Consider the following 53,947-nt stretch of genomic DNA (forward strand, 5'->3'; position numbering starts at 1 on the left):
CTTGTATCATACCAAGGGGACTTTTTTTGTTCAAACCTCAAATTTCTTCATTACAGGAATGCTCCTAAAAGATCTATTGCAAAATCAAATGGTTGCCTTTTATCCATTATAGCACCAACGATATCACTTTCATAGCTGTTAACTCTTCGGTTTGACCATACTTCAGATAATTGGAAGTGACAAGACAAGATTAACTCTCCCACTTTTTTTGTCATATATATCATTTGTTTATCCTCAGAGTAAAAAATATGTTCCTTATGCTCCATATCTATATTATAAGTTTGCGCAACAAATGATTAATTAAAGGAGTAACCAGTTGGAATAACTAAAGAAGCAATATTTTTGGGACTTCCCGCTTACTCCATTGTGACCATGTTTTTTGTAGGACGGTTTCTGATTTCCCGTTGTGAAAAGATGCCTGACCCCCGATACGGTAATACTTTACCACAATGGGGCTCAGGCACCGGAATGCAACTTCACGGGAGGTAAGGTTCCCAAAAACATAACTGGCTGGCAACAGAAGAACGTTAATTTGAGTATAACAATGACAAACTACCAGGTACCTAAAGGGCGTTTATAAATAGGTCCGCTTAGCTGGCCATGAACCTTGTAGTTTACGAAGTTGTACAATTTGTCCTGTATGATAAGCGTCGTGCAAAAGGAGATTTAGATATTGTTGCCAAACTGGAAGAGAAGGACAAGGTTGATCCAATTCTGCCTCTTGTAGGGATGCTAATGAAGATTGTAAGGCATCATGTACTTGAAGCGTTCTCCTCACTGTTTCTTGCCAAGCATCTTCATCATTAGCTTCACCTTGGACAAACGTTTCATCATTATTTTGTGGAGCAACAAATGTGTCATCTTGATGCAAGCGAGAAATTAACCGCTCTTTAAAAATTAGTAAATGGTTTACATTTTCCCAAATCGTATTAGCGGCCTTTCCTTCGGGTTGCCAACATGCTTGTTCAGCAGTAAGATCCTTTAACGTATCTGGCAGTGGTGGGTACCATTTCTCTTCGTAAAAAACTTGATTGACTCCATTTTGCAAGATTGCTTTTTTACTCATTTGGTCGCCTCCTTGTTTCATTACTTACCACCAATTTATCAAATTTTCCGAAAAAAATATATAAAACTTTTTTAGGTTAAAAAATAGACCTTCAACATAGGCGTTGAAAGTCTTAATTTATCTGCATATTATGAAGCAACTTCTGTGATGGGTTCAACCTCGACAGGAGGGTTAAACTGACCTTCCCATTTCGCAACAACAAGCGCTGCTAATGAGTTTCCGACCACGTTAACCGCAGTACGTCCCATATCGAGAATACGGTCAATACCCGCAATGAAGGCTAATCCTTCAGCCGGTAATCCAATTGTACTAAATGTCGCTAATAGCACCACAAATGATACACCTGGCACTCCAGCCATACCTTTAGATGTAACCATTAGAACTAACATAAGTGTAATTTGTTGACCAATGCTGAGGTCAATTCCGTACATTTGGGCAATAAATAAAGATGCAATTGCTTGATATAAAACAGATCCATCCAGATTAAAGGAGTAACCTGTTGGAATAACGAAAGACGCAATATGTTTTGGACTTCCCGCTTGCTCCATCTTGTCCATAATTTTCGGTAGGACCGTTTCTGAGCTTGCCGTTGAAAAGGCCAAGATTAACTCTTCTTTAATCATCTTCAGTAATTTAAAAATATTGAGCCCAATGAATTTAGCTAGTAAGCCTAAAACGACAATCACAAAGAAAATCATCGTTCCATACACAGTAAGAGCTAGCTTACCTAATGGAATAAGCGATGCAAAACCATATTTAGAAATCGTGACACCGATTAATGCAAACACACCAATTGGGGCATACTTCATAAATAAGTTCGTCACATAAAACATGGCGTTTGCCATACCTTCAAAGAAACGCAGAACGGGTTTTCCTTTTTCACCAATTGCTGCAATTCCTAGACCGAATACGACCGCAAAGAAGATAATCGCAAGCATATCGCCTTCTACCATCGCTTGGATTGGGTTGGTTGGAACAATATGAAGCAAAGTATCGGCAATCGATTTGCCTTCTTGTTCCTCTGATGTGTGGACATAATTAGAAATGTCACTTTGCTCGAGCTTGTCCATATTTAAACCAGTACCAGGATGAAACAGATTGGCAGCAATCAGGCCGACCGCAATCGCAACCAACGTCATACCGATAAAATAAGTTAGGGACTTTCCACCAAGCTTCCCAACAGCTTTCAAATCACCCACACCCGCAATGGCCACGATGATGCTTGAAAGAACAATTGGGACAACAATCATTTTAATTAAACGGATAAAAAGATCACCGAATGGCTGTAAGACACTTTGTGCTGTCGCACTTCCGTAGAAGATCCCACCAACGATAATCCCTAATACCAGACCGATAAAAATTTGAGTTGCTAAACTGAATTTAATCTTTTTCATAAATTACCTCACCTTCTTGAAGTTTGTGATACATGCTTTGCTTTAGGCAAGGGAAACAAATGAATACGATACTTTACACAAAATACGGCAAATGCCGACTTACGAACCTATCGTTCTGTTTCCACTATAATGCTTACGAGGTTAGCTTTCAGGTTAGGACTATCGGAAACACTGAGCCCTTTCTTCGTTAAGAATTCACCAATAGCGGATCTTATCCGCATCGAGACTTGGGTCCCCCGCTCTTAAAAATAAGATTAAGCAAAAATGAACTACTTGAATTCTATCATTAAATTATTATATTAGTAAACTATTAGTTGTTTCCAGTGGGGGGAATAAATACGATAAAAATAACTCCTTAACGTCAAAAAACGATGTTTCTGTTGGGGAAACATCGTTCTTTTGGACTTGTGTGTGATTGATACTGGTGGTCTGGGTCGAAAATGGTCTAGATTCATTGAATATATTGGATTTTACATCGGTAATGTGTAAAATTTGTGTAAAATGATTCAGATATCAGGTGAATAGTTTCACCAATTTCTTTATTTCCTATACTCACACTGGAATCTACGCTGACATCAGCATTTCTTGTCTTTCTCGAAGAACTCAAACAGTTTTGAAGTTAGAGGGAAGGTATTATTTCCAGGCATTTTTTGATAGCATATGTTGCCGAGAATCCTTGATTAATAGGGATTCTCGAGCAAACTAAAATCATTTAGTAATTTTAAATTTTTATTAATGAATTGTGGTATGTTACCAAAATGTTACCAAACTACAAATTTTTATTTAGAGCCAACCCTATAGTGCCGACTTTAGCTGCAGCTCCACTCTATAAAGGAGCTGTAGATTATTTATAATGGATAACAAGCGAAGTGTGGTTGCTAGACAAAAAATCTAAATTTCTGTGTCTACTCATTTCCTTCAATGTAAATCATGTACATTTCACTTTTATTAATATATACCGCGAATAAATCTCTTTCATCTGCAAAAAGGAAATAAACCAAGTATGCTTATCTTTCCCTCCAGACCTACAGACCTCACCATAACTGCCCCCAATTAAAGAAAATGGAAGCCTAAAGAATAAAAAATAGGACTAACCTGAAAGATTTATTAAAAACCTTTTATGGATAACCCTATTCAAATATTACAATATACAAAATACCCTTTAATAGATTAATTATTAAGTGATACGGTTATCAAAATAATTTTCATTCCAGAAAATCCTATTGTAATGATTTATTTATTAATACTATCAAAAAAGCCGGTTCTTTCTCCCGTTAAAGCACTGACAAGTCCACGATCTAGGTAACGATTGAACTCTTCACATGATGTTTCCGGAAGATAGCTACAGTTATGACAAGCAGCTACATTAAGATGATGAACTCCTTGACCAGTAGACATACCTATGTCGTTACATACCGGATCTGAAGAACACCACTGGGATTTTTCTATGGCTCTTTCCAGTATTGATAAAAGCCTTTCCTTTTTCCCAAGACGCACAAGACCACCCAATGTCCCTTCAGAATCTCCCGAAGCAGTATAAATTAAAATGGCATTCATTTTCCGTTCAGGCTGACCAGAAACGTAGATTCTCTCGCGTAGCGAGCTTGTACTATACCCACATTCGAAAATAAATTCTTGAATGAGAAGGTGTGCTAAAGTATGCAGCATTACAAATCTTGGCAAAATCTCCCGTGGGCGAATAAAATGATTTTCCTCCGCTTCCCTATTCCGTCCTAAAAGCCGATAAAACCTATCTGTATTAAAAACCGATTTTTCCCACTGAAAAAGCTTATCATCATCAAATTCAATAAAAATACCTTCACCATATACTATATATCCAGGAAGCCAATCATTTCTTTCTGGATAATGAAACAGCAACTCTTTTCCCTTCTTAATAGTTTCAGGATTAAGAATAGAGGTACCAGTCAAACGCTCAAAACCATATAAAACTCTCGTATCCCTCAATCGTGGAACAAGATTAATTTTACTAATTCCAAGTTCCTCACATAACATCCTGTCATCATTAGCGTCGTACTCTTTCACAATTTTTAAATGATCGCTGTTTAACCCTTCTTTTAAAATCATGTACTCCTGATGCTTTAATACCGTATCAATATCCTCATAATCCACTTCTTCATCATTTGAATTCTCTTTTTCAAGCATATCCAAAGCCAATCCAAGGACTTTTTGATCTAGGTCTCCGAATAAACCACTGAATCTCCTTTTTAATCCATCGATTATTCTATCGCGACTTACATCCATTGACTTTAGATAATCAATTTCATCACTTACATTTGGGCTTAACAGTATATCAGTAATTTTCCGTATCTCTTCTCCAGTGTTGCCAGGAAGAAAAATAGCACTAATAACGTTCGGATAATATACATTGGTTGAGTTTTTTAATAAAACAAACGGAACCTCATCACATGGTTCGTGTGCTGAACTATCTGTACCATACCAATGCTTACGACCAGTGCAGAGATATTTCTGACCAGGCTCCAAGTCCGTATGGAGTTTGGATTTTTCTTTTTTCTGTCCACTTGTTATACCGCTTAATGTACGTTTTTTATCACAGGAAGTGCACTGCACCTGCATGCTACTTAAAGTAGCCCCTCCAGTAGAAATCAACTTTAATGGACCGTTACACTGCGGTGACCTAGTTTCATGCACCCACTCCACCCATGGAAAATCATCAATATGACCGTTGGAGCAAACCACTACAAGAGGGACTTGTACCATTCTGGAATATTTATCATCGCAGTGAGAACACTTTATCTTATTATCTAAGTGGGCAAAACTATACTTTTTCATCTTCCTGCATTTATTACAGTAATGCCAAGTTGGGAATCGAAGCATTGGAATTTCATTATCAGTATTCTTTTCATTCCCAAACCGACGTTTGAAATTACTACCTCGATAATCAGGAGGTAGTCGAAATTCATTTACATTCAGAATCTTTTGCAGCCTTGGTTCGTGAAAAATATATTCTGTAATATCAGTTTTTGATGACATATTATACCATTTATCCAAGGCGCCTACCATCATATTGACACCTTTGCTATTTGTAGATATTGCCCCCACACCCATTGGTGATATCAACTCGGCTCTGCGCAAAGGGATTTTTGCGATTCCATAGTTAGTGTTCATTTTGCTCCTCCAATAAGTATTCATTTGTAATTGTTCCTTGACAGGATGCATCTACATTTCTCATAGATGTCAATACGGGTTTTGCAGTTTTATTATGAAACTCATTTACGTGGGAACCTGCTTGATACATTAAGAAATAAGTCTCTCCTGAATTATCATCTTCCCATCTTTGAGCGTGGCTGTACATCATATGGCTAATAAATTTCTCAAATATCCCCTTCGCTACCTCGTATTGATTTGAATCCACTTTTTTCACACGATCAAGAAAAAGAGATTTAAACCTGTCCAACTCTGACCTATATTCTTGGATGTTTTCAGGACTAAAAGCTATGCCGGAATCATGGAATTGACGTAACCATCCGATAATAAGTCCGTAAAGTCCCCTTTCCATACAGGGTTCAGAAAATGGAGTTACACTGGTAGCTTCCACATGTGAGTATAATTTCTGATGATATTCCTTAAAATGTTCAAAATGCGATTTATCGCGAGAGATACTACTTTTATATAAAGTTAATACTAAACCAGGTCTCTCAAACCAGCTTCGTCCAACACGTCCGGTTACCTGTATATATTGGGCAGTGTTTTTGGGTTGGCCAATTACACTCATCAGAGAAAGTCTATCAATATCAACACCTACTTCAATAATATTAGAAGCCAGACATACATCAACAGAGGTTCCCTCGTTATACCTACGTTTTAAAATCTGAATGGCTTCAGCAATTTCCCCACTATCCAGACGGGAAGTTAATTCTTTAAACGAGTTTAAATAACGTCGAAAACGTTTATCTTTAATATGGTGCTTATTTTTTAATTGAAGAAAATAACTTGGTATGTCTGTCTGAAAAAGAGTTAGACTACCTCCTAATTCCCGAATACTATTATAAAAACTCAACAGCGTCCAATATGGATCACGGTCACTTTCCTCAAATTCCGTAACTTTCTGAAGTAAAGTAGAATAAACCTTAACTTGAAGTGTTTGTAATCCCACCAAATTACTTAGAAGCCCTATATATTTTCTTCCACGGGAAGGCTTACCGGTTTCATCTAAATGCGTTCGTGCAAAAAAGGAATCATCATATGAAAGGCCTGAACTAGGGAATAAATAAGAGTCCTTTCTTGCAAATAATCCTTCGATTTGCTCTTTAAACCCTCGGATTGTCGCAGTTGCACAAATAATTTTTGGTTTAATTTCTTTATTATTTCGGCGATCAGTACATAATTCCTCAATAAGAAGTTCGTATAAACCTGTCATTGAGCCAAGAGGACCTGAAATAAGATGGAGTTCATCCTGAATAATAAGATTAGGTGGTGAAAGTTCCCTTTCCCCCATCATATTTAAACCAAAAAGCCTTCTCGCTTCCGGCCGCCAAGAAAGCATTGCAAACTTGTCAACAGTTCCAATAATAAACGTAGGACGTACGTTGTAAATTGTCTCATCTACAATATAAACAGGTAATAAATCATGAAATGGACAGCTATCATCAGGACAATAAATTCTTAATTGCCCATCTTGTTTATTGAAATCATACCCCGCTATTTCATATTCATTTTTCTTTTTTCTTACATTTTTCTGCATTCTACTTTTCCTTGAAAAAGCTCCACCACCGCCAATAAGTTGGCTTTCCTTTCCAGATTCAACGGGGTAAGCGCCTAGTTTAGCTGCACACCATGGACAATGCTTTACAATAAATGCGCTTTTCTCGTTTCCCGCTTTCCAATCATTTAATCTTTGCTTTGCACTATCTTCTCCACCCTGATTACGATTTGGTGTTGTTTTAGATCCAAGCCAGATACCTATTGAAAACGGGGTACCACCGAGTCTTTCAATATTTTTTCTTCGTAACATCTCCAATGCGCATATCAGTCGTGAGGAACGTTGAAATTGATCCGCCGTTAATAGTCTTAATGTATAGCGCATAATTACATCAGTTCCGGCATCATTCTTATTCTTCAATCTACGATAAAACATAGAGAAAGCAGCTACTCCTAGATAAGCTTCCGTTTTACCGCCACCGGTTGGAAACCAAATAAGATCTACTATATCCCTTTCTTTTTTGTCATCCCCATAAAATGAAGGTAGTGACATTAAAAGAAAAGCAGCCTGAAATGCACGCCATTTTCCTTTATTATTTTTAATAAGTTCATCTGGCTCTGGTATTTCATAGCTTTGTAATTTATCATCCATTACAGTCAAATTATCGATACGCTTACCACCGCGTTCTTTGGCTCCAACAATTTGTTGTATTGCCATGGCATGATTAGCAAATTGGAAGGCCAATAGGACATTTTCATCCTCCAGACACTTTAACCCCTTCTCCATTCGACTTAGGGCTTCTCGGCACAGCATCATATGCGATTCAGCTGTTTTCCTAAGATCAATTTTCTCAATTTCAGGGATTTCTGCTTCCCTTAGCTCAATCCAGTTTTTATATCCCAAAATAATTTTTCCTAGTATTATATCAGGAGAAGGAGAATTAGGTACAACACCTGCAAGCTCCAACATGGATATTGAAAACTCATTTCCATTTTCATCTTTAATATCAGGAGTCATATTTGAAGTTTCATATTCGGGCATGAAGGTTGAAAATAATCTTGTTGGTTCTTCTTTACGATCAAGTTCCCAATCCGCAGAACAACCATGACCAAGTGCAAAATTTTTTGCGTTACGGTAAAGCAATTGTGCTGACAGCACTTCCTCATCGTTATGTTTTGAGGCACCATGGAGATCTGAAGGATAAGGTAAGAATTGAGCATTATTTCCAGACAACTCAATACTTAGTTGACTTTGTAACAGGATTTTTTCCATATCCCTTAATTTTTTCCCTTCACTATCCTGCGTTATGTTTGTTGCGCTAAGCGTGATAAGGTATTTAGTATCAGAAATCATCCTTGAGTATAATTGAAGTCTGAATTGCAGATTATTGAACATGACGGTTTTTTCTACCAGCCAACGTTTTTTATTAACAAATTCCACTGCCTCAAAGTTGATATAATCCTCTTCCATTTTTTCTCTAAATACAGCGGATAACCGATACCACCATTCGTGCATCCTCTCTGTTTTAGCTAATTTAACTTTAAAAGGACGGTAAATCCCGCCATTTAGTCTTACCTTCAAAAGGTCTCTTTCATCGGAAATTTGAGCATAGAAACTTAATGCCATGCTTGAAGGGGCAAAATCATTCTTTCCAGGCATTAAATCGGGTATATCTTCCTCTTCATCCTCCGTATCCCGTTGTTCCCTCCTTTTTTCCATATTTATTAGCTGTTTCAATGCATCTTTTCCCAATATTTCTTCATCTGAATCGTCTATTAATTCCTCCATTGTATTTTGGGTATCATCAATATCATCTTTTTTTGCCTCTAATGGAAAAAGCAGGCCCGCCGAATACTGAGTTACAGGTGTGTTTACCTGCAATACCTCTTCACCACTGTCAGAATTGTAATAGTAGTCGTACATTTCTTCTTTTGTTTTGAATTCGATTACATCATCAATTTTTAGAGGTTTCATCCACTCCTTATTGACAGGAATGGGACCAATTAATTCATTTTGCAATGCTTTAATAAGTTTATCCCTATTTGTAACGTTTCTTGATAACATGAATTTTCCTCCACTTAAGATTAGTATTCTATCATTCTTTTATCTTGATAAGGAAAAATATTTATTGTTTCAGCACCAATTGACTCAACCTTCCTAATCTCTAAACGGACACCTTCAACTTCCTTTAATTCGATGATCTGTGCTCCATTAGAAAGTAGCTCAGTTAAATCAGAATTTGCCAAGGTTTCTCGTAATATTTGCCTCAATTTTTTCCCTGCACTAATATGAAAAACAGCAAGTCTCCTTCCTGCCTCGAAATATTTCATCGCTTTTTTCTCATCATTTTTGGTTAAAATCATCAAAAACTCAAAAAATTCCTTTTTATTTTGCAATTTGAAAGATGTGGGCTTTAGAAGATTCTTTATTTTGGCCTCATTTATAGTAATAAGCCCTTTTCTCTTTAATATTTTACAAAATCCTTCTATAGTAAGTTTTTCGGTTTTGCTCAAAAGAAAGCTTTTTAGTTTTGCTTGGCGTTGCCTATAAAGTTTAATATTCTGGTGTTCATATATTTTATCTGCCATTCGTTCGACAAGCCCTTCATCATTTATAGAGCTTAGAATCAGTGAATCACCAGTAACTATTTCATTTACACGTTTTCTTTTAAAATCATGGTCTTCTGTAATGACATCGTGTTGCCCCCTTGAGATACGAATAAAAATGAATTTATCACCATGCAGTTCAAATGCTTTAGCAGGTACCATGTCCTTTTCCAAATCATTGTTAGACCCATCATTAAATTGAAAAGAAGTTATTGTTTCAGAAATAAATCCGATAAAAGCGGAAGAAAAGATAGGCTCTTCAATTTGTTCCTCCGAAGCAATCAATTCTTCCAAAATATCGTTCTTTTGTTGTCCTTGTTTTTCAAAGAACTGTTCTGCTCGATGGGGAGTATAAATAAAGTGCTCATCCTCATATTCCATATTCTTGTACAAAGTCGAAAAAACAGGGAAGGGCCAATCATCAAAAAGTGGGTTTTTTACAATCTTATTTTGATATATATCCCTGCTGATAAATGCTGTTATTCTAGATTTCGGGATGTTATTAAATGAAGGATGAAAATAACTCTCATTCCCCATGAAAATTACATAATCAAAAGTATTCTTTTCTTCCTTGAATGTTTTTTCACCCATAAATGTAATATTAAAACCATATAACTTAGATAATATGTAGTCTTTTTCTGGTGAATTCATCTCTCTTTTTGATACAATGCAATATGTATAAGAAGTGTACCTAAAAATATTTTGTTTAAGGCACTCAAATAATGCATTTGATTCATGGGTATGTAAGAGTTGCAATACTTTTAATATTTTCTCAAATAATTCTTCATATTCCAGATTCAATAATTTCCCCTGTTTTAACATATCCTCCAAAGAGGAAAGGAGTTCTTGGGAAACAATTTGATCATATGGAAGAATATTAATTGATAATTGATAACGAACTTTTTTAAGGTAGTGCGCTAATTTTGCATAAGCCCTTGTTTCAACAACGGGCCCTAAATCTTTAAAAAAAGTCCTGAATACATGCTCAAACTGTATATAGAGAGGGTCAGAGACAGAGAAATATCGAACCTTATAGTGTAATGAATGATTTACTATTCTTGAAATATCTGTTATTCCCATTTTTACTCTCCTCCTCTCCATGCTGTTAATTCCAAATTCCCCGGAGCTTTGGGGATACTTGCTACAACATCCAAAAAATCACTGGCAACTGATACGTCTCTTGAATCTATGATTCTATTCAATAAATCTATTCCTGAAAATAAGGATTCCATGGAAGCGGTTCGCTCCAAAAGTATTATACTTGGGTTCCCCATCTTTCGATACCATGATTGGGTAAACGCTTGCACTCCGTCAAAAATTAAAAAGGTTTCAGGGCTTATATCAATAGAATCAACACGAGTTCCCGACGAAACAATCTCTGAAACAAATGAACTTTGAGCTCCGAACATGGATTTTGGTAAAAGCCATTGCGACAATGGATACCCTTTTTCAAATTCATAACGCATTTCTTTTTTTAAACGCTTTTCATTTCCTATAAATAAAATATTAATCTGTGATTTCCTCAGAATGTTGTCGATGTTTGCCTTATTATAAAAACTGTAAATTGGCGTTTGAAGGTAAGATGTTTTTATTATACGATTTCTTTTATACTTAACCTGATCTGGTGCAACACGAATATTACGCCATAATTGTGTTCTTGTAAGAGTAATTGTTTCGGGATTTTTTCCTTTACTTAACAATAAGGGATATCCATCAACATTAAAACCCTCGAATGTGTAGGCTTTTTCTTTTTTTGTATTTGGTGCCTGATAAAAAATTAATGTTCCTGGATTGAGTTCTTTTAAAATATCACCCTCATTTTTTGAAATATCTAACGAATAAAGTTTGTCACAAATCCCAAGGCCAATCCCAGCAGCAATATAGTGTAGAAAGGGAACACTCAAGCAAAGCGTGATTTTATTCCTTTCATCCAAATTTGCTTCGTAAAAATGTCTTCCAATATTCAAATAGAAAGAAAGCCAACTTTCTTCAGTTATCTCATCTTCAATATTATTGAATTTCATAAAAAACACCTTTTTAATTATATTTTAACAAAATTACCGGGTAATCATTTAATCATTTTTGAATGTTTTAAATTTTCGATACTCTTTAATCTCAAATTTTTCAGCAGCTGATGTTTTGAATAAAAACTCAAGATTAAAATCATCCGAAATATTATTCATATTATAAATAAGAATAATATCAATCCCCTTTTTCTTTTCCAATAAACTAAACAATCCTTCAGATGAGCCCTCAAAATCCACAATTCCCTCAATAAGGTTCCATTTTTGTTGGTTTACGAACTTTTTCATTTCTTCTAATTTTTCATTTATGTCTTGACACATTTGTCCATATATTACAACATTTTTGATAGGAACCCACCTCAATTCCTTTACACTCTTTACATTAATTATACAGTATCTTATCTTATTTAACATTAACCCGACATTTAAACATCTTCTTTGGGAGCAAATAACTATTGACGAAAATATGTTCTGTTTGCTATGATTATGTCAAAATCATTCCCAGCGAATGAACGAAAGAGTTGGTGGAAATGAATCATAAGATCAATGAATTTTCAATTCTAAGAGAAAGATCCGGCTATTCTGTCAAAGAAACTGCTAAACTCTTAGGAAAAAGCGAAAGAACTATTTATCGGTGGGAAAAGGGCGAAAATACTCCTGATCCAGATTTATTTAATCTACTTAAAATAATTGCTGACCCAAAAAACAATGAATATAATGTTAAAGCACCAAACTTTAAATTTATTGATTTATTTGCGGGAATTGGCGGACTTAGACGTGCATTTGAATCAATAGGTGGAGAATGTGTATTCACTAGTGAATGGGATGCAGCATGCAGAAAAACTTATCAAGCAAACTACGAATGTACTCATGATATTGTAGGTGATATTAGAGACATTGATTTAGAAAGCATGCCAAAATTTGATGTATTATTAGCTGGGTTCCCCTGCCAACCGTTTTCTATTGCTGGAGTATCAAAGAAAAAATCACTTGGTAGACCTGACGGCTTTAGGGACGATACACAAGGAACACTTTTTTTTGATGTTGCTCAAATTTTAGAATTTCACCGACCAAAAGCGTTTTTGCTTGAAAATGTAAAAAATTTAGTAAGCCATGATAAAGGTCGAACTTTTAAAATTATTTTGCGAACTTTACAAGATGAATTAGGTTATAATGTAGACTACAAAGTTATTAATTCAAAAGGTTGGGTTCCACAAAATAGAGAAAGAATTTTTATCGTTGGATTTAGAGAGGATTTAGGTTTTTCTTTTGAAAACTTCATTCCAAAAGATCCGAAAAATGGTCCTAAACTGAAAACAATTCTACACCCCGAAAACGGTCGTGAACTCCCTGAACCTCCATTTACCGATATAGAAACAGGAATGGTCAATGAAAAATATACTCTCAGTGACAAACTCTGGAGTTATCTTCAAAACTATGCCGAAAAACACCGACAAAAAGGAAATGGTTTTGGTTATGGTTTAAATGGACCAGAGGATGTTGCAAGAACTTTGTCCGCCAGATATTATAAAGATGGATCAGAAATTTTAATAAAACAGGATGAAAAAAACCCACGCAGGCTGACACCACGAGAATGTGCCAGATTAATGGGGTTTGATCATGATGGTAAAAAACCATTTACTATTCCTGTTTCTGACACACAAGCATACAAACAATTTGGAAATTCTGTTGTTGTTCCAGTAGTTGAAGCTGTTGCCCTATATATGTTTCCTTACATCATAAGAGCTACGAAAGACCCATCCTTAGAGAGGAACGGACAACTTGATATTTTTAAAATACTTGAACACGCCTAATATATAATATATTGGGCCTTTTTCTTAAGTGTAATATCAAAAATATTTCAAGGATGTTGAAAAATGAAAAAAGGATTTCTTTCCCAATATTTTGAAGCAATTGCAATTAAAAGACTTAGTTCAGTGGAAGTAGACATTCATAAGTCAAATCAGCATGAGTTTAATGGAAGCAAACCACTTCGGAATTTATTTGGAAGTTACCGTTTAAATGAGTATCCTGTTACATTTTTATGGCTTGGTAGTGAAAATGAAGGTATTACTGAAGAGGGTCATGTAACTTGGTATGATGCAAGGGAAAAACACCCAACTCGCTCTGAATGGAGATTGTACTTTAAGAGTAATCCTGTTATAGATTGGGCACAAGAAGGTGATTTATTAATTGTAGCAAGAAGACCCAATGACCAGGTTTATTTGATCGTTGTAAAGGCTGATTCTACATTTGAAAACCAATTATTATGGCTTTTTGGCGTTATAGATGAGATAAGCTTTAATTTTAATTTCCAACCAATTGAGGATGGACATGATCCCAAAGTAGATTTTGCAGTACGCTATATCCTTGAAGAATTGGGCATTGAAATCCAAGATCCAGACTCAGTTTTAATCGATACAATAATTGAACCATACATAGAAAAAGGGTTTCCTACCACAAAAGAATTTTCTATCATCGCTAGAAATTCACTTAATGATGCTAATCCCATTGAATATCCAGATTTAACATTGGTAAAATGGATGGAACAAGAGGAAAAGTTATTTAAAAGACTTGAAAGATACATCGTGCAGGATAAAATTAACCAAGGATTTAATAATGCTGGAGCAAATGATATAGAAGATTTCATAAAATTTTCATTAAGTGTTCATAACCGAAGAAAGTCACGAGTTGGTTATGCCTTAGAAAATCACTTAGAAGAAATTTTCATTCAAAATGACATAAAACACACAAGAGGTGCAGTAACAGAAAATAAATCTAAACCAGACTTTCTCTTTCCTGACATTTCATTTTATAAAAACCCTGATTTTCCTGTAAGCAATTTAACGATGCTAGGGGTGAAATCTACCTGTAAGGATCGTTGGCGGCAAGTATTGTCTGAGGCTGCACGAATTGATACAAAACATCTACTAACCCTTGAACCTGGAATTAGTGAAAATCAAACTAAAGAAATGCAATCTAGTAATCTTAGATTAGTTTTGCCTAAGCTACTGCATGACACCTATAGTACAGCGCAGAGGTCTTGGTTAATAAATCTTGAGGAATTTATTAACCTTGTAAAAGACCGCCAAATGGGTTGATAGGGTAAATATACCATACTTCCTTTTATTGGATTTGGATTTTTATTATCAAACAAAAAAAACCTTTTGAATAAATTTTTTAAAGTTAGGTTCTCTCATTCATTTTTTTATTTTTCATATTTAAGTCAGTTTTTACTTTATAATTCCTTATACCACAGCACAATTAAATTAAAACCACCCTTTGGGTGGTTTTAATTTTCTCCTTATTCAGGTTCAACATACAAAAAACATAATAAAAAACAGCCAGCTAAAATATTTACGCAGTGAGGTCAGGCTCTAGAATAATATCTCCCTCAAATCTTCAATAGTACGCTCAAAATTATCAATTCTAACCGTATGCATTTCTATAGTTTTATCTGTATCAACAACTTCCCAAATTGGAAGTTCTTGCTCAGCTTCTTGTTTTGGGTAGAGTAATATGCATCGGGTTGCTTGTTTATATGCTGTAACATAGGCATACATTTGATAGATGTCGGCTTGATTATAGTTGCTTCTACCCTGATATACTGCACTTTTCCATTTCGTGTCTAGTATGATTTCTTCATTAATCACAAAGTCAGGTTTTAATAGGATATTCCTTTTGCCGCTCTTTTTATTGCGCAGCAATCGTTTTTCGGCATGTTGACTAATTACACGATCAAACCCAACGACATTGATTAAGGCCACCTCAATATATTTCTCAAAAAGAAGATTCATCGGAAACAGAAAGGAAAAGGATGAAGATCTCTGTCCTCGACTATATATGGATGCATGTTCAATAATTAATTTTGCAAATAAAGCAGCATCTCGAAAACGCTCATTTTGTCTATCCAATTTAATTTGATTGATTGTAGCAGAATCAAAACGAATCAAGTCCACATTTTCCAAATACCCTAAACAACGTTCTAATTGCAATTTTAAAGATTGCATGTTTATATTTTTCCGTATAATCATTAGTGCAGCCTTAAATAGCTGGTTTAACAGATTATTTTCGGAATGTTCATCAAAACTACAATATGCTCTTGTTTTAATAAAGGCATTTCTTCCAATATGCTCTTTCAATTGAAGTTTTCCTTTTAATACATAAAGATTGTCTGTATGCGTTTCATACGTCTTATACACACCTTTTTTTAATTCGTTTAATAATCTTTCCAAGAATGCAGTCAGAAAAGCGGAAAGCAAATCGCTAAATTCTGACCCATTCTTCACCTTTTCATAGAAAGAAATTGGAAGAAAATTTGTGACAGACAGCATGGTTAATAAGGCTTTTCTTTCATCTTCTTTTGAAAGATTGATTTTTGGTAAAATCTCATAGCGAACATCCGAACATTGAATCACTCCTACAAAATTAATAAATCTACATCTTTTATACTTTAGATCTAATACATCATCATTGGGATACTTTTCTTCAATATATCTTATTAGCTCCTCGTATTGTACAGGTGTAATATCTTCTTCTGATATCCAATCATACGATTCTCTAACAATTATTGTTTCCTTACTCATAGATTGATAATAGCTCCTGCGTTGTTAACTTCTTCTTCACACGATAGATTGTAGGTAGATGAACATTAGGTCTTTTGTTAAATAATTCTTTTACATCAACATCTATTTTATAAATGATGTATGAATCCTCTTTAGATGAGCCTATTCCGCCTAACACCAGTCCAATCTTTTCCCAATCATCGTAAAAATAATCTTGTAAAAGCGGAATGATTTTCGTTTCCATGGTTGAAATGATTTCTTCATCTGACTTAGCGTTGATAAAATAGGCATGTCCAATCATATGGTCTCGATCATACAATACTTCAATACGTTTATTCATAATCGAAAGCATGGCTTCCACATTAATAACGTCACCCACAGATTCTAACAATTCAGGAGCTGGCATCATTTCTTCGAAAACGAATCGTCTCCGTAATGCCGTATCTAACAGCGCAATCGAACGGTCTGCTGTATTCATAGTTCCAATTACATATAAATTTGGTGGAAGGATAAACTTTTCCCTTGAATAAGGTAGTTCAAGAATTATTTCATTATCCGCGGTTAATCGTTTATCTTCCTCTAGTAGCGTTAACAGTTCTCCAAAAATCTTGGAGATATTCCCTCGGTTTACTTCGTCAATTATCACAACATACCGCTTTGCATGAGAAAAATCGAATTGTTTATTTTCCTGGAGTGCTTTTATCACGATTCTTTTCTTTTCCTCATAGTCAAGCTGGATTCCCGTTGCTTCCGGTTTATCATCGGCATCCATTTTGCTCATTATCCAATTAAAAACAGCCCAATATCTCGTTTGATTTGCTCCACCAATTGCTTCCTTCACAAAGTTTATAGAGTTTCTCCAGTTTATATCATTTTCCTTCACATACTGATATATTTTTACCAATCTGTCCTTAGAAACAATCGAAATACCATCCGAATCTTCACTTGTTACATTTAGATTTCCATTGCCCGATACATGGGAAATGGATTGAATCTTTCCTGTTAAAGATTCAAATTTGATATTCTGTTCCAAGCCCTTCTCAATTAAATAGTCATAGAGTTGTTCAAAGCGTATCTCTTCAGAATAATCATTCTGCTTAAATTGTATTCCTTCATACATCGCCTCGATTGCCGCTCTTTTTAATGGACCATCTGAAGGGACAAAATTCCCTTTACCATCAGATTTTAATCCCTCGATAAAATCCTCATAGGCATAGGACTGATGGAAGGTCACAGTTCGAATACGATCTTCCTTTATTAAACGGGCAAAGTATTGTTGAAGAGCTTCTCGCCCTTCTACTTCAAGTTCCTCAAATGTTTTTTTGTCAATTAACTCAATTGCACGATTTACAACATGATATGTCTTTCCTGTCCCAGGTGGTCCATAAAGCACATAGTTTTTTGCTGGCTCATCTTTCTCTATGTCCGTTGGCATTTCGTGAACTCCCTCTTTCATAAAGATAAGGTTGATCGCATTTTTATTTTTCACCTGATTAATTGTACTCCGGTATCCACCGTAGCCAATATATTCATTTACTTCCTTATCCAACCATTCAATCGGAAGTAAATGGCCATACTCTTCCGAAAAGCTGTAACCTTCATTTGCATCTTTCGTAAGTCTGCCTACCGCACTAATACGTAAGACAGATTTTGTTTTCCCTTCTATTTTACGAGTAAATGTTGATTTCAATGCAACATAGTCTCCTGCTTTCATAGAAAAGAATTGCTTAAGGGCCTTTTGACCAGCGGTTGAATCTTCCTTTTCTTCTATAAAAGTTTCAATATTATCTTCTATAATATATTCGGATAAATCCATACTTAGAAAATTAGTAGCAATGTAATTATTCTGAATCAGAAAATCCTTAATTGATTGATCAGAACCATATGTATGACCAACTAGAAAATATCTAACAGAGTCATCAATTTTTGCATCCCGCTCTGCGAATAAATCCCAAATAAACGAAGAAATTTGGTGGCTAGACCAACTTGAAAACACATCAAGTTTTTTAAGAAGAGTCATTACTTGATAATTTAGTTCAATCGAATATTGAGGTTCTAGTATCTCATCCCTCACACCTAATTCTTTTCCTAACTCAATTAATATAGGTGGAGAATAGATATTAAAAAACTTTTCTGGAACATAAATATTTAATATTTTTAAAAGGACCATATTAAACAACGGTATTTCCATTTTACTAATTTCTGAAATTCGGTCCTCCTTTGCAAATGTAATGGCATCAACAATTGTATTTTTCACTTTATAAAATACTTTCTGAAGTGCATCCCCATGTAAAATAACCTGATTTTTTCCATACCCCTTACAATATTCATCATTCTTGGCCAGATAAACTCCAAATTTAGAAGAATTACCTCCCCCTATTCCTGCTAATATCTGTTTTCTTTCTAGCCAATAAATGAAACAATCCTTTGTTTTGGTATTTGCATATTCTTCAATCGTAATGTTATGTAATGAGTTTAAAGGAAATCGTTCAATAAATGATTTTCGTTCAGATTCCCCATTAATCGTTGTGGCTGGATTTGGACTAAATTGAGCAGCTTTTTCTATAATTGTTTGAAGATTCACTTGTAGATTACACTCCCTTTTAAAATGAAAACCTTACCATTATTCTAGCCTATTGGATCACTAGAAGTTTATTAGTATGCTCAAATGATTTTTCTAGTACAATTTGGGATAGATTTAAATTGCTTATACGGCTATTTTCCTTGATCCTCAACTATACTAAGGGTACTGTCTTCTATGACATTAAGAAATGATTTTTTTCTAGGGTTTTACACTATATTGTCTCGTTATTAAATTTTTTCAAAACTGAATGAGACAATACTCTCCTCTTGAAACTCTCTTTAATACACGAAAGTAATCTGGTACTGTTGAAGAATTATTCCCTCCATGTGAAACCGGGACCATATCCGCCAAAACAGTTCCATAATTCTTCCAATTCCCACCATACTTTCAATTACTGCTTCACATTGACCTATCATGGTACTCCCCTTTTCGTTGGATATCAAATTAATCAACAAATCAAAGTGACTTGTCAAATACGACTACTCTCTGGGAGTTACCTATCACTAGAATTACAAGCCGGTGGTAAGAGACTCCAATAGAAAAAGGCCACGAGAAAGTGGTCCACTTAAAATCCTTTCGTAATAAGTTGGTGCCTGACCCCCTGTCGACTTACGCTTTACTAGACTGAAGGTCAGGCACCCGGGTCACATAACTCTCCGTGTTTGCCAGTTTTACTCATCTTCTTTTCCCCAAAATATCTCTTCTTTCTCTTTAATAATTTGCTCTTTGGGAGGCCTGCTATCAAAATAATTATCAAATAACATATTGAGTAATTTTATCCGTTCCCCATTTTCCATTTCTTCAATTGCTTTCATAATCTCTTTAGCAGTCATTCATAATCACCTCATATAATTAAATTATTTTAACTCAATTTCACAATAGGACCAAAATTTTAAAAAGGTGCCTGTCCCCCAGTTAATTTAAGTATTAACGTACTCGGGGACAGGCACACTAATCAAGGAACTGAGCACTAAGGGTCGGCACTTAACAATCATTCTCTGTTAAAACTCATTTTATATAGTCAATACCATTGCTTTCACAAAATTCCACAGCTATTTCCTTATATTTCATATCTCGGTAATCATACCATTTCTCAGTTATTCCTAAACGATCGACAGTGTCCTTAAATCGCCTGAATGCCCCTTTTCCACGAATTGATTTGAGCAATGCAGTTTGCATATTACTATCAGTTAATCCATAACAAAAACTTTCCATCATATCATACTCATTAATATCATATTGAGAAGGAAACGCAGCATATTTTCCAAAGTTATCTACTATATCCAAGGCTATCTTCACTTCATCTCGTTGCCATTCAGACAAGTGCTCATAGTCCTCTCCATCTTCTGCGATTAAAAGGGCATCTTGTGAGACATAAACGAGTTCTCCAGTATCTAGATTAAGATACGATCGGTTCTCATCCGATTGCATTTCCATTCCTTCAATTATATGTTCAAGCTTCACTTTCATAGACATTATCCCTTCAAAAAAATAGTATAGATTAATTTTCATTTCAATTTCTTATCTATAATTTCGAACAACTTACCTTAAATTACCCCAAATGTTGAATGGATGATATTACTTCAAGATGCTGTCTGCGTTTCTTTGATATTTCTACATACTCATCGTACATCAATTCTTCATATTCAAAACTATGATTGTTTCCATTGTTTCGTAGTATTTTTTGTATAAAACATCCATTAAGGCTTCAATTTTATGTAGTTTTTCTGACACAAGGAACTTTTGCTCCTTATCTCCCTGATACACATAGATTTCGGAGTTAAGGTTACCCCCCATAATATATCGTGAACTTTTATATTCAAATAAAAAGAAACTTTCATGCTCCATATAAACGATCATACAGTTTCTAATTGCTTTGGATAGAAGGTGCAGATTTCGATCATAATTGGAATTTAATTCAGTATTAACTAATCTACCTTCTTTTTTACATTCTTTACACAGGTGTTCACGGTGGCCTCTTCCGCTAAATTTTTCATTGGGTAGAAAATCTCCACAACCTTTACAGTAATGGCCTCGTTTCATACGTCCCACTTGTAAAACTCCTCATTAAATAATCTTTTAAATCTACTGATTAGTATTTTATCATAGAGACTAGGCAGGTAATGGTGAAAATATTAACGTTGAAATTCAAGTTATTAACCAACATGATTTACCAGAACGGATTCTTTACTATTGGGCAAAAACTTATTCGTCCTCCATTAATTCTAGTGACCAATATCGAAAACTACGTCCCACTATTTCCATTTCTATCTTGAACTTCTCACTTTTCCCTACTGAAACTGATGACTTCCATACAATATTTCATATTCGAGAAAAAAATAAACATTTTCTTTGGAGTGACCAACTTGAATTCCATGTGTTTGATTTAACCTCTTTCGTGGTACAATGGAGAAAATACCGTCGGCAACTAAAAGAGAACAATGAACTGCCTTGGTTATTAATGTTAACCGCAGTGGATTATCAAGAAAATAAATTAGACGATGACTTAATGTCCGAATTGGAGGAATGGGCAATGAACATCGAGCAAGTACGAGAAGCTCTTATTGAATGGGAAACAATATCAGCTAACAAAGAAAATCGTGTCATTTATGAAGCGCGTGCAAAAGAACTGCGCGATTTGTTAAGCAACCTTGAAGGTGAGCGGAGATTGGGGAGAGAAGAGGGAAAGGAAATAGGAAAAGAAATTGGTAAGGAGATAGGAAGAAAAGAAGAAAGATATCAAAATGCCCTAATGATGATTAATAAAGGCCTCGATTTTTCATTAATTCAGGAGATTACTGGTTTGCCTAGAGAAGAAATTCTAAAACTGAACAAAAATAAGTAAGAACCAAATATAATTATTATGCCACTCACCTTGCTGAGTGGCCGTTTTATATTAGGGTTAAAAAACTTTATCCAATTCCGAATTTTTCTAATAAATCACTCAAATAAAATAATTAGTTGTTTGTATTTCCACAAAAAAACACCTACAACTTAATGTAGATGCCATGTATTTAACCAATATTATTTATTCTTCCAATAAACATTTTCCCGCTTATGTTTTATACCGTCGATCCAAACGACAGCTGCCTCTTCAATAACTTCAAATACCAACATAACCTGATAAAGTCCGAGACTTACCCAATATCCTTCCAGCATACCGTTGAGAATTTTCTTCGCCGTAATAGTAGGCGTATAGGATAAACGATTAAACGAATCCAAATATATTTTTTCTTTTACATCCGAAGGGTATGCTCGGATATTACTCAATTCGTCTAGCACAGTTTGCGACCAAAAAATACTATACTCTTTTGTCCTAGATTAAGACTCTTTGAAACTTTCCCGAAGATACTCGATCCCCTGTTCTTTGTTGTATATGCGTCCGTTCCGACGATCATCTCGGCTTTTTTGAACCTGAAAAATAAGTTCTTCATCTTTTGCCAGGTATTCAACTTCCGTCTCGTGTAGTGTTTCTTTTTCCCGTTTCATGTTTAAATATTCATAAAATCATACACCTCAAGGGTATCTTGTTCAGGAATTTGATCAATTATTCGCTTTAGTTCTTCACGATTCACACTCAAAACCTTTCACCGCCTTGTGGATTATATCTTCTTTTATATCATATTTAAAACGCAAACACACTCAACATTGGTGGCGTTCATTATCTAACGACAAATTTAGTTTGGCTATGCCCTTCTCTTGTTTTGTTCACTTCTAAGGTTGCTGGGATGGTGTTCTTTAGTTCTTGCACATGGGAGATAACCCCAATCATCCGGCCAGATTGCTGTAAATCGATTAATGTGTCTATTGCTTTGTTAAGCGATTCCTCATCAAGTGAACCAAAACCTTCATCAATGAACATTGTATCAATCGATACCCCACCTTGGAAGCTCTGGATAACATCTGCCATCCCTAGTGCAAGACATAAGGATGCGTTAAACTTTTCACCGCCTGATAATGTTTTTACATCACGTGTTTGTCCAGTGTATGAATCATAGACATCAAGTCCAAGACCACTTTGTTTACCTCGACTTTCTTGACGGTCACTGCGAAGTAACATGAATTGCCCATTTGAAAGTTGCTTCAAACGTTCATTTGCCGCGATGATAATCTGTTCTAAATACTCAATTTGCAAATATCGTTCAAATGAGATTTTCTTGTTGTTTTGCCCTCTTACAACATCATACAAATCAGCAATGATATTCAACCGTTTTTCGAAGTCAGCCACTTTCTGTTCGGCTTCGGTAATTTTTTCCTTAAGCTCCATTGACTTTTCGAAATGCTGCTTTGATTGTCGTACGGCTTCTTGGGCTTTTTCGAATGCGTTTTTCTGTTCGGTGAGAATCGCTGAAAGCTCTTCAAGGTCAACCTTTGTTTTATCCTTCAATTCTTCATTCAGCTCTTTTACTTGCTGTGTGAGCGTTGATACCTGTTGATTATACTGATCGATGGCTTCTTTTAACTGCTCTCGGTCTTGTTCTGACAGCTTTGCATGAAGATATTGGTCTTCAGTCGAAAATTCTGCCTGCTGTAACGCTTCTAAAAATTGCTTTTCGGCATTGTCTTTTTTCATTTTGCTTTCATGAAGTTGGCTCTCGGCGTTTGTTTCATTTGCAGTCGCCTTCGCTACCTCTTCTTTTGTGACTTGAAGCTGTTTTTGAGCTGTTTCCCATGCCGTTTCTAATGTTTTTTTCAAAGCTTCTGTTTCCGCGATCTTTTGTTGTAACACACCTAAGTTTCGAACATCCTCAGGAATTCGACTAAGCTGTTCTTCATACACAGCCTTTTTGGTTTCATAAGATGTATTCTGTTGTTGATGAATTTCTGCCATCTCATTCAATTTTGTTTCAAGTTGCTCAATATGTTTTTCTTTCTTATCTCGTTCAATCCTTAGCTTGCCAAGCTTGTCTTTTTCTTTTACTAAAGAATCGACATCCTGCTTTAATCTTTTTCCTTCTTCAACTAATCGTTGATATTCACCGGAGACTTTGCTGGATTGAACTCTTATTTTTTCTAATTCTGCTTCATGTCTTTGAAGACTTTCCATGGTAACCTTCAATTCGGCAAGTGCCTGACGGTACTCACTTTCATTTTGGGCTAATACAGATTTCACTCGCTCCATCTCTTCTTTTGACGGAACCGAATCTTGACCTTCTGCCTTATGAGGATGCTCTAGACTTCCACACACCGGACATGCTTGTCCATCATGCAAATGGGTCGCTGCAAGAATACTTGCCTGTCCATTCACCCACGCTTCCTCAAGTTTATCGTATTCCTTTTTGATGGCAGTGTAGTTTTCCTTTTTCGATTCCACATTTCTTTCAAGATCTCTTTTGTCGTTTATTAATTTAAGGAAATCCTGCAAAATCTTAACTCTCTCCCGCATTTCATTTAATGTCTGTTGCTTATTTCCTAAATGGTCGGTAGCAGTTTCAACTTCCTTAATCAATTGACTTTGCTGATTCTTTTCCAATTTTTCAGCTGTTAGATTCTCTTTTAAGCTCTTAATTTCTTTTTCAAGCTCAACAACTTGCTCTTTTTGAGCAGATAAATAGGCTTTCTTTCGATCCATGCCCTGAATCGTTGGTAAAAATTCATTGAGATGCTCTAATCTTCTGCTCACTTGTTCGCGTTCTGATTTTCGATTTTCTTCGAACTGATATTTCTTTTGTGCTGCCTCAAACTGTTGTAACGCTGCATTACAATTGTTTTTAGCTTCAATAAGCCTTTTGCTCTTTACACTTACATCCTGGCGCCATTCATTCACTTGAACCTCATATGTTTCAATCTTACTCGCCCGATTGGCATTTTCGAGCTGTTTTTCTTTTCCTGTATAATCATGTTCGAGGCTTTTTAACCCTTGCAAGGTTGTATTTTTTTCTTCCAGCTTTGTAAATTTTTCAATTATGGCCTCGGCCTTGTGAAACTCCTCAAGCTTTGTGTTGTATAGTAATCCCACTTCTTGTTCTTGTTGTTTTTTAGCGGCAATATCTTGTTGATAATAAGTAGTTTCTTCATCTAACCCAGCCACAACCTGATGTGTATTTAGATGCTCCTGTGCTAGCGTGTCAAAGAGAAGTGAGTCTTCACGAAGCGGAAGCGTTGCCTGTATATCCCCGATATAGCGATTTCTTGTCTCAGCTTCCCGATTATACGTATCTTCGGCGAATTTTTTCTTAATCTTTAACCGATCGTTAATTTCTCTGTATGTCCCTGTTCTAAATATCTTCCGAAGGATCTCTTCCTTGTTTTCTGTTTGTGAGGTTAATAGCTTACGAAATTCTCCCTGTGGAAGCATAACAATTTGGCTAAATTGATCTTTCGTTAAGCCAACCAATTCTTCGACTCTCTTATTAATTTCAGAAACAATTTGGCGATCCACACATGGAACTTCACGTCCGTCTATTTTCTCGTAAAATTCATATTGATCCCCAGTTGCACTTTTATTTCCTTGTTTGATATGGGGAAGCTGTCTTCTCACTCGATAATGACGACTATGGAGTTCAAACTCAAGCTCAACTGCTGTATATACATCATCATCCGCAAAATCACTGCGCATATACCTCGTATCACTTCGGTCTTCCCCGCTTGCTGAACCATATAAGGCAAAACAAATCGCATCAAAAATCGTCGTTTTTCCTGCCCCTGTATTACCTGAAATAACAAACAAACGGTTATTTTTCAACTCTGTAAAATCGATCACTTCTGTGTCCTTGTATGGACCAAAAGCTGTCATTGAAAGTTTTATCGGTCTCATGAATCTCTCTCCTCTCTTTCTAATTTCGTTGCAGCAATTTCTTTTGCGACTTGCTTAACCTGCTCGTTCGTTTCGAGTAAAAGCTCCTGTAAGACTTCAGTAAAAATCGCTTCTGTCTCTTCTGTGACCGGTGTATTTTTCATTTCTTCGTAAAAGGCTCTGAAAAGAGAAAGGTCATCCAGTTTGTCCCGAGCCACTCTTTCCACCGCTTGTCCATTAACAGTTGTCAATTGAATCGCACGCTCAACATGCATCGCATTCGGATACACAGAACGAATCCGCTCCATCGGTGATAAAACTGGAGTTTGATCTAATAGTTTTACAAAAACATAGTCTTCATTTTTTGGATGCTGAAGCAATTCTTCAATCGTTGCTTCCACTTTTCGCATATCACGTAATGGTATTAGTAATTTCTTATCAATCTTAATCTTTCCCTCGGCATCTATGTCTACAATGTAGAAGCCTTTTTTATGATTCTCCTCTGAAATTGAAAGCTTTAACGGTGATCCTGAATATTGTATCGTTTCATTTAATACAAAATGGGCTTGGTGCAAGTGTCCAAGGGCGGTGTAATGAAACCTTGAGAATAGGTTTGCATCTACATGCTCGGCTCCTCCGATGGCAAGCGGACGTTCAGAATCGCTCGTATTCTCTTCTTGTTCTCCGTTCGGTGTCACAAAGGCATGGCCGACAAATACATGTCTTGCATGAGGATCCATGTTCTCCGTAATATGCTCAATCACCTTATTCATCGCATCGTTATGCGTGCGAATGTCTTCATCTTCAAACACATGACGAACGACACTAGGATCTGCATATGGGACAAGATGGAAATGAACCTCTCCATGCTCATCTTTCAGTTTTACCGGTGCCAATGTATCTGTCATTTGCCCAACAATATGGCAACCATTTGCGGTCATAATTCTGCTCCCAAAATCAAGACGGCTTGGACTATCGTGGTTTCCTGCAATAGCTAATACTGGGGTCTTAAGTTTAAGTACAATCGTTTCAAGTAATTCATCTAATAGGTTTACTGCTTCTGTCGGCGGTACGCCTCGGTCATATAAATCTCCAGCAATAATCACCACATCAGGCTTTTCTTCTTCAATTGCTTGAATAAATTGGCCAAGCACATAGCGTTGGTCTTCTGTCATGTACACACCTTGAACAAGTTTCCCTAAATGCCAATCTGCTGTATGAAAAATTTTCATTCCTTGACTCCCCCTTCTCTTTTTAAAACTATGGTTCTTATATTCTGGTAATTTTCGACGATTTCCTCTAAATCTTGCGGACTTAGTTTCATTGATTCCATTTTTGCAATAAAGGCTTCCCACCCATTAGCAGAATAATGGCTTGGGCTTTCCTGGATATGTTGTGTTGTGACAAAACTTCTAACCATTTCCTTATCCTCATCCGCAATGTACGCAAAAGGATTTTGTTCAGTTTCTTTTTTAGCTTTCTCGAATGTTTCTAAAAATTTCTCTGAATAACCAGCCATCATATAAAGCCAAACCTTCTGTGCACGAATATGTTGTGATATTTTATCAATTGTTTCTCTAGTTGGACGGTGCTCTCCTCTTTCTATTTTACTTAATTGGGAAAAGCTCACACCCGTCAACTTGGAAAAACCTCTTAAGGTTAAGTTCATCTCTTCTCTATTTGCTTTAATGGTATCTCCCAAAAACTTTAAATCTGTTATATTCATCATTATCACCCAAAATCATTATATCTTGTTTCGTTTCGTGACACAACACAAAATTATTAACAACTAGTGTTTTTCAAATCAAAATACTAATTCTATTAGGATTGACTTCTTGAGTAGTAGTTGCCACGGGTTTTATCACTTGATATTGCTCTATCTATGTTCAGGCGGTAGAATTATTTCCAATCCTATTTTTCAAAATACCCCGCAATAGCTGGAAAGGCCAAATGCTCTTTTCTCATATCCCAAAACGTCGTCATTTTATGTTCTCTTAGAATCTGTGTATGTAGTGAATAGGTATGAGTATATAATGGTGCTTGCTGGAATAATTTTGCGAAGAATTCAATGGCCGCTTGCTCGGTTTCGGCAAAAATAAACACAAATTCTTTTCTGTTCTTTTTTAATGCGTACACACCGATTTTATGAAATCCTAATACATTGTTTTCGATCATTTCCCTTACCTTTTCATGGTCTGCATGATCAAGATCTAGCTTCGAGGCGTCATCCTCTAATGAAATCTTACCCACTTCAAGTAAATGATGAATGTAATGAGCTAGACTGACTTCTTCGTAACAAATTGCATCTATGTATAAATCCTTTACCTTCATGTTTTCCCCACCCTTTTCTATTTACTAGGACCAATAGTTGTTTGACGCACCCAGCCTATTCAATCAAGCCTGTAAATTCGTTGTATGTCACATGTATGGTTCCTACTGGGCCATTTCGATTCTTAGATACGATAATTTCAAGAAACGGATTTTCTGTCTCTTTGTCATAATACTTTTCACGATAGAGGAAAAGGATGACGTCTGCATCCTGTTCAACGCTGCCCGATTCCCGGATATCAGACATCATCGGTCGTTTTTCAGCTCTTGTTTCCACAGATCGGTTTAACTGCGCCAAACAAACGACTGGGCATTCAAACTCCTTCGCCATTGTTTTGAGATTCCTCGAGATTTCGGTTACTTGCAGATGGGAGTTGCCTCCGTATGTTTCAGCTGATCTGATCAAGGTCAAATAATCAATAAAAATAACGGGTTTCATGTTTGGATATTGATGCATCATTTTTCTTGTCTTTGCTCTCATTTCTGAAATGGTTTGGCCTGCACCATCGAAAATTTGGATATTGGTTTGATTCAAATACCCAATGACATCGGCCCATCGATCTTTTTGGCTTTGGCTTAACATGTTCCCGGGATCCCTCATTTTCAAACGATTATAGCCGCCAGTTGAAGCAATTAACCGAGATGTGATGAGCTTCTCAGGCATTTCCAGTGAAAAGACAATCGGCAAATACCCCGCCCAGCCTGCTTCCTTTGCAAAATGCAGCATCACATCAGATTTTCCCATCGATGGCCTTGCAGCTAGAATGGTAACCTCTCCATCCTGGAAACCTCCTGTCATTTCATCAAGCTTATGAATACCGGATGTGGCCGTTCTTATGACTTCCTGCTGCTGCCAAGGCGCTTCATACATCTGGACCAACGCTTGATTCAAGGAAGTATGATCGTTCATCTTCACCTCGTTGATTTTATCCAATTCGGCAATAACCTTCGTAATCTCCCAATCCCCATGGCTTGCTAGCGTCAAAATGTTCTTCTTTTCCCGCTCCTTCCACAGTTCTAGAATCAGCGTCTCAATTTCCTCAAACTTTTCCACGTCAGCGTGTGCGAGCAGGCTCGACAGATAGGACATGCCACCTAAGTTTTCTAAATCAGGCATGGTGGTCAGTGAAACCAAATCGATACTCTTACCGGCATTGCTAAAGTCAAGCATCCTCTGCATCAATACCTTATGAGTGGCTCCTTCCAGCTGCTCCGGATGAATCACGGTATCTTTAATTAAATAATTTGCCTTAATCAAACACCCTAAAAAAGCCATTTCTGCAAAATTCATCAGTTCTCACCTGCCGTTGGATCAAAATGATAGTGCCCAGGTATGGCTCGACCTGATTTCTTGGGTTCGACTGCTTGGACTTGCCTCTTGCTCTCGTTGTACAACTCAATTTCTTCAACCGTCAGCAATGATTCATTTTCCCAGTTTTTCAGAATACCAACCACATAGTTTAACCTTCGCTTATTGTTGGCACAGGCAATATCCATCGCTTTCAAAATCACATCTTTTGGATTCAAAAAGCTAGCATCATCTAACCAAGCTACTAGTTTTTCCTTGGCGTTCACGTTGTTCAACCCAAACCCATTCTGATCCCAGCACTCCATAATTTCCCGAATCGCTTCTGTCTTAGATTCATTATCTATACTTGGGTAATGAACCTGTTGTTTTTGTTTTTCTTTTTCTTTTTGTTTTTCTTTTTGCCCACGTATCGCAGAACAAGTCGTCGACGTATCGTTAGGGAGGTTGTCCGTTGTCCCAGACTGAGCAATAACCTCATCGTAATGATAAAAAGCCGGTACCGTGTCCTCATCTGAATGATTTTTATAAAAAGATTCATAGAGCGATAAAATATCCTGTCGATCGATTTTGTCAGCAACATATTCGATGAGCGAGGGATCCTCCACTTCTTTTAACTCTGAAAAAATACAATCCATTATCGGTTTTCCGCCTTTATGTAAGTTGTATTTTCCCCAATTTTTAATCGCAAGCTCTCTTGTTTTGGGATTGTACTGAATAATTTTGTGATGATGGATAAACCGATCCATTAACGAATGAACCGTCTCAATGGAGTACCCCATATCAAAGGCCATTTGTTTTTTCGTAATCCGATAGATTCCAATTTGGGTTGTATGGGGATTTGTAAGGAGATATAAGAAAAAGTATTTATCCTCCGGCGTCATTTCCTCCGAAACCACCGGATTCATCCAAAAATCAGTTCTCACCATTCTGTACCTTGCCATCACAATCACATTCCTTCCTATTTGGGTTAGAGATTCCGAGTTCCGAACCTCTCCAGATTGAGGGTAGCTGGCCATAAGCCTTTATGTGATATTTGAACTACCCCTCGTCTTTGTTATAGAGAGGGGTTACAGAAAAAGGGGCATCTTTAATTGTGAAAGATTTGTGACGGGCGTTCTTTGAGAAAGTGTATTCACCACTCCACGAGCAAATTAAAGTACATGGAGAATATTGTGAAAATATCATTTGAATAGATGATAAAAAAAAGCCTTGTAAACATCTGTCTACAAGGCTCAAATTTAAAATCACTAAATGTTTATCTAAATTTTAGAAACATACTTATATACCTAAAAATTTATTAATCCATTCATGTGTTCCGATATAATTTTCAAACTCATAGATTTGTTTTCCAAATGGTGGTAAAGATAATCTACAAGTTTGCACAACTTTATTGTAATATAATTCACCTGTTGTCCAGTCAAGTTGATCCATTTTAATTGCTAGAATAATAATATCCCAGAATGTAATCACAACTTTACTTCCTTCAGAATCCAACGAAATTAACTCTTTAGCACCCTTGTCATCCGAGATAATTGCATCTATTTCCATTCCTAGGGAATAAGCGTAACAATCCAGTTCCCCAGGATCTAAACGAGCTCTCAATCTAGTTTTAGTTGTATTAACTAATTTTTTCTGCTCTACCGATAAACCACCCCACTCTAACTTTGTTCGTTTTAACAAATTACCCTCATTGAGATGGCGAAGTAGTTTATAGTAGGTATGGCTATGCTTATCTTTTAATTCTTGCTCCACTTTTGCGGGTATGTACACTGTTTCGAATACCAGTGGAACTACCTCAAAGAATATGCCTCCACTAACCATATGTACTAAAATATCTGTATCAGACAAAACAACGGTTTTTATTTTTTCATTCATGATTGGGACCAACCTCTACAAGGGATGGTTTTTGTAATAATTCCGCCAAAAAAAGTACTTTCTTTCTTGTGATTCTCCCCTTTTTAATATTATCAATTATACTATCAAGATATATGTCAGGAATACGTGATTCTGCAAGTGGTGAGATTAAACCTAAAGGAAATTTGTTATCTTCAGTTATCTTTTTCAATAATTCAGGATTATCTTTCGAACTATAAGAATTAAATTCATCCCTTTGTTCTTTACTAATTACTTCATATTTATTTAGCATACGTGTAGTTTGTCTAAAACTAAGTTGAAAATGATGTTGTACACCGAGGATGTTTTTTATTGTGATTTTGGAGAAGTCATGGATCTCATTTATTTTTAAGTAGTTCAGTAAAGCCGATTCCGGCATTAAAAAATAATCTGTGAACTTATAAGCGAAGTATTCCATTTTAGACATTTCATACTCTTTTTCTTCCTCAGATAAATTGTCAATTTCCTTAATCTTTGCTAAATCCTTAATTAAATGGCAATATTCATGAATAGCAGTATAGTACTGTCTACCTAGTGACTCGGACGCATTTAAAAAAATAACTTTATGTTTCCCAACAATTCGTATAAAACCAGATGTACCAAGGTTTAATATTTGAAATACAAAATATCCTTGATCTTCTATAAATCTTACAACATTATATGGTTTAATTTCTTCTATATTGTTTTTAGCCCTTGTTTCATTTGCAAAATCTTTTGCTTCTTTATTAAGCGTTAATTTTTCTAGATCACTAAGTATTACAGTTTTATCTGTTCGTAAAAACATGATTGGTTTCCTCTTTTTCAAATAATTCTTTTTGGGCTATAAGTTCTTGTACAATGTTGTCTGACAGGTCAATTAATTTTTCATCCGAATTCCCTTCGCCTTGTCTAAATAAAATTAACGCATCTAAATCACTTTCTTCAGTGTCTAGTAATTCTTTTATATCTAGGCCTAAAAAATCACATATTAACCCTGCATCTTTAAGTGATAATACTGTTCTTCCGGTCTCAATATTTCCAATTTGAGCTCTAGTCATATCTACCCCTTCTGCTAGTTCAGCTTGTGAAAATCCTACTTCCATTCGGGCTTGTCGGATTCTTTTACCAATGACTTCATCCTTTAATTTAGCCATTTTTTTACATCCTTTCAATTTTAATTCCTTATATTATATAATAATAACACATTTTTATTTATATTATGTGTAATATTTATGCACAACAAACATATTTTTTGAAAAAAAGGGTGTTTTTCATTGAAGCTCAAAGTGATGGACGAAAGACACTATATTCTGTGTCCAAGATCCTTGATTAAAGTTGAACTATCTTTATTTATTTTATTAGACGACTAACGCCATGGTTTAACCTGTAATTATAGCTATTTTATCTTCAAGCGTTCTATTAGAAATGGCAAAAGCCAAACAAACGAATGTTCAACTTAGTAAAAAAGTAGATAGTGATTTGAACACTATTAATCAATATTTTAGGGAGTTTCTCAACATCTATTCAACTGATTATACAAACTGAATTTTTACTGAAGAAGCTACAGAAGAGAATGTTGATTTCTTCAAAGAAGGAATGGATCGTAAAATCATGTTAGAAAGTATTCTTGCTAAAATGGCTTCCTTTGAAGTTGATAGCAGTTTAGTTAAATTGAAAGCAGATGTTGAAAGAGCTGTGGAATTAGAAATAGAGGCTACTGAAGCTGGACAAGTTATCTTTCTTTTAAAAGACCTCGATCATTCAGACCCAAGTGCGGACCCCATCAATCAGTTTGGAAATGCAATGGACACTTGGAGAAATACTACGGATGAATTGCATCAATTAGTGCCAGTAATAAAAAATACAATAGATGCAAAATCAAACGAAATAAAAGAAAAGTAAGAAAAGGATCTCATTATTGGTTGTGTTATAACATGTCGAAGTTATTCATTTGACAGATACCTACTTGTTATAGGTATAATATAGATAATTCAATAAGGTTATCAAGAGTGAACGAGAGTCCTGGCTCGACGACTTCACAGCAACCTGCTTTTTCGGTAAGGTGCTCCAACCAGCAAAGCATTTGCTTTGAATGATGACAACGGCTTAAGGCTCTTTGTTGCGTTCGTATGCAATGAAGAGCCTTTTTCATTGCTTTCATTCTTGTACTTGATAATACGTTTAGGAGGAAAAAAGATGAATACTTCAGGATTTATAAGAGGATTGATGTCAAGAAATATGGAGGGTGAGAAATTTTTCATTCATGTTGCGACCTTCATTGAACAACAGTTACAGGAGTGGGATCCAGATTTTAAAGTGTTCGTCATGATGCTCGAGAACTATGAAATGTTTGTTACAGGTAAACAGGAGTCCCTCCAACTTACAATGACAGACACAGAGATAATAACCCTTCAACAAAGAGATCCGTATGCTCTTGATAGAAAAATATGGAGGGAAATGGAGCAGGAAGGTCTTCAGATCAGACGAGGTTCTGGAAATTATTTAAGTTATGTATTTATGGAAAAGTAGGATATTTAGGGACGGCCCCCAAGCACAGTCATGCTTTCGTGCATCCGGAGGGCCGGCCCTGTATTCCCAGGTGGCTAGCACCATCCCGAACGAACACTAAGGCCGCACCCTTCCATTTTGGCAGATTTGCTCACGCACGTCTCTCTTGCTTTAGTATCTAATCGTTTGCAGTGCATTTTTCGAGAAATAGGAGACATAAAAAAACGACTTTATCATTCATACAAAGCCGTTTTTCTACCATTATCCTATGTACTACCCTTGATATCCTTCCGTGTAAATTTGGAAGGTTACCCCGAATTTATCTTTAATCACGCCATAAGCCGGGCTAAAACTTGTTTCTGATAGTGGCATTTCAACTTGGCCACCATCCTGTAACGCCTCAAAAATTTGGCGAGCTTTGTCTGCATTGTCAAACATGGCACAAATGGTAACGAGGTTTCCTTCTTGAGCTGGTTGACCTGGGAATGTATCTGAAAACATAATTACTGACTCTCCAATCCTTATTGAGGCATGTGAAACAAGGTCCTTTGCATCCTCAGGGAAAGGAAAGTCTGGGGAAGTGGGCATTTCACCAAATGTTATAACTCCTAAATTTTCAGCTTGAAATACCTTTTCGTAAAATCCAACTGCTTCTCTTGCAGTTCCGTTCAACTGTAAATAAGGAAAAAATTTCATTTTTTTTAGCTCCTCTTTTTAACTTTATTATCGATTTCTTAACAATTTTCGAACAAAAGAATGATTAATTTTCAAACTATTAACTGGGAGGCTTCTTATAAAACAACTTCCTATTAGGATACTTTAATAATTCTAGTAGTTATATTGGATTCCTTTTCGTAAAAGTTATGTACAAAATCACTATCAAGGGTAGCTAGGAATTGTATGATTGCTAATACCTATTACTACATCTTCAAAGTCCGCCCACACATCCAATACCCTAGCTACTTCAGTACGGCGAGAATCGGTTTTATCTAGGTACGTTAAAATAAAACAAGCATCTAAATAAATAGATGCTCCAGAGAAGTCTTCAAAGTCTATTTGTTCACCATCAATGATAAAATCCATACTTATCTCCCTTGTTTATGTAAATCTGATAATGTACGGCCAAACGCACCATAAACACCAATAGCATCTGAAATCTCAAGAGCACTACGTCTTTTCTTTTTTCTTTGAACCTCTTCTTCTGATCGGACACGTCTTGCTTTTTTTTCTGGCTTCGTTTGAGGAAAAGTAATCAAATGTACCACCTCTTCCGTATTTTTTGTATTTCTATCGTATCTCTTATTTCTATACTCGTCCATAATTCCCCTCCTTTTTGTGGAAAATTTTTAATATTATTTTCCCGCTTTTCTACACTTTAAAACTATGAGACATTTAGGCAATTATGATGATTATCATCCATTGTTACCGAAAATTAGAGGTTTTATAAGCATAAGGTAATTCTCACACTTTGTTGCAACAAATCAGGAGCTGTCCACTGGAACGAAATTTAAAGGATGAAAGTGGATGTTAGTAAATACCTGTTCCTTAAAACAAATTTAATTTGCACTGGGCTCAGGCCCTAATCTCCCTATTTGTACATAAGTTTTAGTTTCAATGACGCCCAAATTTTGAAATATAAAAAGAGCCAAAATAGCAAGTAACAAATCACAACTTGCATCTTTTAGGCTCTTTTTTCTTATGATTAATGTAGCTCTTGGGTTGAACCACCGTAATTCTTTCATGCACCTGGTATCTGGCCCTGTATTCTCATTCATTCACCTTATAATCAAGCTTCTAATTGTTTATAGATTTTTTTCACTCTTTTTAGTTGAGGAGCTGTTAGGTATGTATCTCTTTTACGTAACACATTCAAAAATGCCTCTTTATTTTCATCTGTAACAGCTAAAAGAGTGCTTTCTGCGTGCTGAGGAATTTCTTTTGTTCTGCAATTCTCAAGGTGAAGGAGCAGGAATGGAAAAATCGCATGATTGTTTTCCTTGCTAACTGCTGCAAGCTTCGCAAGTGTTAGAACCCCTTTATCAATTGTAATAACGGAACCCATTTTGATTGCATTTTTTATTGTGCTTACATGAGCCATAAGGGTTTCTGATGCTTCATCAGCAATCGTAGCTAATGCAGACATTGCCCCCCACACCATACGATTATTACGGCTCTTTAGCAACTCGATGAAATTCAAGGCATATTTGCTTATGAGCTCAGGTTTAACTTGTCCAATTTCATAAGCTACTTTTATACAATCGTGTTGTATTTTTTTATCCTTGCAATATAGGTTTTCAATGATTTCTTCAATGGCTGCATGATTTTCCTCATTCGCAAACTTGTGTGCCAGCTCAATATTTGGTTCTTCATCATTTCTATTAAATTGTGAAGCTAATTGATTGACTACTGACATATTAATCCTCCATTTATCAGATCTTACTATTCATAGATAATGACTCATTGCAAGTAATCGTTTTACCTTTTAGTTACTTAACTTGGCCCTCAAAAATTAAACTTTTGTCTCACTGGTTACATATGTAACTATTTGTATAGTAATCTGTCTCTCAATGGTTTAACCAAAAATTAAACTAAAAACACGTTCATATGCATCATAAATTTTGTCTGCCTCTTCAGGTTGTTTGAACTCATCTCGATATTGACCGACATACAAATCCAATTCACGAAGATCAATTAAAATATTTACAAATACTTTTGGAACTTCTTCCCACGAATAAATCTCGTCGATAATATCGGATAATTCATTGTAGATTCGTTCAAATTGTTGTTCATCGATTCCTTTGCCATCTTGAAGTTTTTTAAAAAAGTTTCCATTCTCGTTCATTCTCTCAATCAACCTGGCCATCACTCTGGCTTTTTCAGGTTCTATTTCACCGTTATCTTTCGTACATCTTTGAATCATCTTTTTGGTATTTTCGGCTGCTTTCCTAATATGGACGGATTCTTCACCGCCATATATTAGCGAAAAGTTGTAAAGTTCATCATATAGTCCAACTAATGTATGGACGACCTCTCCCGGTATACTTGTGCGACTCTCCCATTCATCCGCACAAACGGTGAGTGCCTTAACTAACTTCTCATACTCCTTTTCATGGAAACTATTTCCCATTCTTAGCTCAACGAGTACATTTATTTCAGCCTGTTCAAAGACGTCTATGATCTCTTTGTCCTTCACCGTCTCACTCTCCTCTGAAGGTTGGAAAAACGAAGGAACGGCTGCGGCGTTTCAAGGTGAAACGTTGGAACCGTCCCTCTGTTCTACTTTTTAACAATCGGTATATAAATATCAAAATGCGGATCACTAGGGTCCTGTTCAATTGGATAATGTTCATGTTTTATTGGCATATAAGGATCGTAGTAATCTACACCTGGTTCTCTATATGCAGTATATTCACTATCAAATAACCATTTATGTAGATCCGTATACGTCTTTTGTATATTCTCTCCTTTGTTATGAGTTGTCTTCACATAAGTCCATTCAGGAACCTTTATTTCAATCATGCCATCAGGAATTTCCTGATTCGTACTGACTTCAAATACCGCATAATGAACGAAACCGTTTTCAATGACATGATAAGAAAGACCTAACTGAACATGGGGATTCACCTTGTAATCTAGCTCATTGGCGCGTTCTTCCATTTGCCGAATCACATTTTTTAAACTCGGTACAATTTGAGAAAATGTACCCTCCCATTTTAATCCTGCTGCCCGATAGCTTGGTAATGTAATTATTTCATAGCTCACTTTATTTCCTCCTTCTTTAAAAAAGTGTTATAAGTTTCCTAGTTTACAGTTTTCAATCACTACGGTGTCTAATCTACTACTTATTTTATCATCTTCAATAACCCAATACATAATGTAAAATGGAAGATGGTTCCAGCATGATAAGGTGAATCGTATCCGAGTAGTTTCACTTTTCTCATGTCCCATCTAATTCTGTATCACTACAATTGGTGCCCATTATTTAGTAAGTGAGTCGCATAGCTGTGTATTAGTTGGTGCTGAATTACAATGTTTTTACCTGCCCGTTTTGATATTCGTTTATCGTAAAACAACTCCTATTAATAACGAAACTTCTTGGTATTTAGATACTGCCAACCAATCTTCCGACCTAACATATTCCTTTTCTTTATAACAAAAAAAACGACACATTCATGTCGTTTTGAAAGTATAGCCTTGAAAGGAGGAATCCCTATTCAACTATCATAGATTTGATAAAGGGTATTCGTTTTCTTAGCGTGGTACATGGCCAAATCCGCATGGCGAAGGAGTAACTCCATATCTACGCCGTGTTCCGGATAAAAGACAACCCCTATATTTGTTGTGATATTGGCAATTGAATTTGCGATATAGATTGACCGCTTAATAACTTCCGCAATCTGATTTGCGAATTCTTGTATTTCTTCCTCGTTTTTTCGTCCGGATAGAACAACGGCAAATTCATCTCCACCCAATCTGTAGACGAGACCAGTAGAACCTAACACTCCGCTTAATCAGGCAGTTACTTTAATTAGCACAAGATCTCCAGCTTGATGACCGGATGAATCATTCACAGTTTTAAGGCCATGTAAATCTAAATACATAATGGTAAACCTTGAGTCTTTTTCGATCTCTTCTTGTAAATCAATTTGGAATTTAAGACGGTTTGGTAAGTCCGTTAACGTATCATAGTAGGCCCGATACCTGATTAAATCGTCTTCCTTCTTTTTCTTTGTGACATCCCAAAACACAACTTGAATAGCGGATTCTCCGTTCAATTGGATGTGTATTCCATTTACCTCAACTAAATCAATATCTTGTCCATATGGCAGTAGAAAAGACTCTGATTCAAAATTTAAAAGGGGTACCTTTAAACTTTGATAGCTTCTGTTTTTTGATAGAACAAAAACTCCTAAAATATCAAATGTCGTTCCATTAATATAGGTCTTGGATAAATAACTATTTACAATAAACTCATCCTGCATAAAATCAGAACGACTCTGATGGGAGTCCTTCCTTAAGATTCCCATCACTTGATTTGAATTCATAAGTAGATCAGGCAGTTTTCGAATTTCTGTTAGTTGATTAGCAATATTGCCATTTGCCTGTTCTAATAACTCTGGTATATACTCTCCTACCTGTTCCTCAATTGAAACCGTATATTGTTTGTAGGCAATATAACCAAGCAAGGATATTGGAATAACAGTCAAAAAAACATAGGTCACTAACAATTTTGTTTGTAACCGGAAGTCTTTAAATTTCAACCACTTAAAAATCATACTCATCCACATTCTCTTTCGTAAAGTCAATCGGTTCATCCATGATCACCACATCCCCAATCAATCGAATCTTTCCAACTGATTCTACATGCTGATGATCGTATGGCAGTACTTTCTTCGCTGCATTTTTAGCTAAAGCAACCGTCAAATATCCTAGTTTCTTTGGACTCCAAAGGGTTACAATTTGTGCCGATCCTTCTTTTAAATATTTATTCATCGGATTCGGTGGAGATAAACCGACAACCGCTACCTCTCCAGCCTTTCCTAGCTCCTTCACAGCTTGTGCAGCAGCTGGTGGTCCAACCGATGAGTTACCAATTATCCCTTTTAAGTTTGGGTGTGTTTCTAATAGTTCAATTGCCTTCGTATATGCTTTTTGTGGATTATCATCATTGGCAACAATATCAACAAGAGTCATATTCGGATAATATTCCTCTCGCTGAATTTGGATCCATTTTATCCATTCATTTAAATTCGCTGCTGAAAGAGCACCAGTCAAAATAGCAAATTCTCCTTCTTCACCCGTATTCCAAGCAAGCATGTCCATTAAATGACGACCTAGTGTTTCCGGATCGACCATATTAATGAAGAAACTCCTTGCCTCAGGTAATGCGTCCGAATCCCAAGTAATCACGTGAATCCCTTTTCTTTTTGCTTCGATTAATATAGGAGTAACCTTTTCCGGATCATTCGCAGATACGGCGATAACATCTACTTTTTCATTGATCAACTCCCTTATAATCGCGATTTGCATATTGGGATCAGCGAGAGTAGGTCCACGATAAATCACATTTACATCAAGATCCTTACCCGCTTCTAATGCCCCCTCCTCAACAGCATTGAAATAGGGAATATTAATTACCTTTGGCACAATAGCAATGGTCAGAGTTAGCCCATTTATATTTTCATCGTCTTCGTAAGGAACCTCTCCTCGATTAAACACAACTTCATACTTACTATTATGAACATTCATCCCTGAGCAACCGCCTACAATTATCAAGATACAAAATATTCTGAAATATAAAAACACAGAACTTCACCTGCTGCCATTGTATAATTTTTTATCATACATATATTACTATCAATTATATAATAGAATTAAAGTTTAATGAAACAAATACTACTATTCTAATTTGTTTCTACTTTGAGAGAACCTGTCTCTTTTTTCAAAAAAAGTGCCTGACCCCAATACGATAATACACTACCGCATTGGCCCAGACCCCTGAACTTTCAATTTGATTATTCAGTTACTCCTTATAATAAAACGGACTCAAATTCATGATTAGTACTTCGAATGGCTTTGCCATCTCTAGCAACTCTAATATTTCCACATAGAAGGTTAGGCACTAGATTCCAATCAACCATATCTTTTTATTTTCTCATTCAAATACTGTACTCCATATAATAAATAGGCTTTATAGTGTATATAGAAAAAGAATTGAGTACGATTTAATCGATTTAGACGTATGATTTTAAGTTTTTTGAGAACATCCATGAAAAGAAAAGCAAAAAGTCCATCAGCCATCACATTAAGCACCAAATACTTTTTAAAGTTTCCATATGAAAATTTCAATAACCACATAGATAATGGCATATAAGGACCAACACTAAATGGAAGTTCATCCCTTATAAATGATTTTGGCTTATCGTAAAACTTCCACCACTTCCTCTTATGTCCATACAAATGATTGATGATCTCAAAAATAACAATGAAAACACCTGATACAGAATAACGTTTTACGCTTCGTTTTCCCATGAACAACAACGATAACCATGGAATTATGATGATAGAAAGATTAAATATTCGATGCTTTCTAGATGCCATAAGTTACATCACCTCAACATTATTTTTACTCCTGTTGTTTTAAACTATCCAATATCAAGAATAAAATTCCACTCATTATCAGGCCTATTATCAAGCTTTCAAGTCTTATTAAAACACCCTATCAATAATATGATAGAATCTTTTGAGGGAGGTGGTTGCAACGATGGAAATCATTTTAATCTCGGTTATTGTTCTGGTAGTGGCTTCATTCATAAATAGGGTATACAAAAAAGTGAATATAGATCAATATTCTCCAATTTGGGAATACTTTGCAAAATCCTTTTTCTATGGAATAATCACAGTCTTTACAATGTACTATGGGAAAGATTCGCTAACGGAACTTTCTCCGCTTGAATGGGCCATTATTGGAGTGTCTGCAATCGAAGGAACAGGGAACTATATTAATTATGTAAAAGAATCAAAGAAGCGTAAGTTGAAAAAAAGTGAAAAACAAAACGCGGGTTTAGATTTGGACCGCTAAATGTTCATATAATGAAAAATCTTATATCCATACATAAAATATGACCTATCCTTTTATCGGACAGGTCATTTTTCATAGTCTATGAATCTTGTAAGTCTTAGGTTACGGTCATAGTGACTCCCCAAATGGTCGGCCTTCTTGTCCGTAACCGATTTTCTTTCCAAATTAAGTTTAAGTATAATTGGAATGACGCAATTCTTAACAAATTCGATTAAGCATTTTGGGAGGAAAGAACGTGAATCCGACAGTATCTATCATTTTTGAACAAAAGCCTGAACAGTGGGGACTTAGAGGAGATCCTTATTTATGGGATGACCTTCAAACAGCCTTCGCTATGGTTCCATTACCTTGCTCAGAATCACAGTTTACCCAACTTTTAAAAAGGTACTTTGAGGAACTGACCAATCATCCATTTGATTCAGAAACTGATTTTTTCATAGTGGAGAAATACGCTCACGGAGGAATCTCAAGTGGGGGGATCAGTATGGAGTTTTGGGAAATGAGGGCTTTACCACTTCTCATGAATCGATTAAAAAACGAGAACAAAGGCTTCCAATAAATTTGGTACGGAACAGGTGACTTGGCAGTAACTAAAGATGGGGAAAGTTAATAGGCTTATGATGCAATTTTGGCTGCGTTACTTTTAAAATCGATAACAAAAAGACCCCACTGGTTTGGGTGGAGTCATAATTCAGAAGACTATGAGTCTGCATTTATACTGATGTTACCCATCAAGCAAGCTTCCCACAACACCACGTAAGCGAACTGAACAATAAATTAGTAAATTCATCGTGTAAGAGCCCTTCTTCAGTATGGGAAGGGGTTAAACAAATCACACGTCCTTTTCCATATTCATGCTTCCAACCTGCTACTGTTTTACCTTTTTCTGAAATTGCATGAAGGAATACATTTGTTTTCCTTTCCTCACAGGTTACAAAATAATGCTCATCTCTCACATTATATGCGGCATCTAATATCCGTAAATTGTCATCGGTATTATTCCATTGATAGGCAACATCCAGAAGCTCACTTGGATGAAAATCAAACTTCCCTTTTACCATTGAGTAATAGTCTTCTCGCACCTCATACGAAGACAAACCGGAATGCCAGACAAGCCATCCCCCTCCTGAATGAACATATTCACAAATTTGTTTCTCAAGTTTCTCATCCATCCAGTATTCCACATTTTCCGCTGTCGGGTTTCGTTTGTTTTGTTTTGATAGAATCACTGCATCTGGCTTTTCTTGAAGTTTCTCTGCCAGCTGTTCTACCTCGATATACTCAATCCTCAAAACGCCCGATTCCAGCTTTAGTTTCTCCATAGCCTTCATGAGTGACTTCTGAAGTAATCGCTTATCATGATAATGGTCCCCTAAGAGGGCTATTATTTTTTTCATACTTATCCTCCAGCAAATTGAATTTATAAAAAGAAACTCCATTACTCCAATAGATAGGTCCTTATCGGCACTTCTGTGAATCTGACATCTTGTTTTTGATTACGTTATCGAGTTCTTCTATACTGTTTCTTTGCTCCGCTGAGCCATGCCTTGACTTTCTCTTTGTAATTTCCTTGTATGAAATCTGGTTCGTATTCCCCCATTTCTTCCAGGGCACTTTATCGTATTTATGGTGCTGGTAATACTTCCATGGATGGAGACTCCCCGGCGCATAATTATACGTGCCCATGTTAACCGGATCGTTTACCATCTGACCCGTCTCAGCATGATAGACAACTTCAAATCGACCATTTGCTGATATAAACTTTACATTGTACCCAGCGTCATATTCACTTACCTCATACCGGTGATATCTAGCACTGAATAGCTGCCATTTTCCACATGCCACTCGTTCAATCATTTCTTCTAATTGTTCAGGCGCTTCTCCATATCGGTTCAGTTCATTGCGAAAATAATGAATCTCTTCCGTGAGATAAGGGAGTTGTTTGACATATTGATCAAATGTCTCAAAATAAAGATCAAAATGCTTATGCCCACTCAGAAGGTTTTCGTAGTCCTTAAGATCTTGCATCATTTGCGTTAGGATGGCGTGTGATGAAATGGCTTTGGATGTATCAAATAGATACCACTTTCGATGTTCAGCGCGAATCTGGTCATACTGCTCTGAGAGCTCTGAAAAGTATGCCTCCGATAAAAAATCGGCCTTGATCTCCACAGGCACAATTGGATATACAAAGTCTTTCTCTAGTCGATGGTATCCGTATGTCAACACTACAAACAGGGAAATAAGAAAGATAAGAACCGTTTTGGTTGACCGACTTTTGATTTCTATCCTAATTTTCCGCCCCTCCTCTTCTCCCAATTTCGATCTAAACATCAATTGACCTGCATTTTTCAAAACTCTTGCCCAATGATGAAATGCAGGGCGCTCTTTCCCGGCTGTGGTAGATTCATTTACTTCTTTGAAATAAGTTCAAAATTAACTCTATACCCTTTTATTGTTCTTTTAATATTGAATACTTTCGATACGCTTTATAGTAACTGCTGGCGAAAAAAACAACCAGAATCGCGGGAAGAAGCTTCAAAAGAGCAAATGGGGTTTCAAATAAAAATGCCTTCCAAAATAAAGAACCTGTCATACTCCAAAGACCTTCATGATATAATCCTGAATCCTTGTCAGACATAATAGAAAAAGCCAAATACAGCATAACCGCCCCTAACCAAAATGAATAACCCATGAGTCGTTTATAATAATTACACTGTGATTGGCGGTCCGAGAAGATTTCATTTTGATTATCATCTTCTTTTTGCCAATACCGAATTCCGCCAAGCCATGAGCCCTTTATATAGCTCCAACCAAAATCTTCATATATCCCTTTGTATTCCTCGAGCTTTTTCTTTGGTAAATAATCTTGATAATCAAGTCGCATCACATATCTCTTATCGCTTTTTTCGAAAGTGTATATTCCTAATCCACTGATATTTGTGCAACGATAGCCTTTTTTCAACTGCTCGTTCAGCCACTTCTCCTCTTTTTCAATATCAAAGAATAGCTTAAATTTCTTCATTCGATTCACTTCCTTCGTACAGGGATAAAATATGCAATAACCTGGTTTGTTCCATTTTTAAAATTGCGCTTCCTTCTTCAGTGATCATATAAACTTTTCTCCGGCCTGACTCTCCAACAGACTCAATCCAACCATGCTTATTCAAGTTTTCAATCGCACCGTATAATGTACCCGCTGCCAAAATAACGGTTCCATTACTCATTTCCACGATTTTTTGCATTACAGCATAGCCATGAAGTGGCTCACGCAAAGCTAATAAAATATAATGCATGGTTTCAGACAACGGTAATAATTTGTGTTTCATATCCTCACCCTTTATTCAGTTCAACTACATAGTTTAACTTAATAAAAACATAATACAGTTCAACTGAATAGTCAACAATATTTTCAATATTAGGCAAAGGAACTTAAAATAAAAAGCGTAATAACCAGGTAAAAATCAATCGAAAAAGTCGCTTTCCATACGTAAGGGAAAGCGACTTTGGGTCTAATCTAATTCGGTATATTTTTTCCTTGCTGATGTTTTTGCTCTTCCTCTGTGAATTTAATGATGTCTTTACATAAAGGAGAAAAACCTGGATTGAAACAGTATCTAACAAAATCTTCAAAAGTAATAGGTTTATCATTGGGTCGCAAGTATTTAAGAGCCTCTACAAATGATGGATAATGTATATTGGGTGTGCTTTTTACCGCTGTATCATCGTGTGTCTAAGATTAAACATTTATATTTTAAAGCCATAAATTTCCCCCTATAAAATCGTAATATCCTATTCATTTATACATTACATTAGAAAATTTAGATACCTACTTCATTAAAATGCTCGGTTAGTTGAAAAAGGTTTCCTTTTACTCTCCCTTTCGTTGAAGAAGTTCTAATTATTTTTAATAATTTTTTGGTATTTACTATGACCATCAGTTAAACCAACTAGTTCAAATTCATTATTTTTATAAAAGTTATTTAATTTGATATTATCAGCAACGCAATTTAATTTAAGATAACTTTGGTCTCGTGCATTGTTTTGTATCCACCCCAAAATACTTCTACCAAAACCTTTATTCATATATATTGGTATAATCGCAAGTCTATGTAAGTAAATTGTTTTTAAGCTATTATCCTCACCCCAGATATGTCTGTCCCATTCACTTTGATTTGATGAAAGTGTAAATGTAGCGATAATATCATTATCTTTCAAAACAATATAAGTTTCTCGATTGGATATAGCCTGTTTAATCTCTTCGTCATCGCCTCCATCTAAAAGAAAACTCCATTGGTTGATTTCATTATCTTTCATCCATAGAGCGATCCGTTTTAACATTTTAATTATTTTGCTCGTATCGTCATTCGTAGCAATTTTTATATGCAACCCTTTAAGATCTTCAAAATTAATCAAAAGATTTCCTCCTTTTATCTATCGTTAAGTTTTATTTTAAGGCATTTCCAACCGAGGCTCACCATGGGATTTTCTTCTTTTCCACTGATGAACTGCCAGGCTTTGACGCCAGGACCAACCTAAGGGTGTCCATATATCGCAGTGGGGATGCAAAGTGCGTTGCAGTCAGCAATCGGCTTTCCCAGCATGTCAACCAGTGCGTCGTGTATGCTTTTGTTACTGATACCTCCAGATGTAAGCAGAAATTTCATACCTTCACTCCTTTTCTTTGTTTTGTACTTACGAGTTTTGTCGTACCTCTAAGCGTTTTATGGATGACTAGAACACTTCAATTGAATGAATGTTTGTGTATTCGATACCTGGTGAAGCTCATTCTGTCCTATATTTTACAATTCTACAAAACTAACATAAATCCTTGTTTACCTATTCTGCTTCGTTTAATTTAGTTCAATCAAAGACGGTACTACTCCAATCTCATTGTTTTGAAAAAATCAAAATCCTAGCAATACTATTCATATCACTAGGATGATGGACTACCTAATTATAAGTTTTCAATTCTTTCTATATCCTCTGCAGATAATACAAAATCGAAAAGATCTAGATTAGATGCTTGGTTTTCACGGTTGTGAGATTTAGGAATAACGATCACACCGCGCTCTATTTGGTATTTTAATAAGACTTGTGCGCCGGATTTTTTATAGGCCTTACCGATTTCATCCAAAATTTCTTTTTGATGGGCTTCTGCTTTCATAGGTCCCCATGCAACAGGTGTAATGCCCTCGTCTTTTAATACGGCAAGGAGATCTTTATTAGGTTCTTTTAAGTTAAGTTGTATTTGATTAACAGCTGGCTTCACTTTCGCAAATTCTTTCAATTCATCTAGATGATTTTTACCAAAGTTTGAAACGCCGATTGCTTTTAGTTTGCCCGCTTCGTAATATTCTTCAAATACTTCCCAAGTGTTTTTAAGTTGTTCTTTGTCTTCAATAGGGAAGTGAATAAGTAGCAGGTCGAGATAGTTTGTTTGGAAGTTTTTTAGACTGTTATCGATAGCTGCCCGAGTAGCTTCCTTTGAAGAAATATATTCTTCGTTGGCTGGAACTTTTGTTGTAATGAATAACTCTTCTCGAGGCACTGTGCTCTCTGCTAAAACTCTGCCGACAAGTTCTTCGTTTCGATAAATGATGGCAGCATCTATTGAACGGTAACCCAACTCAAGTGCTGATACGAGTTCAGGAATTTCATTTGTTAACGCCCCGTTATACTCGTTATTTTCTTTTCCATACGTATTTGTACCCGTTCCGACAATTGGCATTTTTAACCCATTATTAAGTGTTATGTACTCCATATGTTTAAGCACTCCCTCTGTATACTCTATTACTTTACTTACAAAGTACATTATAACAAATTGTAGAATTTTCAAAAAGTAACATGAAAGAAGGCATTATTTAGATCAACACACTTTCTTTTAAGTACTTTTTAACTCAAACAATACGATTGTATGTCCTACGTATTTACCGGATGGAGAAAGTTTAGGTGAATATCGTGTGGAACGTGATTTTTTGCCAATCGATGGAGTTAAAATATACGTAGTGGATACAGCAGAACACCCTTGAGTGAATGAAAAATCATCTTTTTTAGGAGACATTTATTTCCGACATATTTCTGTCACAAATTCCTTATCTTCTTTTGACTAATTTTGTCGAAGGTCTTTTATTTATGGTAAAAATTTTGCATAATATTGTTTGTATTTGCTTTAGGCAAAAGCGTTAAATTAATAAAGAGGTGTGGAAATTGTTACAAGAAAGTGTACAACTTAATAGAGAATCTCTTATTTTATCAATTGTTCAAAAAAGGGATGAAATGATTAGTCTTGCTTCGTTAAATGGTATGCTAAACAGTAAGACAATAAAATGCAGTCAAGAATTAGATCAATTATTAAATGCTTTTAACAAGTTTCAAATAAATTAATTTACATACATAGAGGTGTCCGATCTGCACTTACATTTTTTACATTAGTGACACCGTTGTTTTCTCCCTCAATATTCCAAATCACTATTTTTATTTTATGGACAGTATTGCACCCAAAAAACCTTCTCCTTATTGAAATAATCAAACCGTTACGTGAATAGAATAAGCATTCCTCATTTTAGAAAGCTGTTTAACTCTTACTCGTGGGATCATTTTCAACATTCGTTTTTTTTACACCTTTACTTATGTATGGTTTTGCACTCTTTTTTTTGTTTGCACTCGCATTCCAACGATTCCAGCCCTTCTTATCTGTTCCTCTCCCTGTTCCGCCTTTTCCTTTAGCTTTACTCATATAAATCACTCCATTATCATTTTTGTGTGAGTTACCTGTCTGGTTAGTTTTTATATTTTACTCGATGATTAACCAAGAATTTTGCCATAGATAACATCATTCCAGATGTGTATGTTTTTACTATCCTACTTCGTTCAAATCTTTCAATAAAAATAGCGTTAATCCCTTCCTAGATCAACGCTACCCGATGAAGTGCCTGTCCCTCATCACACAGTGTGGATTAGGCACTCGAAGTTAAATCAAATCCATCATCTTTCCAGTGACTTTATTAATCGAAATAACTGAGCTGTTGTTACTCGCAAATTAGAATAGGTTGTTTCAGGGTTCATGGCTTCCTCTATTGTCATGGGTGTGTTCATAATCGAGAAATAGGACGTGACACCAAGTTCATTTAATTGGGCGGCATCCTCCGCTATACTGCCAGCTACTGCAATAACTGGAATTTGGTATTGTTTTGCCAGGCGGGCTATTCCAATCGGTACTTTTCCCATCGTCGTTTGGGAATCTAATTTTCCTTCACCAGTTATAACAAAGTCTGTTTCTGGCATAAATCGTTCCATATCAAGAATAGATAGCACAAGTTCTATTCCTGATTGTAGCTCGGCATCTAAAAAGCCAAAAAAGGCGGCACCTAATCCACCAGCGGCTCCCGCACCCTTGATTGTATGTATATCTTTCCCTAATTCTTGACACACAATTTCGGCGAAATGCTTAAGACCATGATCTAGTGCTTTTACATCGTCTTTGGTTGCTCCTTTTTGAGGTCCAAAAACATATGCTGCTCCGTCGGTTCCATGAAGATAATTCGTTACATCACAGGCTAATTTAAATGTACAATCTGCCAGTATGGAATTAGCGTTTTGGGTATCAATTTTAGAGATATCCTGCAATACTCCCCCACCAAGGCCAACTTCATTCCCGAATTGATCCATAAAACGGAAACCTAACGCTTGAAGCATCCCAACTCCAGCATCATTCGTAGCACTTCCGCCTAGTCCAATTACAAACTCCCTGCATCCTTTTCCGATCGCATCCAAAATGATTTCACCAACTCCAAATGTGGTGGTCAGAAAAGGATTTCGTTCATTCTGAGGTACTAGAGGCAGTCCACAAGCTGCTGCAACTTCAATGACGGCCGTTTTCCCGTCACCTAATATTCCATAGATTGCATCAACTTTACTATTTAGTGGACCAGTGACATTGACCTTCATTAACTGCCCATTTGTTGACTGAACCAATGCGTCAACCGTACCTTCTCCACCATCTGCTAATGGAAAAGCAATAATCTCTGCTTCCTTATAGACTTCCTTAATTCCACTTGAGATCGCATTGCTTCCTTCAATCGATGAAATGCTTCCTTTGAATGAGTCAATTGCGATAATTACCTTCATGATCGGTACCCTCCAATCTCACAGTTACTATCAGTTTATCATTAACATGACTCATGTTGTAAAACAATCCTTAATCACCAAAAAAATCCACATTTAGCAACAGTTTTTATCTTTTCGACATAATAGAGAAGTTAGACTTAAAAATATTGGATAAGTATTCCTCTATTTCCACATTAATCTACAAACCTAGACAATTACATAGTATAATGAATGAATAGATTAATAGATTGTTAGGAGGTACATAAGTTGGGTAATAAGAAACTATATATGTCCGTGACGACGGCTGCATTCATTGCCACTGCCTTACTTGGTGCGGGAGAGACGGAAGCAGCAAGCACGTACAAGGTTCAGAGTGGTGATTCACTTTGGAAGATTGCTCAAAAGCATAATATCACTGTTCCACAATTGAAATCCTTAAACAGCTTAACGAGCGATCTTATTTTCCCGAATCAAGTACTTAATACAGAAATAACTGCCACAAAAAGCGGTACAAACGATGCAACAAACACAAACACGCAACCTAAGAATGACAAAGAAACACAACAACCGAGTCCAGCAGCATCAACTACATACACTGTAAAATCCGGTGATACACTTAGTGGTATTGCATTGAAACATAAGATTTCAATTAATGAATTAATGCAGTGGAACAATTTGAATTCGACTCTCATCTTCCCAGGGAATGTGTTTGTTGTCAGTAAACCTGGAACCGTTGAGGCACCAACAAACCCGACTCCAGAACAAACAGAGAAACCTCAAGAAGAAGTGGTTCAATCTGCTACTATTTATACCGTAAAGTCAGGCGACACCCTGTCAAGAATTGCAATAGAATATAAAGTTACAGTTGCAAATCTTAAAACATGGAACAGCCTGAATTCAGATATGATCTATATTGGTCAAAAGTTAACGATTGGAGATGGCGCTAAGGTAGAACCTCCTAAAGTTGAAACTCCATCAACAAATATCAGCTATAATGTTGATCAATTGATTAATGTCGCAAAAAGCCAATTGGGAACTGCTTACGCATGGGGCGGATCTACACCTAATGGATTCGATTGTAGTGGGTTCATTTACTATGCCTATAAGCAAGCAGGATTGAGTACAAATCGCTATTCAAGCGAAGGCTACCATATGCGCTCCTATTATGTGAATACCCCTCAAGTAGGAGACTTAGTATTCTTTCAAGGAACCTATAAAGCTGGGATTTCTCATATGGGGATTTATGTAGGAAACAATGAATTCATTCATGCTTCCAATGATGGAGTTGTCATTTCAAATGTAAATGATACATATTGGAAGAAGCATTTAGAAGGCTTTAAGAGATTTTATTAAGAGATTTTTCACGTGAGGAAGTTAGTTCTTAGGAGCTGGCTTCCTTTTTATGTTCGACCAACTGCAAAAAGGGCCACTTCTGAAAGTATAATGTTTATATATTGTAAAATTAGTAATCTGCTAAAATTAGTATTATCCAGAATAACTTCAAGCTTAACAAGGATCCGAATGGCATCGGTAACCCTTATCTATATGGACACACGACTGAAATTAGTGTTCATCTAAATGGTGATGCAAAAGCAGTAAAGCTTTATAGTATGGGACGACTATCCTTTGAAAATGTAACGGTAACCTGATAACCGGACTGTCTATATTGGGGATGTTGGTGGGTACGTCCAAATAAATAAAAAATCCCCTTGACCCCGTATAAGGGACAGAAGGAAATTATTTTGAGATATTCATTTTTTTGTTAAAACATTTTCGTCAATAAGAATCTTTACCATATAATCATAGGGATGATCATTAATTTGGATGACCTTCTCTTCCTTATACCCAATTCGTTTATATAGTTTCTTTGCAACTGGATTATCTTGCGCTACATTTAAAGAAATCCTGTAATACCCTTTTTGTATCGCTGCTTTTTCCGCTTCTTTTAGAAGCATCGTTCCGATTCCATACCCCTGGAAACGATCATCAACACAAATGGTGTCCACATAATAATCCCCTACATCAGCTTCTTTATCTAAGGAAATATTCTCATTCCTTCTTTTCTTTCTTAATCGCTTCAAAATAGGCTCATCCAAACGTGGAGCATCTTCTCCTGGATAGGTAATGACAATCCCAGCTACTTCTCCCAAAATATCAGCAACCATTATATTTTGATAGCTAAGGCGGTTAATTTCTTCGCGAAAAAATTCACCCAGCCTTTCACGAATATTTTCTTTTTTCGTTTGACCGGTCAATTGCTCAGCAATATCAGTTATGGCGATATGAATGAGTTCTGCGGATTTCTCCGCATCCTTCTTAACAGCACCCCTAAATGTCAATTCATCAGCAATGATTTCCTCCCAAGTAAGCCCAAAAGGTGCACCACTATCTGTGTAGCCTGCAATATTATAAAAGGTTTCATCTGATTCCTGGTGATCGTTTTGGTTATGATGTTTTAATTTTATTCCTTTTTTCAATGAAATTCCCTCTGTTCTTTATTTATTAATATAATAAAAAAACTTCACAGCTTAAATCTGTTAAGTTTACATCTCTTGATACCTGAGGCCGGACTCGAACCGGCACGCCATCGCTGGCAGTGGATTTTGAGTCCACCGTGTCTGCCATTCCACCACTCAGGCATATATAGAAAGAAAAAAGACATCGAAAGATGCCGAGGACCGGAATCGAACCGGTACGGTAGTCACCTACCGCAGGATTTTAAGTCCTGTGCGTCTGCCAGTTCCGCCACCCCGGCATATCATAAAAAAGCACTTACAATCATTTTAAAATAATGGAGGCGGCAACCGGATTCGAACCGGTGGTAAAGGTTTTGCAGACCTCTGCCTTACCACTTGGCTATGCCGCCATTGGAGCGGAAGACGGGATTCGAACCCGCGACCCCCACCTTGGCAAGGTGGTGTTCTACCACTGAACTACTTCCGCAAAGTATTTGGTTAAATAAAAAATGGCTGGGCTAGCAGGATTCGAACCTACGAATGACGGAGTCAAAGTCCGTTGCCTTACCGCTTGGCTATAGCCCACTGAAGCAACTATATAAATATCAATAACTGAGTATTCATTAACCCTTAAAAACAACAAAAGGGCGACTGATGGGAATCGAACCCACGAATGTCGGAACCACAATCCGATGCGTTAACCACTTCGCCACAATCGCCATAAATAGATTGGCAGGGGTAGTAGGAATCGAACCCACACCAAAGGTTTTGGAGACCTTCGTTCTACCTTTAAACTATACCCCTAAGATATATTATATTTCTATTCTAATGAAATGTTACGAATTAAACAAAATGGTGGAGGGGGACGGATTCGAACCGCCGAACCCGGAGGGAGCGGATTTACAGTCCGCCGCGTTTAGCCACTTCGCTACCCCTCCACTATATAATTAAAGATGGTGCCGGCGATAGGAGTCGAACCCACGACCTACTGATTACAAGTCAGTTGCTCTACCAACTGAGCTACACCGGCACTATAAAAGTTTAAATAATAAATGGTGGCTCAGGACGGAATCGAACCGCCGACACAAGGATTTTCAGTCCTTTGCTCTACCGACTGAGCTACTGAGCCACATATGTATTAAAATGGCGGTCCCGACCGGGATCGAACCGGCGATCTCCTGCGTGACAGGCAGGCATGTTAACCGCTACACCACGGGACCATTTTTTATAATATTTCGTCTTTTTCAAGACAAGTATTATTTTACTATAACTTTTTACTTTAGTCAATAACTTTTTTTTGGTTGCGGGGGCAGGATTTGAACCTACGACCTTCGGGTTATGAGCCCGACGAGCTACCAGACTGCTCCACCCCGCGATAATAGAAAGTATATATTTTTTTGTCATGCGCATAGTTCACACAAGACTGTCCCTTCCTCTGCTAGCTTATTCTAGAAGCGAAGTCCGTCGGGACAACTCGCAGTAATTCAATGATGCAACGCTCGTTGCTCCACCCCGCGATAATAATATTAAAATGGTGGAGGATGACGGGATCGAACCGCCGACCCCCTGCTTGTAAGGCAGGTGCTCTCCCAGCTGAGCTAATCCTCCATATTGGTGACCCGTACGGGATTCGAACCCGTGTTACCGCCGTGAAAGGGCGGTGTCTTAACCGCTTGACCAACGGGCCCACTTGCTTTTAAAACATATATTAAAAACGTAATGGCGGAGAGCAAGGGATTTGAACCCTTGAGACAGCGTTAACCGCCTACACGATTTCCAATCGTGCTCCTTCGGCCACTCGGACAGCTCTCCAAATGGCTCCGCAGGTAGGACTCGAACCTACGACCGATCGGTTAACAGCCGATAGCTCTACCACTGAGCTACTGCGGAACAATACAAAACCTAGCGACGTCCTACTCTCACAGGGACAAAGTCCCAACTACCATCGGCGCTGAGAAGCTTAACTTCCGTGTTCGGTATGGGAACGGGTGTGACCTTCTCGCCATCGTCACTAGATAAAGTAAAGACAAGTATTATTATACTATCTTTAGAAAATATTTCAAGAAGAAATTTTCATTCCTTCAAAACTAGATAACGTTCATACATTCATTAGAAGTGATTTGTCTA

At 36.5% G+C, this 53,947-nt stretch carries 50 protein-coding genes, 16 tRNA genes, 1 rRNA gene, 3 pseudogenes and 2 riboswitches; of the genes and pseudogenes, 10 read left to right on the forward strand and 60 right to left on the reverse strand.

Features of this window, described 5'->3' with window-relative positions; all coding sequences use genetic code 11:
* Positions 1–50 precede the first annotated feature (50 nt).
* The 8 genes from LKW28_RS19435 to LKW28_RS19470 all read right to left on the reverse strand — a co-directional run bounded on the left by LKW28_RS19435 (position 51) and on the right by LKW28_RS19470 (position 12,134).
* Complete coding sequence (locus LKW28_RS19435) at positions 51–188, reverse strand: hypothetical protein (RefSeq protein WP_229142100.1); 138 nt, start codon at positions 186–188, stop codon at positions 51–53.
* Between the two features lie 386 nt (positions 189–574).
* Positions 575–1,066 (reverse strand): DinB family protein, encoded by a 492-nt coding sequence (locus tag LKW28_RS19440; protein WP_229142101.1) that lies wholly within the window; start codon positions 1,064–1,066, stop codon positions 575–577.
* Positions 1,067–1,194: 128 nt separating this feature from the next.
* Positions 1,195–2,460: a cation:dicarboxylate symporter family transporter gene (locus LKW28_RS19445; RefSeq protein WP_229142102.1), complete on the reverse strand. Its 1,266-nt coding sequence runs from the start codon at positions 2,458–2,460 to the stop codon at positions 1,195–1,197.
* 115 nt (positions 2,461–2,575) lie between these two features.
* Positions 2,576–2,731, reverse strand: a riboswitch (cyclic di-AMP (ydaO/yuaA leader).
* Positions 2,732–3,693: 962 nt separating this feature from the next.
* Positions 3,694–5,607: a DUF1998 domain-containing protein gene (gene drmB / locus LKW28_RS19450; protein WP_229142103.1), complete on the reverse strand. Its 1,914-nt coding sequence runs from the start codon at positions 5,605–5,607 to the stop codon at positions 3,694–3,696.
* Entirely contained in the window at positions 5,597–9,205 is a 3,609-nt protein-coding gene (locus LKW28_RS19455; RefSeq protein WP_229142104.1) for a helicase-related protein, read from the reverse strand. Before LKW28_RS19455 ends, drmB begins: the two co-directional genes overlap by 11 nt.
* A 20-nt stretch (positions 9,206–9,225) precedes the next feature.
* The gene (locus LKW28_RS19460) at positions 9,226–10,827 is read right to left on the reverse strand and encodes a hypothetical protein (protein WP_229142105.1); all 1,602 of its coding nucleotides are present in this window, start codon (positions 10,825–10,827) and stop codon (positions 9,226–9,228) included.
* 2 nt (positions 10,828–10,829) lie between these two features.
* The gene (locus tag LKW28_RS19465) at positions 10,830–11,771 is read right to left on the reverse strand and encodes a hypothetical protein (RefSeq protein ID WP_229142106.1); all 942 of its coding nucleotides are present in this window, start codon (positions 11,769–11,771) and stop codon (positions 10,830–10,832) included.
* A gap of 48 nt (positions 11,772–11,819) precedes the next feature.
* On the reverse strand, positions 11,820–12,134 hold the full coding sequence (locus tag LKW28_RS19470) for a hypothetical protein (protein WP_229142107.1): 315 nt from the start codon (positions 12,132–12,134) through the stop codon (positions 11,820–11,822).
* A 167-nt stretch (positions 12,135–12,301) separates the two neighbouring features.
* On the opposite strand from LKW28_RS19470, the gene dcm reads away from it, so the two are divergent.
* Both dcm and LKW28_RS19485 read left to right on the forward strand, forming a co-directional pair.
* On the forward strand, positions 12,302–13,585 hold the full coding sequence (gene dcm / locus LKW28_RS19480) for a DNA (cytosine-5-)-methyltransferase (RefSeq protein WP_324255049.1): 1,284 nt from the start codon (positions 12,302–12,304) through the stop codon (positions 13,583–13,585).
* 63 nt (positions 13,586–13,648) lie between these two features.
* A complete protein-coding gene (locus tag LKW28_RS19485; RefSeq protein WP_229142108.1) occupies positions 13,649–14,872 on the forward strand; it encodes a type II restriction endonuclease in 1,224 nt (407 codons plus the stop codon).
* Between the two features lie 276 nt (positions 14,873–15,148).
* Here LKW28_RS19485 and LKW28_RS19490 read toward each other — a convergent pair whose 3' ends face one another.
* The 5 genes from LKW28_RS19490 to LKW28_RS19510 form a co-directional block, all read right to left on the reverse strand.
* Positions 15,149–16,357 carry an McrC family protein gene (locus tag LKW28_RS19490; RefSeq protein ID WP_229142109.1) on the reverse strand — a complete coding sequence of 403 codons (1,209 nt, stop codon included), beginning with the start codon at positions 16,355–16,357 and terminating at the stop codon, positions 15,149–15,151.
* Complete coding sequence (locus LKW28_RS19495; RefSeq protein ID WP_229142110.1) at positions 16,350–18,920, reverse strand: McrB family protein; 2,571 nt, start codon at positions 18,918–18,920, stop codon at positions 16,350–16,352. Before LKW28_RS19495 ends, LKW28_RS19490 begins: the two co-directional genes overlap by 8 nt.
* Positions 18,921–19,591: 671 nt before the next feature.
* On the reverse strand, positions 19,592–19,753 hold the full coding sequence (locus LKW28_RS19500; RefSeq protein WP_229142111.1) for a hypothetical protein: 162 nt from the start codon (positions 19,751–19,753) through the stop codon (positions 19,592–19,594).
* A gap of 175 nt (positions 19,754–19,928) precedes the next feature.
* The gene (locus LKW28_RS19505) at positions 19,929–20,396 is read right to left on the reverse strand and encodes a UPF0158 family protein (RefSeq protein WP_229142112.1); all 468 of its coding nucleotides are present in this window, start codon (positions 20,394–20,396) and stop codon (positions 19,929–19,931) included.
* A 156-nt stretch (positions 20,397–20,552) separates the two neighbouring features.
* Entirely contained in the window at positions 20,553–20,963 is a 411-nt protein-coding gene (locus LKW28_RS19510; RefSeq protein WP_229142146.1) for a hypothetical protein, read from the reverse strand.
* 91 nt (positions 20,964–21,054) lie between these two features.
* Here LKW28_RS19510 and LKW28_RS19515 point away from each other — a divergent pair, with 91 nt between their 5' ends.
* Positions 21,055–21,765, forward strand: a complete 711-nt coding sequence (locus tag LKW28_RS19515) for an Rpn family recombination-promoting nuclease/putative transposase (protein ID WP_324255051.1) — start codon at positions 21,055–21,057, stop codon at positions 21,763–21,765.
* Between the two features lie 179 nt (positions 21,766–21,944).
* On the opposite strand, the gene LKW28_RS19520 is transcribed toward LKW28_RS19515, so the two are convergent.
* The 11 genes from LKW28_RS19520 to LKW28_RS19570 form a co-directional block, all read right to left on the reverse strand.
* On the reverse strand, positions 21,945–22,202 hold the full coding sequence (locus LKW28_RS19520; RefSeq protein ID WP_229142113.1) for a type II toxin-antitoxin system RelE family toxin: 258 nt from the start codon (positions 22,200–22,202) through the stop codon (positions 21,945–21,947).
* A gap of 39 nt (positions 22,203–22,241) precedes the next feature.
* Positions 22,242–22,409, reverse strand: coding sequence for a hypothetical protein (locus tag LKW28_RS19525; RefSeq protein ID WP_229142114.1), 168 nt, complete (start codon positions 22,407–22,409; stop codon positions 22,242–22,244).
* 172 nt (positions 22,410–22,581) lie between these two features.
* Entirely contained in the window at positions 22,582–25,677 is a 3,096-nt protein-coding gene (locus tag LKW28_RS19530; protein WP_229142115.1) for an AAA family ATPase, read from the reverse strand.
* Positions 25,674–26,888: an exonuclease SbcCD subunit D gene (locus tag LKW28_RS19535; RefSeq protein ID WP_229142116.1), complete on the reverse strand. Its 1,215-nt coding sequence runs from the start codon at positions 26,886–26,888 to the stop codon at positions 25,674–25,676. Before LKW28_RS19535 ends, LKW28_RS19530 begins: the two co-directional genes overlap by 4 nt.
* Positions 26,885–27,382, reverse strand: a complete 498-nt coding sequence (locus tag LKW28_RS19540; protein WP_229142117.1) for a helix-turn-helix domain-containing protein — start codon at positions 27,380–27,382, stop codon at positions 26,885–26,887. The genes LKW28_RS19535 and LKW28_RS19540 overlap by 4 nt, the downstream gene beginning before the upstream one ends.
* A gap of 185 nt (positions 27,383–27,567) precedes the next feature.
* Positions 27,568–27,987: a hypothetical protein gene (locus tag LKW28_RS19545; protein ID WP_229142118.1), complete on the reverse strand. Its 420-nt coding sequence runs from the start codon at positions 27,985–27,987 to the stop codon at positions 27,568–27,570.
* A gap of 55 nt (positions 27,988–28,042) precedes the next feature.
* Positions 28,043–29,275 carry a replicative DNA helicase gene (locus LKW28_RS19550; protein WP_229142119.1) on the reverse strand — a complete coding sequence of 411 codons (1,233 nt, stop codon included), beginning with the start codon at positions 29,273–29,275 and terminating at the stop codon, positions 28,043–28,045.
* Complete coding sequence (locus LKW28_RS19555) at positions 29,275–30,234, reverse strand: DnaD domain-containing protein (RefSeq protein ID WP_229142120.1); 960 nt, start codon at positions 30,232–30,234, stop codon at positions 29,275–29,277. Before LKW28_RS19555 ends, LKW28_RS19550 begins: the two co-directional genes overlap by 1 nt.
* A 337-nt stretch (positions 30,235–30,571) precedes the next feature.
* The gene (locus tag LKW28_RS19560) at positions 30,572–31,168 is read right to left on the reverse strand and encodes a hypothetical protein (RefSeq protein ID WP_229142121.1); all 597 of its coding nucleotides are present in this window, start codon (positions 31,166–31,168) and stop codon (positions 30,572–30,574) included.
* Positions 31,161–31,970, reverse strand: a complete 810-nt coding sequence (locus LKW28_RS19565) for an ImmA/IrrE family metallo-endopeptidase (protein WP_229142122.1) — start codon at positions 31,968–31,970, stop codon at positions 31,161–31,163. Before LKW28_RS19565 ends, LKW28_RS19560 begins: the two co-directional genes overlap by 8 nt.
* Positions 31,951–32,319 carry a helix-turn-helix domain-containing protein gene (locus tag LKW28_RS19570; protein WP_229142123.1) on the reverse strand — a complete coding sequence of 123 codons (369 nt, stop codon included), beginning with the start codon at positions 32,317–32,319 and terminating at the stop codon, positions 31,951–31,953. The genes LKW28_RS19565 and LKW28_RS19570 overlap by 20 nt, the downstream gene beginning before the upstream one ends.
* A gap of 442 nt (positions 32,320–32,761) precedes the next feature.
* Here LKW28_RS19570 and LKW28_RS19575 point away from each other — a divergent pair, with 442 nt between their 5' ends.
* Positions 32,762–33,067, forward strand: a complete 306-nt coding sequence (locus LKW28_RS19575) for a hypothetical protein (RefSeq protein WP_229142124.1) — start codon at positions 32,762–32,764, stop codon at positions 33,065–33,067.
* A 95-nt stretch (positions 33,068–33,162) separates the two neighbouring features.
* Positions 33,163–33,267: riboswitch (SAM riboswitch) on the forward strand.
* 94 nt (positions 33,268–33,361) lie between these two features.
* Complete coding sequence (locus LKW28_RS19580; protein WP_229142125.1) at positions 33,362–33,694, forward strand: hypothetical protein; 333 nt, start codon at positions 33,362–33,364, stop codon at positions 33,692–33,694.
* A gap of 252 nt (positions 33,695–33,946) precedes the next feature.
* Here LKW28_RS19580 and LKW28_RS19585 read toward each other — a convergent pair whose 3' ends face one another.
* From LKW28_RS19585 to LKW28_RS19630, 9 genes and pseudogenes are all read right to left on the reverse strand, one after another.
* Positions 33,947–34,369, reverse strand: a complete 423-nt coding sequence (locus LKW28_RS19585; RefSeq protein ID WP_229142126.1) for a VOC family protein — start codon at positions 34,367–34,369, stop codon at positions 33,947–33,949.
* A 183-nt stretch (positions 34,370–34,552) separates the two neighbouring features.
* The gene (locus LKW28_RS19590; protein ID WP_229142127.1) at positions 34,553–34,756 is read right to left on the reverse strand and encodes a hypothetical protein; all 204 of its coding nucleotides are present in this window, start codon (positions 34,754–34,756) and stop codon (positions 34,553–34,555) included.
* Positions 34,757–34,758: 2 nt separating this feature from the next.
* Positions 34,759–34,992 (reverse strand): hypothetical protein, encoded by a 234-nt coding sequence (locus tag LKW28_RS19595; protein ID WP_229142128.1) that lies wholly within the window; start codon positions 34,990–34,992, stop codon positions 34,759–34,761.
* A gap of 467 nt (positions 34,993–35,459) precedes the next feature.
* The gene (locus LKW28_RS19600; protein WP_229142129.1) at positions 35,460–36,086 is read right to left on the reverse strand and encodes a hypothetical protein; all 627 of its coding nucleotides are present in this window, start codon (positions 36,084–36,086) and stop codon (positions 35,460–35,462) included.
* A 159-nt stretch (positions 36,087–36,245) separates the two neighbouring features.
* A complete protein-coding gene (locus LKW28_RS19605) occupies positions 36,246–36,866 on the reverse strand; it encodes a hypothetical protein (protein ID WP_229142130.1) in 621 nt (206 codons plus the stop codon).
* An 83-nt stretch (positions 36,867–36,949) separates the two neighbouring features.
* Positions 36,950–37,435: a GyrI-like domain-containing protein gene (locus tag LKW28_RS19610; protein ID WP_229142131.1), complete on the reverse strand. Its 486-nt coding sequence runs from the start codon at positions 37,433–37,435 to the stop codon at positions 36,950–36,952.
* A gap of 452 nt (positions 37,436–37,887) precedes the next feature.
* Positions 37,888–38,988, reverse strand: a pseudogene (locus tag LKW28_RS19620) (diguanylate cyclase domain-containing protein).
* Complete coding sequence (locus LKW28_RS19625; RefSeq protein ID WP_229142132.1) at positions 38,939–39,922, reverse strand: autoinducer 2 ABC transporter substrate-binding protein; 984 nt, start codon at positions 39,920–39,922, stop codon at positions 38,939–38,941. The pseudogene LKW28_RS19620 and the gene LKW28_RS19625 overlap by 50 nt, the downstream one beginning before the upstream one ends.
* Positions 39,923–40,306: 384 nt before the next feature.
* Complete coding sequence (locus LKW28_RS19630; RefSeq protein WP_229142133.1) at positions 40,307–40,774, reverse strand: hypothetical protein; 468 nt, start codon at positions 40,772–40,774, stop codon at positions 40,307–40,309.
* A gap of 163 nt (positions 40,775–40,937) precedes the next feature.
* Between LKW28_RS19630 and LKW28_RS19635 the strand changes: the two genes are divergently transcribed.
* Together LKW28_RS19635 and LKW28_RS19640 are read left to right on the forward strand one after the other, a co-directional pair.
* On the forward strand, positions 40,938–41,255 hold the full coding sequence (locus LKW28_RS19635) for a hypothetical protein (RefSeq protein ID WP_229142134.1): 318 nt from the start codon (positions 40,938–40,940) through the stop codon (positions 41,253–41,255).
* 235 nt (positions 41,256–41,490) lie between these two features.
* Entirely contained in the window at positions 41,491–41,814 is a 324-nt protein-coding gene (locus tag LKW28_RS19640; RefSeq protein WP_229142135.1) for a hypothetical protein, read from the forward strand.
* Between the two features lie 172 nt (positions 41,815–41,986).
* On the opposite strand, the gene LKW28_RS19645 is transcribed toward LKW28_RS19640, so the two are convergent.
* From LKW28_RS19645 to LKW28_RS19675, 7 genes and pseudogenes are all read right to left on the reverse strand, one after another.
* Complete coding sequence (locus tag LKW28_RS19645; protein WP_229142136.1) at positions 41,987–42,652, reverse strand: ThuA domain-containing protein; 666 nt, start codon at positions 42,650–42,652, stop codon at positions 41,987–41,989.
* A 61-nt stretch (positions 42,653–42,713) separates the two neighbouring features.
* Positions 42,714–43,589, reverse strand: coding sequence for a hypothetical protein (locus LKW28_RS19650; protein WP_229142137.1), 876 nt, complete (start codon positions 43,587–43,589; stop codon positions 42,714–42,716).
* A 118-nt stretch (positions 43,590–43,707) separates the two neighbouring features.
* Entirely contained in the window at positions 43,708–44,280 is a 573-nt protein-coding gene (locus tag LKW28_RS19655) for a DUF2812 domain-containing protein (RefSeq protein ID WP_229142138.1), read from the reverse strand.
* Positions 44,267–44,584, reverse strand: coding sequence for a PadR family transcriptional regulator (locus tag LKW28_RS19660; RefSeq protein WP_229142139.1), 318 nt, complete (start codon positions 44,582–44,584; stop codon positions 44,267–44,269). Before LKW28_RS19660 ends, LKW28_RS19655 begins: the two co-directional genes overlap by 14 nt.
* Positions 44,585–45,152: 568 nt before the next feature.
* Complete coding sequence (locus tag LKW28_RS19665) at positions 45,153–45,671, reverse strand: GNAT family N-acetyltransferase (protein ID WP_229142140.1); 519 nt, start codon at positions 45,669–45,671, stop codon at positions 45,153–45,155.
* Between the two features lie 32 nt (positions 45,672–45,703).
* Positions 45,704–45,922: pseudogene (locus LKW28_RS19670) on the reverse strand (peptidase E); the annotation flags it as partial.
* A gap of 290 nt (positions 45,923–46,212) precedes the next feature.
* Positions 46,213–47,019, reverse strand: coding sequence for an aldo/keto reductase (locus LKW28_RS19675; protein WP_229142141.1), 807 nt, complete (start codon positions 47,017–47,019; stop codon positions 46,213–46,215).
* A gap of 145 nt (positions 47,020–47,164) precedes the next feature.
* Between LKW28_RS19675 and LKW28_RS23315 the strand changes: the two are divergent.
* Positions 47,165–47,287 (forward strand): annotated as a pseudogene (locus LKW28_RS23315) (hypothetical protein); the annotation flags it as partial.
* A 169-nt stretch (positions 47,288–47,456) separates the two neighbouring features.
* Positions 47,457–47,642 (forward strand): aspartyl-phosphate phosphatase Spo0E family protein, encoded by a 186-nt coding sequence (locus LKW28_RS23055; protein ID WP_324255050.1) that lies wholly within the window; start codon positions 47,457–47,459, stop codon positions 47,640–47,642.
* 190 nt (positions 47,643–47,832) lie between these two features.
* Here LKW28_RS23055 and LKW28_RS19690 read toward each other — a convergent pair whose 3' ends face one another.
* Together LKW28_RS19690 and LKW28_RS19695 are read right to left on the reverse strand one after the other, a co-directional pair.
* Positions 47,833–47,994 (reverse strand): DUF3934 domain-containing protein, encoded by a 162-nt coding sequence (locus LKW28_RS19690; RefSeq protein WP_229142142.1) that lies wholly within the window; start codon positions 47,992–47,994, stop codon positions 47,833–47,835.
* Positions 47,995–48,242: 248 nt separating this feature from the next.
* Positions 48,243–49,385: a glycerate kinase gene (locus LKW28_RS19695; RefSeq protein WP_229142143.1), complete on the reverse strand. Its 1,143-nt coding sequence runs from the start codon at positions 49,383–49,385 to the stop codon at positions 48,243–48,245.
* Between the two features lie 246 nt (positions 49,386–49,631).
* Here LKW28_RS19695 and LKW28_RS19700 point away from each other — a divergent pair, with 246 nt between their 5' ends.
* Entirely contained in the window at positions 49,632–50,717 is a 1,086-nt protein-coding gene (locus LKW28_RS19700; protein ID WP_229142144.1) for a LysM peptidoglycan-binding domain-containing protein, read from the forward strand.
* A 398-nt stretch (positions 50,718–51,115) separates the two neighbouring features.
* Here the strand turns inward: LKW28_RS19700 and LKW28_RS19705 are convergent, their stop codons facing one another.
* The 18 genes from LKW28_RS19705 to rrf all read right to left on the reverse strand — a co-directional run bounded on the left by LKW28_RS19705 (position 51,116) and on the right by rrf (position 53,836).
* Entirely contained in the window at positions 51,116–51,841 is a 726-nt protein-coding gene (locus LKW28_RS19705; RefSeq protein WP_229142145.1) for a GNAT family N-acetyltransferase, read from the reverse strand.
* Between the two features lie 79 nt (positions 51,842–51,920).
* Positions 51,921–52,003: transfer RNA gene (locus LKW28_RS19710), tRNA-Leu, on the reverse strand.
* Positions 52,004–52,033: 30 nt separating this feature from the next.
* Positions 52,034–52,119, reverse strand: a tRNA-Leu gene (locus tag LKW28_RS19715).
* A 37-nt stretch (positions 52,120–52,156) separates the two neighbouring features.
* Positions 52,157–52,230, reverse strand: a tRNA-Cys gene (locus LKW28_RS19720).
* A 2-nt stretch (positions 52,231–52,232) separates the two neighbouring features.
* Positions 52,233–52,307: transfer RNA gene (locus tag LKW28_RS19725), tRNA-Gly, on the reverse strand.
* A 23-nt stretch (positions 52,308–52,330) separates the two neighbouring features.
* Positions 52,331–52,405 (reverse strand) — tRNA-Gln (locus LKW28_RS19730).
* A 61-nt stretch (positions 52,406–52,466) separates the two neighbouring features.
* Positions 52,467–52,539, reverse strand: a tRNA-His gene (locus LKW28_RS19735).
* Positions 52,540–52,550: 11 nt separating this feature from the next.
* Positions 52,551–52,624: transfer RNA gene (locus tag LKW28_RS19740), tRNA-Trp, on the reverse strand.
* Between the two features lie 49 nt (positions 52,625–52,673).
* Positions 52,674–52,758: transfer RNA gene (locus LKW28_RS19745), tRNA-Tyr, on the reverse strand.
* Positions 52,759–52,774: 16 nt separating this feature from the next.
* A tRNA-Thr gene (locus LKW28_RS19750) sits at positions 52,775–52,850 on the reverse strand.
* 23 nt (positions 52,851–52,873) lie between these two features.
* Positions 52,874–52,949: transfer RNA gene (locus tag LKW28_RS19755), tRNA-Phe, on the reverse strand.
* Positions 52,950–52,964: 15 nt separating this feature from the next.
* Positions 52,965–53,040, reverse strand: a tRNA-Asp gene (locus LKW28_RS19760).
* 78 nt (positions 53,041–53,118) lie between these two features.
* Positions 53,119–53,195, reverse strand: a tRNA-Met gene (locus LKW28_RS19765).
* A 157-nt stretch (positions 53,196–53,352) separates the two neighbouring features.
* Positions 53,353–53,428: transfer RNA gene (locus LKW28_RS19770), tRNA-Val, on the reverse strand.
* 4 nt (positions 53,429–53,432) lie between these two features.
* Positions 53,433–53,507: transfer RNA gene (locus LKW28_RS19775), tRNA-Glu, on the reverse strand.
* A 33-nt stretch (positions 53,508–53,540) separates the two neighbouring features.
* Positions 53,541–53,632: transfer RNA gene (locus LKW28_RS19780), tRNA-Ser, on the reverse strand.
* A gap of 3 nt (positions 53,633–53,635) precedes the next feature.
* Positions 53,636–53,710: transfer RNA gene (locus LKW28_RS19785), tRNA-Asn, on the reverse strand.
* Positions 53,711–53,720: 10 nt separating this feature from the next.
* Positions 53,721–53,836: ribosomal RNA gene (gene rrf, locus LKW28_RS19790) — 5S ribosomal RNA — on the reverse strand.
* Between the last annotated feature and the right edge of the window lie 111 nt (positions 53,837–53,947).

The sequence above is a fragment of the Bacillus sp. REN16 genome (assembly GCF_020731355.1).
Taxonomy (GTDB): Bacteria; Bacillota; Bacilli; order Bacillales; family Bacillaceae_L; genus Ferdinandcohnia.

What these genes read in the sequence shown, in the direction of transcription:
- LKW28_RS19440 (WP_229142101.1), bottom strand. Translation starts at nt 1,066, where the DNA reads ATGAGTAAAAAAGCAATCTTGCAAAATGGAGTCAATCAAGTTTTTTAC.
- LKW28_RS19445 (WP_229142102.1), bottom strand. Translation starts at nt 2,460, where the DNA reads ATGAAAAAGATTAAATTCAGTTTAGCAACTCAAATTTTTATCGGTCTG.
- drmB (WP_229142103.1), bottom strand. Translation starts at nt 5,607, where the DNA reads ATGAACACTAACTATGGAATCGCAAAAATCCCTTTGCGCAGAGCCGAG.
- LKW28_RS19455 (WP_229142104.1), bottom strand. Translation starts at nt 9,205, where the DNA reads ATGTTATCAAGAAACGTTACAAATAGGGATAAACTTATTAAAGCATTG.
- LKW28_RS19460 (WP_229142105.1), bottom strand. Translation starts at nt 10,827, where the DNA reads ATGGGAATAACAGATATTTCAAGAATAGTAAATCATTCATTACACTAT.
- LKW28_RS19465 (WP_229142106.1), bottom strand. Translation starts at nt 11,771, where the DNA reads ATGAAATTCAATAATATTGAAGATGAGATAACTGAAGAAAGTTGGCTT.
- dcm (WP_324255049.1), top strand. Translation starts at nt 12,302, where the DNA reads ATGAATCATAAGATCAATGAATTTTCAATTCTAAGAGAAAGATCCGGC.
- LKW28_RS19485 (WP_229142108.1), top strand. Translation starts at nt 13,649, where the DNA reads ATGAAAAAAGGATTTCTTTCCCAATATTTTGAAGCAATTGCAATTAAA.
- LKW28_RS19490 (WP_229142109.1), bottom strand. Translation starts at nt 16,357, where the DNA reads ATGAGTAAGGAAACAATAATTGTTAGAGAATCGTATGATTGGATATCA.
- LKW28_RS19500 (WP_229142111.1), bottom strand. Translation starts at nt 19,753, where the DNA reads ATGACTGCTAAAGAGATTATGAAAGCAATTGAAGAAATGGAAAATGGG.
- LKW28_RS19505 (WP_229142112.1), bottom strand. Translation starts at nt 20,396, where the DNA reads ATGTCTATGAAAGTGAAGCTTGAACATATAATTGAAGGAATGGAAATG.
- LKW28_RS19510 (WP_229142146.1), bottom strand. Translation starts at nt 20,963, where the DNA reads ATGAAACGAGGCCATTACTGTAAAGGTTGTGGAGATTTTCTACCCAAT.
- LKW28_RS19525 (WP_229142114.1), bottom strand. Translation starts at nt 22,409, where the DNA reads ATGAAACGGGAAAAAGAAACACTACACGAGACGGAAGTTGAATACCTG.
- LKW28_RS19530 (WP_229142115.1), bottom strand. Translation starts at nt 25,677, where the DNA reads ATGAGACCGATAAAACTTTCAATGACAGCTTTTGGTCCATACAAGGAC.
- LKW28_RS19535 (WP_229142116.1), bottom strand. Translation starts at nt 26,888, where the DNA reads ATGAAAATTTTTCATACAGCAGATTGGCATTTAGGGAAACTTGTTCAA.
- LKW28_RS19540 (WP_229142117.1), bottom strand. Translation starts at nt 27,382, where the DNA reads ATGAATATAACAGATTTAAAGTTTTTGGGAGATACCATTAAAGCAAAT.
- LKW28_RS19545 (WP_229142118.1), bottom strand. Translation starts at nt 27,987, where the DNA reads ATGAAGGTAAAGGATTTATACATAGATGCAATTTGTTACGAAGAAGTC.
- LKW28_RS19550 (WP_229142119.1), bottom strand. Translation starts at nt 29,275, where the DNA reads ATGAATTTTGCAGAAATGGCTTTTTTAGGGTGTTTGATTAAGGCAAAT.
- LKW28_RS19555 (WP_229142120.1), bottom strand. Translation starts at nt 30,234, where the DNA reads ATGGCAAGGTACAGAATGGTGAGAACTGATTTTTGGATGAATCCGGTG.
- LKW28_RS19560 (WP_229142121.1), bottom strand. Translation starts at nt 31,168, where the DNA reads ATGAATGAAAAAATAAAAACCGTTGTTTTGTCTGATACAGATATTTTA.
- LKW28_RS19565 (WP_229142122.1), bottom strand. Translation starts at nt 31,970, where the DNA reads ATGTTTTTACGAACAGATAAAACTGTAATACTTAGTGATCTAGAAAAA.
- LKW28_RS19570 (WP_229142123.1), bottom strand. Translation starts at nt 32,319, where the DNA reads ATGGCTAAATTAAAGGATGAAGTCATTGGTAAAAGAATCCGACAAGCC.
- LKW28_RS19575 (WP_229142124.1), top strand. Translation starts at nt 32,762, where the DNA reads ATGGATCGTAAAATCATGTTAGAAAGTATTCTTGCTAAAATGGCTTCC.
- LKW28_RS19580 (WP_229142125.1), top strand. Translation starts at nt 33,362, where the DNA reads ATGAATACTTCAGGATTTATAAGAGGATTGATGTCAAGAAATATGGAG.
- LKW28_RS19585 (WP_229142126.1), bottom strand. Translation starts at nt 34,369, where the DNA reads ATGAAATTTTTTCCTTATTTACAGTTGAACGGAACTGCAAGAGAAGCA.
- LKW28_RS19590 (WP_229142127.1), bottom strand. Translation starts at nt 34,756, where the DNA reads ATGGATTTTATCATTGATGGTGAACAAATAGACTTTGAAGACTTCTCT.
- LKW28_RS19595 (WP_229142128.1), bottom strand. Translation starts at nt 34,992, where the DNA reads ATGGACGAGTATAGAAATAAGAGATACGATAGAAATACAAAAAATACG.
- LKW28_RS19600 (WP_229142129.1), bottom strand. Translation starts at nt 36,086, where the DNA reads ATGTCAGTAGTCAATCAATTAGCTTCACAATTTAATAGAAATGATGAA.
- LKW28_RS19625 (WP_229142132.1), bottom strand. Translation starts at nt 39,922, where the DNA reads ATGAATGTTCATAATAGTAAGTATGAAGTTGTGTTTAATCGAGGAGAG.
- LKW28_RS19630 (WP_229142133.1), bottom strand. Translation starts at nt 40,774, where the DNA reads ATGGCATCTAGAAAGCATCGAATATTTAATCTTTCTATCATCATAATT.
- LKW28_RS19635 (WP_229142134.1), top strand. Translation starts at nt 40,938, where the DNA reads ATGGAAATCATTTTAATCTCGGTTATTGTTCTGGTAGTGGCTTCATTC.
- LKW28_RS19645 (WP_229142136.1), bottom strand. Translation starts at nt 42,652, where the DNA reads ATGAAAAAAATAATAGCCCTCTTAGGGGACCATTATCATGATAAGCGA.
- LKW28_RS19650 (WP_229142137.1), bottom strand. Translation starts at nt 43,589, where the DNA reads ATGTTTAGATCGAAATTGGGAGAAGAGGAGGGGCGGAAAATTAGGATA.
- LKW28_RS19655 (WP_229142138.1), bottom strand. Translation starts at nt 44,280, where the DNA reads ATGAAGAAATTTAAGCTATTCTTTGATATTGAAAAAGAGGAGAAGTGG.
- LKW28_RS19660 (WP_229142139.1), bottom strand. Translation starts at nt 44,584, where the DNA reads ATGAAACACAAATTATTACCGTTGTCTGAAACCATGCATTATATTTTA.
- LKW28_RS19675 (WP_229142141.1), bottom strand. Translation starts at nt 47,019, where the DNA reads ATGGAGTACATAACACTTAATAATGGGTTAAAAATGCCAATTGTCGGA.
- LKW28_RS19690 (WP_229142142.1), bottom strand. Translation starts at nt 47,994, where the DNA reads ATGAGTAAAGCTAAAGGAAAAGGCGGAACAGGGAGAGGAACAGATAAG.
- LKW28_RS19695 (WP_229142143.1), bottom strand. Translation starts at nt 49,385, where the DNA reads ATGAAGGTAATTATCGCAATTGACTCATTCAAAGGAAGCATTTCATCG.